Source organism: Rhodococcus sp. NPDC079359, from assembly GCF_040702585.1.
GTDB lineage: Bacteria > Actinomycetota > Actinomycetes > Mycobacteriales > Mycobacteriaceae > Rhodococcoides.
Window position 1 is genome coordinate 113191 of record NZ_JBFBLH010000011.1, and the last position, 52282, is coordinate 165472.

Below are 52282 nucleotides of genomic sequence, written 5' to 3' on the forward strand. Positions count from 1 at the left end.
GCCGGGTCGACGACGGTGTGGGCGGTCGGGGCTTTCTTACCCACCCGACCCGGGTCGACTCCGGCCTGAACAATCGTGTCCAGCAGATTGTTCACCACGTGATGCGACTGGCCCACCACCCCGACCTTCCAGTGATGGACATCGACCAACTCGGCGATGACCCGCGCAGCGGTGTACGTCTTCCCGGTCCCGGGTGGTCCCTGTACGGCAACGTACGACCGGTCCAGATCGAGCAGCGCCGCCGTGACGGCTGCCGCGTAGTCACCGGCGCGCACCTCGGGAAGGCCGGTGCCGGAACGGGTTCGGGGCGGTGAGAGCGTCAGCAGATCGGCGACGGCCGTGCGAGGAAGGTGCGGCAGTGCGGCGTGGACCTCGGCGGCGACGGCAACGATCGCCTGCTCCAGATACTTGGTGGCCGGGGGCGGCTCGGGTGCGGTGGCGACAGGGAAGTCGGAGTACTCGTCCACTCCCTTGCGCAGGTTCTCCTGCACCACCACCATGTCGAGGGTGCCCTCGTAGCCCGCTTCCACGATCTCGACCGTCGTGGTCGCGCGATGGGTCGGCTGCTGTTTCGGTAATCCCTCCGGGGCCGGGTTTTCGTAGAGCAGCTTGACCTTGGAGCTCGACAGGACTCCGCTGCTCAAGTGTCCCAACAGCTTGAGCTGTCGTCGCAGGACCCGTTGCTTCGGTGCAGTCTTCATCCAGTCGTGCACCAGCTCGGCGCGCTCGACCTTCAGCACGTCGGCCGCGTCTGCCCACTCGTCGAGCGGGTGGGTGAGGCGATCGAAGTGCGCCCACCAGAACGGCTTTCGCTCGCGTCGGTGGTAGCCGATGGAACCGGAGAACAATGCGACGGCCTGCTGCGTCGAGGTGCGCTCCCACGGCAGACCGGCGTAGTCGGCGAGTTCGAGCTCCAGCGGGCTCGCGGTGTCCGTCGCACCGTCTTCGAGTTCGAGATGCTGCCGAGCCCGCGGCTGCACACCGGCGCCCGACGCGCGCCTCAGTAACCAATCCCGCAGTCGCAGCGTCGATTCGCAGTCGGTGCGGTTGTACTCGGCGATATCGGCGAGGAGCGCAGCAGCCTCGGCGTCCTTGCCCTGGTCTCGTAGATCGCACCAGTTCGCGTATTCGACGATCGACGCGGCCGCATCGGTGACGTCCCCGTCGCGGGCCGCGGGCATGTACAGGGGTTCGAGCTTCTTGATGCTGTATGACCTGGCTCCGATGCGCACCGCAGATCGCACGATCGGGTAGAGGTCAACCAGAACGTCGTCCCGCAGTAGGTCGTCGACCGCGTCCTCACCCACTCCGTAGCGTCCGGCGAGGCGCAGTAGCGCGGTCTTCTCGTACGGCGCGTAGTGGTAGACGTGCATGTTCGGGTAGGCGGCGCGACGGGTGGTCACGTAGTCGAGGAAGTCGATCAGGGCGCGGCGTTCCTGCGCGCGATCGTGCGCCCAGAACGGGAGGAAATCGCCGTCGGCGGTGTAGACACCGAACAGGTACTCGAGTCCCCATTCGGCACTGCCGGCCTCGGCCCACAGTGGGTCGCCCTCGAAGTCGAAGAAGATGTCGCCCGGATCGGGCTCGGGGATCACACCGAGGGCGTCGGCGTCGAAGATCTCGAACTCGGCGTCGCCGCTGTGTTCCTGACGAACCTGCAGCGCGGCCTGAGCTCGCAGATTCGTGACCGTGCGAGACGACATGCCGTCCACGCTTCCGGTCGATGCAGCCAGTTCGTCGACCGTCGAGATGCCGGCGTCGAGCAGTCTGTCCCTGGTGCTCGCGCGCATGCCTGCGACGAGAACCAGGTCGCGGTGCTGTTCCACCTCGACCGTGCATGCCTCGCACTGCCCGCAGCCGGAATAGCGCGAGTCGAACCAGTCGACGACGGTCCCCTCGGCGTGGTGCTCGTCGAGGATGTGTTGCAGGTGTTCCCTGGACTGTCGGTAGACCGGCAGGATCTCGGCGAGCGAGTGCGCGGAGTCGCTGCCGTCGCCGAGCATCAGGTGCACCTCGTCGCTCGGGGTGATGCCGCCGGACCGCAGCGCGTCCGCGTAGGCCGCCAACTGCAGCAGTGCCGACACCTTCGCGTGCCGCGACAACTTGGTGTCGTACACGGCGTACCGATCGCCCTCGGCCACCAGGAAGTCGCAGAAACCGAGAAATCGGCCGTCGAAGAACGTGGCCTGATAGACCACGGGTGTGCGGGAGGTCAGGGCGGTGAACGTCGCCCAGGCCGCGTCGGCCATTTCCTGCGCTGTGCGTCCCGGTCGGTCCATCGTCAGGACGCCGCCGGGAAACCGCTGCTGGAATGTCTCGAGTTGACGGCGTTCGTGCTCGAATCCGAGTGCAGAGGTGCGGTCGAGCATCGGATCCGGCTCGGCGGTGGCCCGCGGGATCAGACCGGTGAGGCCGTCGAGTCGGCGCAGCAGTCCGAATTCGCACGACGCTGCCGCGGCGAGGTCGCTGGCGCTGTAGATGACGCGATCGCCGATGAGGAACACGCGCCCACCCTAGTCACCGCCGCGAGCGGTTCCGGTCACGTTGCGCGCGGATGCCGTCGCGAGGAGGCAAAATGATCGAATGCCTTTTTTCGACGGAGCCACCGGCGCGGTCCATTACCGAAACTGGACTGTCCCCGATGCTCGTTTCGGTCTCGTTTTTCTGCACGGTCTCGGCCAGAACAGCGGCCATTATCACCGTTTCGCTCGCGTCCTCAACGGACGCGGAGTCGATGTGTGGGCGGTCGATCACGTGGGCCACGGCCTCACCGAAGGTGAGTTGACGGACGCCGCTCAGATTCCCGCACTCGCGCAGAACGCGCTGCAGTTGCTCGAGATCGCAGAGGCCGAACACCAGGAGTTGTCGTTCGCACTGATGGGTCATTCGTTGGGCGCGGCGACGGCCATCGCAGCCCTCGGCGCGCATCCGGAGGCGGTGCAGTGCGCCGTACTGTGCGGAACACCCAAGTCGGTGACCGGCTCGGTCACCGATCTCGCCGACAACGTCATTCCGCTGCTGGCCGTGCACGGCGTGGACGATCGTCTGGCTCCGGTCGATGCGGTGCGCGAGTGGATCGGCGGTGTTCCCGACGCGTCCCTGCATGAATTCGAGGACGGTGGCCACGACCTGCTGCACGAGAAGATCCATCTGCAGGTTACGTCGGTGGTGGCGGAGTTCCTCGACGACCACATGTCCTGACAACGAAAAAGAACGGGCCCAACGCGAGGATAGCGCCGGGCCCGTTCTCGTTCGGTCGATCTACGAGTAGATGGCTTCGATGTCGCTGCCGCGCTCGGCATGAATGATGTTGCGCTTGAGCTTCATCGTCGGGGTGAGCTCACCGGTTTCGACGGTGAAGTCGTTCTCGAGGATCGTGTACTTCTTGATCTGCTCCGGGTTCGAGACCTTCTTGTTGGCCTCGGCGACGGCCTTGTCGATCTCGGCGACCATCTCGGGATTCTTGGACAATTCGGAGAACGGAATGTCCGCGGACAGGTTGTGCCGCTCGAGCCAGCCGGGCAGTGCTTCCGGGTCGAGGGTGATGAGCGCACCGATGAACGGCTTGGCGTCGCCCACGACGAGGCACTGGCTGATGATCGCGTTCGCGCGCAGGGCGTCCTCGAGCACTGCGGGGGCGACGTTCTTGCCACCCGCGGTCACGATGATCTCCTTCTTGCGGCCGGTGATCGAGACGTAGCCTTCCTGGTCGATGGCACCGAGGTCGCCGGTGTGGAACCAGCCGTCGACGATGGCCTCGGACGTGGCCTTCTCGTTGTGCCAGTAGCCGCTGAACACGACCGGTCCCTTGAGCAGCAGTTCGCCGTCCTCGGCGACCTTCACCGAGTGGCCGTCGATGGGCTTGCCGACGGTGCCGACGCGCTGTTCCTTGGTGGTGTTGACGGTGATGGCCGCGCTGGTCTCGGTCAGGCCGTAGCCCTCGTAGACCGGGACGCCCGCACCGCGGAAGAAGTGGCCGAGGCGGGCACCGAGAGGTCCACCACCGGACACCGCGCGGGTGCAGTTGCCGCCGAGTGCGGCGCGCAGCTTGGAGTACACGAGCTTGTCGAACACCGTGTGCTTGAGGTTCAGAACCAGCCCGGCTCCGCCCTTCTCCTGGGCCTCGCTCCACTCGATGGCCGTCGCGGCGGCCTTGTCGAAGATGGAACCCTTGCCGCCGTCGTGTGCCTTCTGCTTGGCGGAGTTGTAGACCTTCTCGAACACACGCGGCACCGACAGGATGAAGTCCGGCTTGAACACGGCGAACTGATCCACCAGCGTCGTCACGTCCGAGGTGTGTCCGACGGTGACCTTGGACTCGAACGAGCCGAACGAGACGGCGCGGGCGAACACGTGCGCCATCGGGAGGAACATCAGCGTGCGATTGCCCTCCTTCATCGAGTCGTGCAGCGCGATCTGGGTGGCCTGCACCTCGGCGTAGAAGTTGGCGTGCGTGAGCTGAACGCCCTTGGGCCGTCCGGTGGTGCCCGAGGTGTAGATCAGGGTCGCGGGCGATGCCGCGCTGACCTGATGGCGTCGTGCATGCAGTTCCTCGTCGCTGACCGAGGCTCCGCGGGTGGTCAGCTCGTCGATGGCTCCGGCGTCGATCTGCAGGACCTCACGCAGATCCTTGGCACCCTCGGTGACCTCTTTGAGGTTCGAGGCGTGCGCTGCGGTCTCGACGACGAGCAACTTGGTGGCGGAGTCCTCGAGAATCCACTGCGCCTGGTCGGCGGAGGAGGTCTCGTAGATCGCGACGGTGCAGCCACCTGCGGACCAGATGGCGTAATCGAGGACGACCCACTCGTAGCGCGTCGCGCTGAGGATCGCGACACGGTCGCCGAGTTCGATACCGGAGGCGATCAGTCCCTTGGCTGCTGCCGCGACCTCGGTCGCGAAGCGAGCTGCGGTGACATCGGTCCAGTTGCCGTTCACCAGACGTTGGAAGGGTACGAAGTTGGGCGATTCCTTCTCGTACCTGTAGACGGTGTCGGCCATGGATGCGTCGTCAGGAATGGTGAACGACGCCGGCACAGAATATTCGCGCACTGCTGGACCCCTTACGGAAAAATAGCGTGGTAGTTGTGCATTTCATCACATTCGAGGCCGTGGCGCACCATCCGGGGTGTCCGGTTTGTCGACTTTGCCGCGAGTCCGGGGTAGTTGAGTGTGACTCGGGGTACAACTTGACGGTCCGCAGTCGCGTTCGGGTGTCGGGTCGCCGGTGTGAGGCCGCTCGCACCGCAGGCCGTCGTGACCGTTTTCGTCACCTGATCAGCGTAGAAGGGTTCGCAGGGCCCGAGCAGGTACTAAACTCGTGCGACATATGAGCACTTCAGAAACTGAACAGGATGCCGCCGTGACGTCCGACGAGACGAATTCGCCCCCGCAGGAGTCCGCCGTTCCAGCGGGCGACGACATCACCTTCGCCGACCTCGGGATCGACGAGCGGGTCCTGAAGGCCCTCCGCGATGTCGGCTACGAGAGCCCGTCGCCCATTCAGGCGGCCACCATTCCGCCGCTGATGGCCGGCAACGACGTCGTCGGACTCGCGCAGACCGGAACCGGCAAGACCGCCGCGTTCGCGGTGCCGATCCTCTCGCGTCTCGACGTCTCGCGTCGGGTGCCGCAGGCCCTGGTACTGGCCCCGACCCGTGAGCTGGCGCTCCAGGTCGCCGAGGCGTTCGGCAAGTACGCCACCCACATTCCGGGTCTGCACATCCTGCCGATCTACGGCGGTCAGGCGTACGGCATCCAGCTGTCCGGTCTGCGCAAGGGCGCGCAGATCATCGTCGGTACTCCCGGCCGCGTCATCGACCATCTCGAGAAGGGCACCCTCGACCTGTCCGGGCTCGAGTATCTGGTGCTCGACGAGGCCGACGAGATGCTCAAGATGGGTTTCCAGGAGGACGTCGAGCGCATCCTCTCCGACACCCCGGAGTACAAGCAGGTCGCGTTGTTCTCGGCCACGATGCCGGCCGCGATTCGCAAGATCTCCAAGCAGTACCTGCACGATCCGGTGGAGATCACCGTCAAGACGAAGACGTCGACGGCACCGAACATCACCCAGCGCTACGTCCAGGTGGCACATCAGCGCAAGCTGGAGGCGCTCACTCGAATCTTCGAGGTCGAAGAGTTCGAGGCGATGATCATGTTCGTCCGTACCAAGCAGGCCACCGAGGAGCTCGCCGAGAAGCTGCGCGCACGGGGCTTCTCGGCCGCGGCGATCAACGGCGACATCGTGCAGGCCCAGCGTGAGCGCACCATCGGTCAGCTCAAGAACGGTCAGATCGACATCCTGGTGGCCACCGACGTCGCGGCCCGCGGTCTCGACGTCGACCGCATCTCGCACGTCATCAACTACGACATCCCGCACGACACCGAGTCCTACGTGCACCGCATCGGTCGTACCGGCCGAGCCGGCCGCGCCGGGCAGGCCCTGCTCTTCGTCGCGCCGCGCGAGCGGCACCTGCTCAAGGCCATCGAGCGTGCGACGCGTCAGCCGATCACCGAGATGCAGCTGCCGAGCGTCGACGACGTGAACGCGCAGCGCGTGACGAAGTTCAAGGACTCCATCACCGAGAGCCTGGGCAACGAGAATCTGGCGCTGTTCCGCCGGCTCATCGAGGATTACGAGCGCGAGCACGACGTGCCGTTGGTCGACATCGCGGCGGCGCTGGCCATTCAGTCCCGCGACGGCGAGGCGTTCCTGCTCAAGCCCGAGCCGCCTGCCCCGCCGCGGGCACCGCGCGAGCCGCGTGAACCCCGGCCCCCGCGCACGTTCGACGAGGATGCGGCCAGCTCGCATCATCGCAAGACCGGCCAGGAAATGGCGACGTATCGCATCAGCGTCGGCAAGCGGCATCACGTCGCCCCGGGAGCGATCGTCGGTGCCATCGCCAACGAGGGCGGTCTACGTCGAAGCGACTTCGGGCACATCAGCATTCGTCCCGACCACTCGCTGGTGGAACTGCCGGCCGACCTCGCCGACGAGACCGTCGAGGCGTTGCGCCGCACCCGCATCAGTGGCGTGCTGATCCAGCTGCAACCCGATTCAGGTCCTCCCGGACGCAGTGGCGGCGGGAAGTACAAGGGGCGGCGCTAGCGCACGTGCACGGCACTTCGTAGCCCACTACGAGTTTCCGTGCACGACCCAAGCGCGAGCGTTTGGTGGCCGAGGCCGCGGGTATCCGCCCGTGCATGACCAACGTCACTCTCCGTGTCAACGGGACCGACCGCGCTTTCGACTGCGATACCCGAACCACCCTGCTCGACGCTCTCCGCGAGAACCTGGACCTGATCGGTGCCAAGAAGGGGTGTGACCACGGGCAGTGCGGTGCCTGCACGGTGCTGGTGGACGGACGGCGGATCAACAGCTGCCTGACGTTCGCAGTGGCGCAGCAGGATCGTGAGATCACCACGGTCGAGGGGTTGGCCGACGGCGACACCCTGCACCCCGTGCAGCAGGCCTTCGTCGATCGCGACGCGTTCCAGTGCGGGTACTGCACATCCGGGCAGATCTGTTCGGCGGTCGCGGTGATCGAAGAGGCCAAGCAGGGATGGCCCAGCGCGGTCACCGAGGACATCGAGGGTGCCGACGTCGAACTCGATCCCGACGAAATACGAGAACGTATGAGCGGCAACCTCTGTCGTTGCGGTGCCTACTGCAATATCGTGTCGGCCGTACGGGACGCGTCGTGAAGACCTTCGAGTACGACGCAGCCACCGCAGTCGACGACGCCGTGGCCCGCCTCGCCGAGAACGAGAACGCGATGCTGCTCGGCGGGGGAACCAACCTCGTGGACCTGATGAAACTCGGAGTCGTGGGCCCGACGACGCTGATCGACGTGACGCGACTTCCGTTGCACGACATCGATGTATCCGACGACGGCTCGCTTCGTGTCGGTTCGGGCGTGAGCAACAGTGATCTCGCGGTGCACCCGGTGGTGCGTCAGCGTTATCCGGTGCTCTCGCGGGCGGTGCTGGCCGGTGCCTCGGGTCAGTTGCGCAACATGGCCACCACCGGCGGGAACCTGTTCCAGCGCACTCGGTGCGTGTACTTCATGGATGCATCGAAGCCGTGCAACAAGCGCGAACCCGGGTCGGGCTGCCCGGCCAGGACCGGTGAGCACCGCAACCTTGCCATCCTCGGGGCCTCGGAGGCCTGCGTGGCGACGCATCCCTCCGACATGGCGGTCGCGCTGTCCGCTCTCGACGCACGTGTGGTCGTGCGCGGAGTCGACGGAGAGCGCACCCTCGCGATCGATGACTTCTATCGGCTACCCGGCGACGCGCCCGAGCGCGACAACACGGTCGCGCGGGACGAACTCGTCACGGCCATCGAGATACCGGCACCGGCGGACGGCACCGTCTCCACCTACCGCAAGGTGCGAGACCGGCAGTCCTACGCCTTCGCGATCGCCTCGGTCGCCGCCACTCTCGATGTCGAGGACGGAATCGTGCGCGGGGTGTCGATCGCGCTGGGCGGTGTGGCGCACAAGCCGTGGCGGGCTCGCACGGCCGAGCACACGCTGCTCGGCGCGGCCGCCGAGGAGGCGTCGTTCCGGCGGGCCATCGCGTTGGAACTCGACGCGGCGGAACCGTTGCGCGACAACGCGTTCAAGATCCCACTGGTGACCAACCTCGTCACCCGCACCTTGGCGGAACTCACAGTGTCGGGAGACCGGTCATGACTGCATCGATCGGACAACCGATTCAGCGCACCGAGTCGATCGCGAAGGTCACCGGCCGGGCTCGGTACGCCGCCGAGCAACCGCCGGCCGTCGGGCAGCTGTACGCCTGGTACGTGCCCGCGACAGTTCCTGCGGGCACGGTCGAACGAGTCCAACTGGACGACGACCCCACCGTGCATGCGGTCGTCTGGCACGGCAACGCGGAGAAGCTGGGTGAGGTCGAGGACGCCGAACTGCATGTCCTGCAGTCGAACACCGTCGCGTACCGCGGTCAGATCGTGGCCGTCGTCGTGGCCGATACTCTTCAGGACGCCCGCGCCGCCGCAGCCCGAGTGCGGGTGCAGTACACCGATGTCCGCTCACCCGACAACACTTTGACGGCCGAGCACGGCTCGCTCTACGCACCCGAGTCCGTCAACGCCGGCTTTCCGACCGACGTGACGATCGGGGATCCCGATGCAGCGCTGAAGACTGCCGAGCATGTCGTCGACAACTGGTATTCCACCGCGCCGATGCACAACAGTCCGATGGAGCCGCATGCCACCACGGCGCAGTGGGCCGACGGCGTCCTGACGCTGTGGGACTCGACGCAGGCACCGTCGGGTGTGCAGGGCGATCTCGCCACGGCGTTCGACCTCGAGCCCGAGAACGTTCGCGTCGTCGCGGAGAACGTCGGCGGCGGATTCGGAGCCAAGGGAAGTACTCGGCCCAATGCGATCCTCGCTGCGATGGCCGCGCGAGCCACCGGCCGCACCGTGAAATTGGTGCTGCCGAGGCAGGCGTTGTTCGATGTCGTCGGGTACCGCACTCCGACGCTCAATCACGTTCGTCTGGGCGCTGATTCGACCGGTGCGCTGCAGGCGATCGCACACGATTCGTTCCAGCAGACCAGCACGATCTTCGAGTTCTGTGAGCAGACGTCGGAATCGACTCGGCACATCTATGCGGCCCCCAACCGTCGCACCACCCACCGTCTCGCGAAGCTGGACGTCGGAACGCCGCGGTGGATGCGGGCTCCCGGCGAGGCACCCGGCATGTTCGCCGTCGAGACGGCCATCGACGAATTGGCCGCGGCCACCGGCGTCGATCCGATCGAACTGCGCGTTCGCAACGAGCCGGACGTCGATCCCGCCAGTGGTAACCCGTTCAGCTCACGCAGTGTGGTGCAGTGCCTTCGCGAGGGTGCGGAGAAGTTCGGCTGGGACCGCCGCGATCCCGCGCCCGGACAGCGTAGAGAAGGCAACACCCTCGTCGGCATGGGAGTCGCGACGGCCAGCTACCCGGTGCTGATCTCACCGAGTACCGCTTCGGCGCGAGTGGAGTCGGACGGCACGATCACGGTGTCCGTCGCCGCGTCGGACATCGGTACCGGCGCGCGCACCGTGCTGCGACAGATTGCCGCAGACGCGCTCGAGGTCGATGCCGACAGCGTGACCGTCGAACTCGGCGACAGCGCTCTGCCGACCGCTCCGGGAGCCGGTGGGTCCTCGGGCACCTCGTCGTGGGGCTGGGCCGTCACCAAGGTCTGCCACTCGTTGAAGTCTCAGGGTTCGTACGAGCCGGGCAACTCCGCCGAGGCCGACACCACCGATGACGTCGAGGGGCAGAAGGAGCTGGCGCGCATGGCTTTCGGTGCCCAGTTCGCCGAGGTCGCGGTCGACATCGACACCGGTGAGGTGCGGGTCCGCAGGATGCTCGGAGTCTTCGGCATCGGCGCGGTGATGAATCCTCGGCTGGCGAGGTCTCAGCTCATCGGCGGCATGACGTTCGGGCTCGGCATGGCGCTGATGGAGAACGGCATCACCGATCACGAGTTCGGCGGGTTCGCCAATCACGATCTCGCCGAGTACCACATCCCGGCGTGTGCGGACGTCACCGATCTAGAGGCCGTGTGGGTCGAGGAGGTCGACACCGAACTCGCGCCGATGGGCGGCAAGGGAATCGGTGAGATCGGTGCGGTCGGATCCTCGGCGGCCATCGGCAATGCGGTCTACAACGCCACCGGCGTCCGAGTCCGCGACCTGCCGATCACCCTGGACAAGGTGCTGCCGCACCTCTAGAGCGGCTTCACCGCATGTGAGCGGCGGAGCCTGTGGTCGTTCCGCAGGCTCCACTCCGGACTCGTACCCCACTACGAGTTTCCACGCACATATCCCAACGGATTCGTTCCGCAGGCTCCACTCACTATCGGGCGCAGCCCCGCTACGCCAATATCCGCTGCAGGAACTGGCGGGTACGGGGCTCCGTCGGGTTCACCAGCACCTGTTCCGGTGTGCCGCGTTCGAGGACGACGCCGTTCTCGATGAACAGCACCTGATCGGCGACCTGTTGGGCGAAGCGGATTTCGTGGGTGACGATCACCATCGTCCAGCCCTGCGCGGCAAGACCTTTGATGACGCCGAGCACCTCGCCCACGAGTTCGGGATCGAGTGCCGAGGTGGGCTCGTCGAACAGCATCAGCTTGGGGCGCAGGGCCAGGGCTCGGGCGATTCCGACGCGTTGTTGCTGGCCTCCGGACAGTTGGAACGGGTACTGGTCGGACTTGGCGTCGAGACCGATCTGATCGAGGATCGCGTGCGCGTCACGGATGGCGTCGTCCTTGGCTCGCTTCTGCACGATCACCGGTCCCTCGATGATGTTCTGCAGCACCGTCTTGTGTGGAAACAGGTTGTGGCTCTGGAACACCATGCCGCTCTGAGCGCGGAAGTGTCGGAGCTGCGCCGCGTTGACGGATTCTGCGAAATCCACCGACACGTCCCCTATGCGGATGATGCCTGCGTCGGCCTGGTCGAGTGCGTTCAGTGTGCGCAGCACCGTGGTCTTGCCGGATCCGGACGGTCCGATGATGACGGTGACGGTGCCGGACGGCACGGTGAACGAGATGTCCTTCAACACCTCGAGTGGCCCGAACGATTTCTTCAGTGCGGATACTTCCAGCAGGTCTGTCATTTGGCCACGTACCTGTCGAGTCGGACTTCGAGTTTTCCTTGGAAGAACGAGAGAACGATGCAGATCACCCAGTAGTAGAGCGCCGCAACGGTATACAGGGTGAAGAAGTCGAAGGTCGGTGCCGCCGCGAGTTGTGCGACGCGCAGCAGCTCGGTGACCAGGATGGTCGATGCCAGCGAGGTGTCCTTGACCAGCGAGATCAGCGTGTTCGACAACGGTGGTACCGCGGTGCGCAGTGCCTGCGGAAGTACGATGCGCTGCAACGTGGTTCGGTAGCCCATCCCGATGGTCTGCGCGGCCTCCCACTGCCCCTTGGGCACGCTCAGTATCGCGGCCCGGATCACCTCGGCCGCGTAGCCACCGACATTGAGCGAGAACGCGACCACCGCGGCCGGGAACGGCGAGATCACGATGCCGAACTGCGGTAGCCCGTAGAAGATGATGAACAGCTGCAGCAGCAGGGGAGTGCCGCGGATGATCGAGACGTAGAACCGGGCGACCGCAGCGAGCGGTGCGATCGACGAGATCCGGGCCAGTGCCACCGCGAGGGCGATGACGAGTCCGACCACGAAGCTGATGGCGGTCAGCGGAATCGTCATTGTCACCGTGGCTTTGAGCATCGGCCACAGGTTGTCGAGAACGAGCTGCGTTTTGGACGGTGCCGTCGACGCTGCGTCGTCGCTCGTCGGAACCACGGTGTCGGCGGTCGGTGCGGCGACATCACTGCCGAAGTACTTGTTCGAGATCTCGGCGATGGTGCCGTTCTCGCGCAGCGTGTCGATGGCGGTGTCGACCTCGTCCATCAGCCCACTGTCCTTGCGGGCCACGAAGGATTGCAGCGTCGTGTCGCCGGTCTCGCCTGCGATCTTCACGCCGGTGTCGCCGGTCTGCTGCAGGTATTCGGCGATGGCGAGGGAGTCGTTGACGGTGGCGTCGACGCGGCCGTCCTTGACGAGAGTGACCGCCTGTACGAATCCCTCGACGGCTTCGACGTTCGCGCCTGCGTTCGCCGCGACCTCGGCCCAGTTGCTCGTCGAGGATTGCGCGGTGGTCTTGCCGGCCAGATCGGGGAGAGAGGTGATGGTGGAGTCGTCTGCGGCCGTGAGGATCTGGCCTTCCGACACCGTGTACGGCGTGGACAGGTCGTAGGCCGACTGGCGCGCAGGGGTGATCGAGACCTGGTTGGCGATCAGGTCGAAGCGTTGGGATTGCAGTCCGGCGAAGATCGAATCGAACGGGGTCTGCACGAAGTCGACGCGTACGCCCAACTCGGCTCCGACGGCGTTGATGACGTCGATGTCGTATCCGGTGAGTTGTCCGTCCGCGCCCTGATAGCTGAACGGGCTGTAGGTGCCCTCGGTGCCGACGACCAGTACGCCCTCGTCCTGCACCCGGTCCAGCAACGACTGGGAGGAAGAACTACAGCCGGACAATCCCAGGATGCCGATGAGAATCGCGACCAGAGCAAGAATCGATCTGCGCACCATCTGCGCCCGCTTTCGCCGTATGTACGAGTGGAGCAAAACCTACCCGTCGATCTCCAGTTCCGCTGACACCACGACGGTGTTGTTCATCGGCAATGCAGACACCCCGAGTGCGGTGCGGGCATGAGCACCGATCTCCGGACCGAAGATGGCGAGCACCAGATCCGAGAAGCCGTTGACGACCGTGGTGGTCTGAGTGAAGCCGTGGTCGGCATTGACCGACCCGGTCACGGTCAGCCACGCGCTGATTCGATCGAGGTCGCCGATGGCACGGGCGACGCTGCCGAGGAGCGCCAGCGCGGTGTCGCGTGCGGCATCGGTGGCCGAATCGAGATCGACCTGCGACGGCACTGCACCGAACGGGCCGGCCAGGGTGCCGTCCCGGTCCAAGGGGGAATGGCCGGAGGCGAAGACCCGGTTGCCGCGTACGCGCACCCATTCGAACGAGAACTCGAAACCGGGTGGGGCGGTCGGTTCGCCGGGCAACGTGAAGCCGAGTTCGGTGATGCGACGTTCGATCTCCATGAAAGAAAACTCTGTCAGACCGGGATGCCGTTGATGGTGCGAACGGTCCAGCGAGAACCGTCGTGTTCGAGGGTGGAGACGCCCGCGTTGAGGATGCGCGGGGAGTGGCGTCGCCGGATCGCGTCGAAGATCGCCCGGATGACGCCGCCGTGCGCCACGGCGATCACCGCCGAGTCCGGGTAACGCGACGCGATCTCGTCCACGCCGCGCACACCTCGCACGATCAGGTTCGAACGCGGCTCCAAGCCCGGGTACCGGCCGTCCGGCCAGTGCGAGTACGCGTCCCAGTCGGTGAAGCCCTCGGCGTCACCGAAGTGCCGCTCGGCCAGATCGGGGAACTCGGCGGTGCGGGTCAGACCCAGGTGCGCGCCGATGATGTCTGCGGTTTCCGCCGCTCTGATCAGCGGGGAGCTGACCAGGTGGTCCCATGTCCGGTACTCGAGCTCGTAGCCGGCCTCGCGGGCCTGAGCTCGCCCGGTGTCGTTGAGAGGAATGTCCGAAGAGCCCTGCAGGCGCCCGTGCAGATTCCAGTTCGTTTCACCGTGCCGAACCAGTGCCAGAAGAGTCATAGTGAGCGGAGAATATCCCAGAGTTACCAGGGAGTACGGTCGATACGAAGATACGCGAACGAGCTTGGAGGATTGTCGATGAATCTTGCCCTGACAGAAGAAGAGGCCGCGTTCCGTGACGAGATGCGGACGTTCTTCACCACGAAGGTCCCCGCCGAGATTCGCGAGAAGAGCGCGACGGGTCAGGAGTTGAGCAAGGACGAGGTGGTCACGACCATGCGAATCCTGAACGAGAACGGCCTGGCGGTGCCGCATTGGCCCGCCGAGTTCGGTGGCCGCGACTGGACCGCTGTACAGCGTCACATCTGGCTCGACGAAATGCAGTTGGCTTCGGTGCCCGAGCCGCTGGCGTTCAATGCCTCGATGGTCGGCCCGGTCATCGCGACGTTCGGCTCGCAGGAGCTCAAGGAGAAGTTCCTGCCCAAGACGGCGAACCTCGACATCTGGTGGTGCCAGGGCTTCTCCGAGCCCGAGGCCGGATCGGACCTGGCGTCGTTGCGCACCACCGCCATCCGCGACGGTGACGACTACATCGTCAACGGACAGAAGACATGGACCACGCTCGGCCAGTACGCCGACTGGATCTTCGCGCTCGTGCGCACCAACCCGGACGCGCCGAAGAAGCAGGCCGGAATCTCGTTCCTGCTGATCGATCTGAACACTCCCGGCATCGAGATGCGTCCCATCAAGCTGGTCGACGGCAGTGTCGAGGTCAACGAGGTCTTCTTCGACAACGTCCGCGTTCCAGCGGAGAACCTCGTCGGCGAGGAGAACCAGGGCTGGAGCTACGCCAAGTTCCTGCTCGGCAACGAGCGCACCGGCGTCGCCCGTGCCGGGCACACCAAAGTGCATCTGGGACAGGCGAAGAAGCACGCGGCGCAGACCAAGGTCGGCACCGGCACGCTGCTCGACGATCCACTGTTCGCGGCCAAGATGGCCGAGGTCGAGAACGAACTGCTCGCCCTCGAGCTGACTCAGCTGCGCATGGTGTCGAGCTCCGACGACGGCAAGCCGAATCCGGCGTCGTCCATTCTCAAGCTGCGGGGATCGGAACTGCAGCAGGCCACCACCGAATTGCTGATGGACGTCGCCGGGCCGGACTCACTGCCCTACGAGGCGGGCGAGGACATCGAGAGCGAGGGCTGGGCTCAGCGCTCGGTACCGGGGTATCTCAACTACCGCAAGGTGTCGATCTACGGCGGCTCGAACGAGGTTCAGCGCACCATCATCGCCTCTGCGATTCTCGGACTGTAAGGGAGCATCTGAAGACATGGATTTCGAACTCAACGAAGAGCAGAAGCTGCTGCGCGACACCACTCGTGAGGTTCTCTCGCGTGCCTACGACACCGAGAAGCGCAACAAGATCGTTGCCGGTGAGCTGGGCTGGAGCACCGACGTCTGGAAGCAGTTGGCGGAGGTCGGCCTGCTGGGTCTGACGTTCAGCGAGGAAGACGGCGGAATGGACGCCGGTCCGGTGGAGATCATGGCCGTGATGACCGAGGTCGGACGACGGCTCGCACCGGAGCCGATTCTCGACGCCGTCCTCGTCCCCGGCGGGTTGATCTCCGAGCTCGGCAGCGCCGATCAGCGCGCGCGGCTCCTGCCGCCTGTCGCCGAGGGATCGTCGATGTTGGCGTTCGCGCACAACGAATCCGGAAGCCGCTGGCCCAACGTCGAGGTCGCCACCACCGCCACCGAGGACGGTGGATCGTGGTCGATCAACGGCGTCAAGAATCCGGTTCCGCACGGTGGTAGCGCAGACGTGATCGTCGTCAGTGCGACGCTGCCCAGCGGTGGAACAGGACTGTTCGTCGTCGACGCCGACGCGACCGGTCTCACGCGCAAGTCCTACGCCACCCACGACGGTCAGCGCGCCGCGCAGATCGAATTCGTCGACGTCGCAGCCGAACCGCTGGGCACCGCCGAGAACGCGGCCGCAGCCATCACCGGTGCCGAGGTGCGAGCGCAGGCCGCGCTCTGCGCCGAGGCGATCGGTGCGATGGAAGAGGCGCTTCGGTTGACCACCGATTACCTCAAGCAGCGCAAGCAGTTCGGGGTTCCGCTGGCCAAGTTCCAGGCGCTCACCTTCCGTGCGGCGGACATGTACGTGCTGCTCGAACTCGCCCGCAGCATGAGCCTGTACGCCACGATGTCCTTGGCCGACGGCAACGTCGACCCGACCATCGCGTCGCGCGCGAAGCTGCAGATCTCGCGGTCCGGTCGCAAGATCGGCCAGGAGGCCATTCAGTTGCACGGCGGAATCGGCGTGACGGCCGAATATCCGGTGGGGCACTACACCAGTCGACTGGTGGCCATCGAGCACACGCTCGGTGGTGCCGACGAGCACCTACGCATCCTTGCCGCGAAGGTCGCCGATCACGATCTGATTGGGATCTGACGCTCGTCCTAACACTCCTCGGGCCCGGCCACCTTCGACAGGTGGCCGGGCCCGAGGTCGTTTCGTGAGGTGTCAGCTGCCCGCATCCGCCTCGGCGACGAGGTCGGCCACGGCTGCGGGGTTCGAGACCAGGATCGCGTGCGAACCCGGCACCTCGGTCACCCGAGCACCCGCCCGCTGCGCCATGAACCGCTCGGCCGAGGCCGGGATGATCTGATCCTGCTGGGGAATCAGCGCCCACGACGGTGTGTCCGCCCAGGACGGCGGACCGCTCGGCTCGAGCAGCGCACCGGCAGCGATCGTCTTCTGGTGAGCGACCATGCGCGCGGCCTGCTCCTCGGTGACATCAGGGGCGAAGAACGGCCGGAACAGGGCAGGCGTGATGTACGAGTCGACGTTCTTGCCGATCAGGTTGGAGGAGTCGTCGACGATCGACAGGCCGATCACCGGCGGCACCAGCGCGGTCACCGGGAATCGGATGGGGTCGAGTTCCAGGGCGACGGGTTCGCCCTCGACGGGCATGAACGCGGCGACGTAGACCAGCGCTTCCACGTTGTCGGCGTGCACGTTGCTGATCACCGTGCCGCCGTACGAATGGCCCACCAATACCACCGGCCCGTCGATGCTCTCGACGACATCGGTGACCGAGGCCGCGTCGAACGCCGGTCCGCGCAGCGAGTTGTCCGCCGTCACCACCGGGTAGCCGCGGCCGCGGAGGTTGTCGGCTACGCCGTCCCAGCTGGTGTTGTCCGCGAAGGCTCCGTGCACCAGCACCACGGTCGGCAGCTCCTGCGCGGCAGCGGGCGCGACGCCGATGCCGACCATCGACCCCACCGTCAGTCCTGCAGTTGCGAGAAGGGTGGTCAGCTTCGGTTTCGTCATGCTCTCAACCTGTCACACGCCGGATGTTGGTGCGGTGTTCACCGCGTAGATCCGACCAGCTTTTTCTCAGTGAACGCTCGTATGCTTGGGTTGCAACAGTGGCGTTCGCCCAGCCGGGTGAACGTGAAACGGTAGGTCCGATCGTGAGCGAGAGTTCGATGAAGTCTCGGATGGCCGAGTACCCACGTCCCCATCACTGCTTGCTGCATATCAGCGACACGCATCTCGTCGACGGCGGAGGTCGGTTGTACGGGGGCGTGGACAGTCATTTGCGGCTCGAGCAGGTGATGACCGACGTACGCAACTCCGGTGTGCGGCCCGACGCATTGGTGTTCACGGGGGATCTGACGGACAAGGGTGAGCCGGGCGCGTACGAGAAATTGCGCGCGTTGGTCGAGCCGGTGGCCGAGGAACTCGGTGCGCAGATCGTCTGGGCGATGGGCAATCACGACGACCGGGCGACGTTTCGTCAGAAGCTTCTCGACGCCGAACCCACCGGGCAGTCCATCGATCGTGTCCACGACGTCGACGGTCTTCGTGTGGTGACGCTCGACACGACGGTGCCGGGCAGGCATCACGGTGAGCTCGGCGACGAGCAATTGACCTGGCTGGCAGACACTCTCGCGACCCCCGCCGAGTTCGGCACCATTCTCGCGATGCATCATCCGCCGGTACCGACCGTGCTCGATCTCGCCGTGCTGGTCGAACTGATCGATCAGCCTCGGCTGGCCGACGTGCTACGCGGAACCGATGTGCGATCCATTCTTGCTGGGCACCTGCACTATTCGACGACCGCCACGTTCGCGGGTATCCCGGTCTCGGTGGCGTCGGCCACCTGCTACACCCAGGATCTGAACGTGCCCGCAGGCGGATTGCGCGGACGCGACGGTGCCCAGGGCTACAACCTGGTCCATGTCTACGAGGACACCGTCGTGCATTCGGTGGTGCCCACAGGGTCGTACGACACTGTGGGAGAGCCGGTCTCGGCTCAGGAGACCGCGCGCAGGCTGAATGCGGCGGGAGTGACCATCGCAGACAGCGCGCGGCGCAAGACGTTCAGCGACGCCTGAGCATCAGCGTTCGTCGGTCCTCGCGCGTTCCCAGGGCGCGACGATGGGGAAGTACTTGTCCAGGAACTGTGTCACCGTTCGGGTGCGCAGGTCCAGGTCGACCTCGGGGAAGCTGCCGTCGTTGAGGCAGAAGAAGTCCACCGATCGCTTGGGGAGCAGCTTCTCCATCAGGTCGAGACCAGCCACGGTGGTGGTGTCGATGTACCGGACCTTGGCGTCCTTCTGGACCACGGCGCGACCGCTCATCAGCGCGTAGTAGTGGTACAGCGAGTTGGTCACCGAGATGTTGGTACTCGCCCGGAACGCGCTCGCCGCGGTGGAGGCGAACTCGTCCGGGAATTCGTTCTCCATCTCCTGCATCACGCTGCGCCGCAGCGGTGTTGCCGCGTGTTCGAGATGCCGGGTTGTGGTCATTCCGAATCGGTTCTGCAGGATTCGACGGTTCACCCGCGCCGCGTTCTCGAAACCGCTGCGGTCGGCGTCGCTGTAGCCCAACCCGATTCGGGTCGTCGCTTCGATGAACATGCTGATTCCACCGGGGGAGAAGAACATCGACGGACTGACCGGTCGACCGAAGAACATGTCGTCGTTCGAATACAGGAAGTGCTCGGACAATCCGGGGATGTGATGCAGCTGGCTTTCGACGGCCTGCGAATTGTGGGTCGGCAGAACGGATGTGTCGACGAAGAAGGCCTCGCTCGGCACGAACGTCACCTTGGGGTGGTCGGCGAGCCATGCAGGCCTCGCCGAGTCGGTGGCCACGAAGATGCGCCTGATCCACGGTGCGTACATGTGAATCGACCGCAGCGCATACTTCAGTTCGTCGATCTGCCGGTAGCGGGCTGCTGAGTCGTCACCCTCACCGACGACGTAGTTCGCCATCCGCCGCGCGCGCTGGGCCTGGAATTCTGCCGAGGAGCCGTCGACCCAGGAGAACACGATGTCGATGTCGAAATTGATGTCCGACGCGTGGTCGGCGAACATGTTCTCGATGGTCGGCCACGTTCTGCCGAAGCGTTCGACCGTTCCGCGGACGGCCTCGTCGGGCCGAATGTTGCGACGCGTCAGCGAATTCTCGATCGGGAGCACGATCTCGGACGGCGAGAACGACCACAGTTCGATCTGCACTGCCGTCGATGCGCCGTAGTACAACCCGCTGAACGGTTCGACTCGCGGACGGTACAGCCGCACGATCCGGGCGTTCGCGGACGGCGAGAGTGTGCCGTCGGCAACCAGCACGGCTTTCCCGCGGGCGTCGACGGTCTTGGAGTAGAACGGCTCGGCGCGGCAGGCGTGTACCAATGCGGTGGTGAGCGCGTCCCGGGCAGCGAGTTCTATGGCGATGACCGGTCGTTCGTCGTTGCCGCGGACGAGAAGGTACTTGATGCGGGCGGCGTCGAGCACGGCGCGGACGAACAGCAGATCCTCGACCATCGCCTGGTGCGGGGTGGTGGCGGTGATCGTCAGTGCGTAGCGGCCGTCGTGGCTGACCACGTCGGATCGTTCGCTCAGGCGCGCTGCGGACGCTGCGGATTCTCGGGTGACGGCATCATTGGTCTCGTGCTCCGGTGGAACGAGGTAGATATCGTGCGGGGCAGAGGACGAGGTGATGGCGTTCCTTCCGGAGTGTGCGCGCAGGCCGGGGAAACCCGGTGCAGGCACAGTCTAGTGCAGGTCCGCGGCATTTCCGACGGGCCGCGGTAGTACCCGGCTCGCCGCGACCAGGCCCACAGCAACTCCGGCGGCGTCGGCGAGAGCGTCGGCGAGCGATCCGGAGCGTCCCAGAGGCAGGATCGCCTGCAGGACCTCCGAGATCGCCGCGAATGCCAGTACCCACAGTGCGGTTCGGATCCAGTCGATTCCGGCCAGACGGGAGGTGTACGCGAGGACCGCGAACAACAGGAAGTGAATGATCTTGTCGCTGTGCTGAAATCCCGACGGCACCCCGGACGCAGGGGTGAACAGCACGATCAGCGCTACCACGAACGTGACGGCCAGGGGAATTCGATACGTCGACTGCGAGAACACTGCCCGAGTTTACCGGCGCTGCAGTACCACCACCGTGTCGATGCGCTCGTCGCCGTCGGGCGTCGTACGGGTGCGGTGTTCGGCATGGATCTGCTCGAACCCGTCGCCCGCCGCGGTGACCACCGGTTCCGGAGCGAACAGCCGGTTCTTGGCCGGGTGCTGCGAGGCGTGGCTGTCGCTCGGACTGTGCCCGACGATCAGAAGACGTCCCTTCGGTGCGACAGCAGCCCCGAACCTGCGGGTGGTCAGTGCGAGCTCGTCCGGCGGCACCTGCAGGAAGTGCACCGAGACCAAATCGAACGCCGCGGCCGGGGGAGTCCACTCCAGAACGTCTTCCTGACGCCATTCCACCGCGAGTGTCTGCGGCTCCAGAGCCTGCTGCGCCGCGCGAGCCCGGCCGAGGGCGACATCGGAGATGTCGACGCCGGTCACGTTCCAGCCTTCACCGGCCAGCCACAGGGAGTCCGCACCTTCACCGCAGCCGATGTCCAGTGCGCGACCCGGAGTCAGCTCGGACGCTTCCTGTACCAACACGGCATTGGGATTGCCGCTCCAGATGGTGGTGCGCTGGTTGTAGAGGTCGTCCCAGAATGCCTCGTCGAAGGCACCGTTCTCGAAATCCGGTTCCACGTGGGCCCCGTCGGCGGCATGAGTGTGAGTATGTGTGTGGTCGGCCATGGATCGAGACTGCCCGCTTATGCCTCCGGGCGCAAACAAATTTGCTCGATTGGCAAAACTGTTCTGGGTAGAGTGATCCTCCATGACCGAACAGGAACGTGAAGTACTGACGTGGGCGACGTTCGGGGACGCCTCGCGTGAGCTGACCGAGAAGATCGTCGACGACGGGTTCGTCCCGGACATCGTCATCGCGATCGCCCGTGGCGGACTCATCCCCGCGGGTGCGATTTCCTACGCGATGGGCGTCAAGGCGGCGGGCACCCTCAATGTCGAGTTCTACTCCGACATCGAGGAGACCTTGCCCGATCCTGTTGTCCTCGAACCACTTCTGGACACCGACGCGATCGTCGGCAAGAAGTTGCTCGTCGTCGACGACGTCGCCGATTCCGGTCGCACACTGGCTCTGGTCATCGACCTACTGAAGGCGCATACCGCCGACGTGCGATCGGCCGTGATCTACACCAAGCCGAGAACCATTGTGCAGCCCGACTACTCGTGGCGAGAGACCGACAAGTGGATCAATTTTCCCTGGTCCACGTTGCCGGTCATCACCTGAGTTATTCGCTGGAGACGTCGATCAGCACCTTGCCGACGGTTCCGTTCTCGACGGCGTCGTGTGCCGCTGCGGTCTCGCTCAGCGAGAAGCGGTGCAGCGGTAAACCGGTGGCCTCGCCCACCTCCAGCACACCTGCGGCTGCCGCAGCGCTGACGTCCGCCTCGGCGTTGCGAAGAGCTTCGTCGCCCACGGTGTAGAGGAGGACGAACTGGTAGCGCGTGTTGAGGACCATGTTCGGCCGAACGTCGAGGGTCACGGTGTCGCCGCCATTGTTGGCGTACACCGCGATGGAGGCGCGGTTCGCGCCTACGGCAGCGTTGAGTGCGGCGTTCTGTGCGGGAGCCACCTCGACGATGAGATCGATTCCGGCAGGAACCAATTCATGAATTTCGGCGGCGGCGTCGCCGGTCTTGTAGTTCACCACGTGGTGCGCGCCCGCCGCGGTCGCCAGTGCGCCCTTCTCCGGTCCGCTGACCGTCGTCACCACGGTCGCGCCCGCCCAGCGAGCCAACTGGATCGCGGCATGGCCGACGGCACCGGCACCACCGGCGACCAGAACCGACTTGCCGTCCAGCGCACCCGGATGCAGCCGCGTAGGTCCGTCCTCGGAGACGGTCAGTGCGCGGTGCGCCGTCATCGCGGGCACTCCGAGGCTTGCGCCCACGTCGAATCCGACGCCATCGGGCAGCCGAACCACTCGGGAGGCAGGCAGGATCGAGAAAGACTGGGCGGTACCGGTCGGGCGCTGATGTTGGGCCAGGTAGACCCAGACGCGATCTCCGACGGCAAGCCCCTCGACATCGGGGCCGACAGCGTCGATCACTCCGGCACCGTCCTGGTTCGGTACCACCTCGTCGAATGCCAGCTTCTCACCCGGCCCCGAGCCGGTCCTGTTCTTCCAGTCCGTCGGATTGACGCCCGAGACCACGATGCGGACCCGAACTTCGCCTGCGGCGGGCTCGGTCACCTCGCGATCTTTCAGTTCGAGGACGGACGAATCGCCGGTGCGGGTGTACACAATCGCTGGAGCAGTCATATCCGGTCCAACGCGCTCGGACCGCCCCGATGTTCCCTGCGGCCCCATCGGGGGTATGCATGAGTGGTCATCAGTGCTGTCACAGGAGAAACGGATCGCATGAATCACAACGAACTGCTCACCGACGCGTTCGGCCGAATCAAGGAACTCGTCCACTCGGTACTGGACGACATCCCCGCCGCAGCGTTGACCTACCGGCCCGACTCCGAGGCCAACAGCATTGCGTGGCTGCTGTGGCACCTGACGCGGGTGCAGGACGACCACATCGCCGGAGTGGCAGGCAGCGAGCAGTTGTGGAACTCCGACTCGTGGTTCGAGCGCTTCGGTCTCCCGTTCGACCGGTCCGATATCGGGTACGGCCAGTCGTCAGAGGACGTCGCCGAGGTCACCTCCAGCGCCGAACTCCTGCGCGAGTACCACGATGCCGTGCACTCGAAAACGGTTGCGTACCTGAGCAGTATCTCGACGGACGATCTGGATCGAATCGTCGACGAGAACTGGGACCCGCCGGTCACGCTGGGTGCACGGCTGGTGTCGGTGGTGTCCGACGACCTTCAGCATGCCGGGCAGGCGTCGTACGTTTTAGGCCTGTACACCCGGCAGGCCTGAGAATCAGGCGTAAACCTTCTGCAGATTCTCCAGCGTCTTGCGAATGTTGCGACGCTGGAACTGCGGGAACGTCTTACCGCTGGTGACGATCTTGTCGAACACGAGAGCCAGCGCGTCGGGCCACTTCGTCCGGTCGTCGGTCCAGGTCTCGGTCACTTTCGTGCCACCTGCGACCGGCTCGAAGTCGTATCGCCAGGTTGCGTTCGCGCCCTTGATCTTCGGAGCGCTCTTGCCGATGGCATGGACGCGGAACTCGAAGGTCTTGCCAGGATCGGCCGCGGTGACGGTGCAGCGCGTGACCCACTTCGCCCGGCCGCGCTTGTTGGTTCCGTCGAACACCATTCCCACGTAGGCACTCTCGCGGGGTTCGTGGACGGTGGCACCTCTGTTCTCCGGGCTCCACTCACCCATGCGCGTGGGGTCGCTGATCGCGGCGTACAGCGTGTTCGGATCGGCAGCGACGACGATGCTGTCCGAGACGGTGAGTTCGCGACTCATGACGAGGCTCCCTTGCGGGCGTTCTTGCCCAGGCCGGGGTGAATGCGAGTGAGCATGGGCACCAACACCGTTCGCGGTGTGATCTGCGCGAAGATGGATCCGATGCGGTTTGCCGCTCCCGGAATCGACACCATGCGCCCCTTGGTCATGTCGTCGACGGCAGTCTTGGCGACTGTGTCCGCCTCGACCCACATGATGGGTGGAAGTGCCTTCTCTGCATCGTCTTTCGCGAACCCTGCGGCCTCGCCGAATCCTGTGTGTACGGGTCCGGGGCACAGTGCGGTGGCGGTGACGCCGGTTCCGCGCAGTTCACCGGTCAGCGACTGTGTGTAGGAGAGCACGAATGCCTTGCACGCGCCGTAGCCGGCCTGTCCGGGCAGAGGTTGGAACGCGGCAGTCGAGGCGACGTTGAGCAGTGCGCCGCGTCGGCGCTCGACCATGCCGGGGAGGAATCGGGTGCACAGGTCCGCAACGGCGACCACGTCGACCTCGATCATGTTCATTTCCGCCGCCGGGTCCGATTCTGCGACCGGTCCGAGGGTGGACAGTCCGGCGTTGTTGATCAGGATGTCCGGGATGAGGCCGAGTTCGGTGATGCGGCCGAGCAGTTCGGCGCGAGCGCTGCGGTCGGAGAGGTCTGCTGCGAGCACCTCGGCTCGGACTCCCCGTGCTCGGATCTCCTGTGCCAAGTCTTCGAGCTTGTCGGCTCGCCGAGCGACGAGGGTGACGCCGTAGCCCCGGGAGGCGAGTTCGCGGGCGATGGAGGCCCCGATGCCCGAGGATGCTCCGGTCACGACGGCGGTCCGGTCGGGTGCTGGACGAGGAAGGCTCATGCGACCCACCGTAGCGAATGGCCGCCGGGCAGCGCATTTGAATGGATCTTGTAGGTTAGCCTAGTCTTACTTTGATTCCCGCTGGTTCGTCGAGAGGTAACCATGTTCTCAGTGTCACCGGCCGGTCGACGCACTACCGGCCGTGCAACCCTGCTGTCCACGCTTGCCGTGGCGGCCCTGGTGGTGGGGGCGTGCTCCTCTGCCGATACTGCCGAGCCCGAACAGGACGGCGGCGGCGACTTTGCCGCTGTCACCATCGATTCGGCTCTGGGTCAGGCCGTCATCACCGAGAAGCCGGAGCGCATCGTGACTCTGGGGCAGGGCTCGGCCGAGACGGCGATCGCGCTGGGCACCGTGCCCGTCGGCGTCGAGGAGTACTCGTGGGGTGCCGACGACACCGGGTATCTGCCGTGGGTTCACGACGCGGTGACCGAGTTGGGTGCCGAACTTCCCCAACAGTTCACCGGTGGAACCGAATTGAACATCGAAGCCGTTGCTGCCCTCGAACCCGACTTGATTCTGGCCCCGTGGTCCGGCGTCACGCAGGATCAGTTCGACAAGCTGAGCGCATTCGCACCGGTGGTCGCGTACGAGGAGCAGCCGTGGACGATCACCTGGGAAGACCAGATCACCGTCATCGGCAAGGCCATGGGGGAGGAAGCGAAGGCGGCGGACGAGATCGAGAAGATCAAGGGCCGCTTCGCCGACGCCACCAGCGAGCACCCCGAATATGCCGGGGTGAGTTTCTCGTACATCTACAACACCGGGCCCGGGACGCTGGGAGTGTTTCTTGCCGACGAGCAACGCGTCGCGATGGTGCGAGCACTCGGGTTGCAGGTCGATCCGGTGGTGAACACGCTCGACGAGACCGAGGGCACCGACTCGGCGGTCATCGGGTTGGAGAACGCGAATCTGTTGAACGACTCGGACCTGATCTTCACCTTCTACTCGGATCCGCAGAACCGCACCGACACCGAGAATCAGCCTGCCTACAAGCAGATCCCGGCCGTGTCCCGCGGTTCGGTCGTGGCACCGACGGATCAGTCGTTCGTCACCGGATCGTCCATCATCAATCCGCTGACGGTGCCGTGGGCACTGGAGCGATATGTGCCGATGATCGACGAGGCTGTCGCGAAACTCGACGCCCGCACGTCATAGCGTGATCGAGCGGAGCGGACAAACCACGCGACTCGTGCACGCCACCGAAGTCCACGGTCGATCTGGCAGCCCGTGTTCGAGAGAGTGGCGGCCATAGTCGGAACATAGCGTCCGCTGGCCGCTCGCAATCGCTCTCCCTTCACTCTCGCCCTCGTTGGAGACTCGGGCCGTGCTCGAGATGGTGTCGCATCACTGCGGTGACCGATCCTTGCTTCACCCGATTGAGTCTGTCGAACAATCTCTTCCAGCCCCGCACCGTGTTCTCGGTGCGGGGCTGGAGTCTTTCCTGAGGCTCACGCGATGTGGGGGCCTGCTCGGGCGTGGGATGGCCTGGGTTGCCGGTAGGGGTCGACGGTTGCCGGTGGTACGAACCACGGGTGGTTGTCGGTGCCGATGAACACTTCCCAATCGGAGTGGTGCATGAGGCGGTGGTGGAATCCGCAGAGCAGAACCAGGTTGTTCATGTCGGTGGGTCCGCCGTCGCCCCAGTGCCAGATGTGGTGTCCTTCGGTCCAGGCGGCGGGTTTTCCGCAGCCGGGGAACGCGCACCCGTGATCGCGGGCGGTGAGGGCTCTGCGTTGTTTGGCGGTGACGGTACGGGCGGTGCGGGCGAGGTTGAGTGGGTTGCCGTTCTCGTCCATCACGATCGCGGTCAGGACACAATCACACGCCAACTGGCGGGAAGTGTTGCGGGAGAGTGGCCCCATCCACGGCAGCCACCCGACCGAAGTGCCGTCGCCGAACAAGTCGCGATACGCGCCGCGATCGGCGGCAGCTCCCGCAGCGCTGCCGGCCTCGGGTTCATCCGCCGCATGCGGTTCTGCGGTGTCGGGGTAAATCGGGCCACCGGTGTCGATGTCGACAGGATCGACCGTGTCGGTGTCGGATTCTGTTGCTGCGCGTGAGGTTTCGTCGTCGGTGATGTCGTCGGTGATGTCGTCTTCGCCTCCGCAGTTCTGGAGGTCGGTGAGGTCCTGCAACCGGATGTGCAGGTTCAGGTGGGGGCGCTCTCCGCCTTCGATGGGGCGGTCACTCGAGGCGAGGTACTGGTCGACGATGTGTCCGAAGGCGTCGGCTCTGCGCCGGGCGGGGCTGCGGTCGTCTGTGATTTTGAGTGTCCCGGTGCCGTCGGCGGCGGGGTGGGGTTCGGTCAGCGGGGAGAGTGCAGTGAGCAGTTTCTCTCCGGTGACAGCATCGAAGTCACCTTTCAACACCAGCCGACCGTTCAGGGTTGTGGAGGCGAAGAGTTCGTTGCGGTCGGTGTTCTCGGCGGGTGGTTTCTTGGTGCCGAAGCTGTCTTCGAGTCTGGTGATCGCTGCTCGGATCCGGCCGGTGCGCGCGTCGGGTCCTGTCGCAGATTTGATCAACGCGGCGCGGGCCATGTCGCGACCCTTTTCTGGCAGGTTTTCCGGTGGGGTTTCGGCGAAGGTGAGGATCAGGGCGGCGTGGTCGATGGTCATGACGCCGGTGTTCACGGCGTCGGCGATGTCGGGAAAGTTCTTCAGTCCGCGGGCGAGGGCGACGATCTTGGTGGCTTTGGACGGTGAGAGCAGGGTGGTGGAGGTCAGCCATCCGGCGGGTCCGGGGAAGCCGAGTTTCTCCCGGCTCACGCGGGTGTCGATCTCGGCGACGAGAGCGATCCGGCGAGCTTCGAGCAGTTGGATCTGATGGGAGACCGCGGCGGCGTCGGCGAGCAGTTCGCTCTCGCTCAGTTGCCAGATCTCCGTGGCCATGGAAGCAAGTGTATCGAACGCGCGTTCGACTGGCAACCATAGTGCAATCGAAAACTATTGCCCTGCATAAGGATTCGAGAACCCGAACCTGTCGGTGCGTCATGGTAGAGGACCCGCGGCACCCGAAGATCGCACGTCTCGGCCAATTTGCTGTGACAAATGCACCCGAACGTCGGTGCGTTTCCTGATGCGTCAGTACACCTCGCGTTGACGCTCCTGTTCCAGCACCTGCTCCAAGTCGCTCAATCGGTTCATCGACGACACCTGTCGCGCCGTGCGGTGATTGAGCGCCAACATCTCGCGGTGTCGGTGCACGAAGGCCCAGTAGCCGGCGGTGAAGGGGCAGGCGTCGTCGCCCAGTCGCTTTTTCGGGTTGAACTCGCACGGCTTGCAGTAGTCCGTCATGCGATTCAGGTACGCCCCACCCGAGGCGTAGGGCTTGGTGGCGATCACCCCGCCGTCCGCGTGTTGACTCATGCCGATGACGTTCACCGGCATCACCCAGGCGAACCCGTCGACGAAAGCCGTTGCGAACCAGTCGGTCAACGCTCGCGGGTCCCACGCATGTTGCAGCGCAAAGTTTCCCAGGATCATCAGTCGAGGAATGTGGTGCACCCACCCGCGATCACGCACGCCGTCGACGGTGCTGGACAGGCATTTCGCCACCACGGCATCTCCGTCCAACTCGGTCAGCCAACTCGGTAGTGGCTCATGTGCTTCGAACTTGTTGCGCTCGAGGTACTCGGGCCCCAGATGCCAGTACAGATGCCACACGTACTCGCGCCAGCCGAGGATCTGCCGCACGAACCCTTCGACGCTCGCCAAGGGGGTGCCGTCTCGGTGCGCGTCCTCGGCAGCGTGCGCCACGTCCAGCGGTTGCAGCAGGCCGAGGTTCAGTGGCACCGACAGCAGCGAGTGCGACATCGTCCAGTCGTCGGCCATCACGGCGTCCTCGTACTTACCGAAGTCGTCCAAGCGGTAGTTCACGAAGTGCTCCAACGCATCCGACGCCTCGGCAGCAGTCACCGCGAACACTCGTGGCCCGTTGACTCCGACCGTGTCGAGGTCCCAGTCGTCGAGGTCGGCGCGCACCTGCTCGTCGATCGCGTCCTCGGTCGGCCACCAGGGTTCCTCCACGCCCAGCGTCAGGCGTCCTTTCGGCGGCGGTGACTGATTCTCGGCGTCGAGGTTCCATTTTCCGGAGACCGGTTCGGAACCGTCCATCAGTACCCCGAACTTCTTGCGTTGCTCGCGGTAGAACGTCTCCATCCGAAAGGTGCCACGCTCGGCGGCCCAGTCGGCGAACTCGGCGCGGGGAAGCGCGAACATCGGCGTCGGCAGAATCTCCGAGACCAGCCCCTCCTCGTGCAAGGCGGCGACGAACTTCTCCGCCGCGTGCGAGGTGGGCTCGAACACCACCACGGGCTTGCCGTACTCGGCCAACCCTTCGCGATACGTCTCGGTCTGCAGGTAGGTGACGCGATCACCCAACTCGTCAGCGAGGTGCCGCATCCCCGACAACACGAGATGCAGCTTCTGTCGGTGGTATCTCCGACGCCGGAACACGCGCCTGGACTCGATCATCAGCACTTCTCGATCCGCATGCTCGTCCACGGAGTGAAAGTGCGGACCGAGCTGATCACCGAACAACCACAGAGCGTCCATTCTCGGAGTGTTCTCCCACAGCGACGAAGGCAAACCAGCGTCCGGCACATGGCCGGCCGGTGAACACTGTGGCCGACCCAGGCGCGCCTTACTTGACCGCCGACCATCCATCGCATGGACTGACCCGATGCACGCTGAGTCTGCGCTTTCCAGAAGGACGTTTCTTCGCTCGTCGTCGGTGGCCGTCGCGGTGGCCGGAGTAGCCACGACACTGCCCGCGACCGCCCACGCGCAGGGCAGCGACCTCGGCTTTCTGCACGGGGTGGCGTCGGGAGATCCCTTGCCCGACGCGATCATTCTGTGGACCCGCATCACCCCCACGCCCTACGCCACCCCGGGCTCTGGCGTCGGCCCGCAGGTATCGGTGACGTGGCGTGTTGCCCGCAGCGCGGACATGGGTGACATCGTCGCCTCCGGAACCGTCGAAACCGGCCCCGCCACCGACCACACCGTCAAGGTCGACGTCGACGGACTCAGCGCTGACACCACGTACTTCTACGACTTCCGGACGAGCGACGCGGCATCGGCCGTCGGGACGACGCACACCGCACCGGCCAACGACGCCGATATCGATGCGATGCGCTTCGGCGTCGTCTCGTGCTCCAACTGGGAGTCGGGCTACTTCGGCGCGTACCGGCACCTGGCCGCCCGAGGAGATCTCGACGCCATCGTCCATCTCGGGGACTACATCTACGAGTACGAGACCGGCGGATTTCCGGGCCGCGACGGGGTGATCCGGCAGCATTCGCCCACCCACGAGATCGTCACCCTTGCCGACTACCGTCAGCGGCACGGGCAGTACAAGTCCGATCCCGATCTGCAGGCCGCGCACGTCGGCGTGCCGTGGATCTGCACGTGGGACGACCACGAATCCGCCAACGATGCCTACGACACCGGCGCACAGAATCACACTCCGGGCACCGAGGGCGACTGGTCCACCCGCAAGGCCAATTCCGAGCAGGCGTACTACGAGTGGATGCCGGTGCGCGCTGCGGGCACCTCAACCAACCGTCACCTCTACCGTCGGCTGCGGTTCGGCAACCTGCTCGAATTGTCGATGCTGGACCTGCGCACCTACCGCTCGCAGCAGGTGTTGCCGTTCAACGGTCCCGAGGTCGATTCGCCCAACCGGACCATCACCGGCGCGGAGCAGATGCAGTGGCTCACCGACGGCATCGTCTCGTCGCCGACGCAGTGGAAGATCGTCGGGAATCCGGTGATGATCACGCCCACTCTCATCCCGCCGCTGGACCGGGACGCGGCCAGGGCGGTCACCTCGCTTCTCGGGATCCCGGAGGGCGGTCTGCCGTACAACGCCGATCCGTGGGACGGATACACCGCCGACCGCCGCAAGCTGCTCGGAGCCATCGTGGACGCGGGCGTCGACAACACCGTCTTCATTACCGGCGACATCCACTCGGCCTGGGCCTGCGAGGTACCCCTCGACGCGGCGCAGTACGCAACCACCGAGCCTGCTGCCACGGAGCTCGTCGTCACCTCGGTCAGCTCGGCCAACATCGACGACCTGACGCGTACTCCGCCCCACACGCTGGGCCGCGTCGCCGAGGAAGCATTCAAGGCACTCAACCAGCACGTGAAGTTCGTGGACCTGGACAGTCACGGGTTCGGCGTCTTCGAGGTCACCAGGACGGCGGCTCGGATGGACCACTGGTTCCTCACCGCCAAGGAGGATCCGCAGACCGGCGTCTACTGGGGAGCGGGCTTCACCGTCGACTCCGGCACCCAGCGAGTCCGGGCGGCGGCACCACCTGCCGGGTAACGCGCCATACTGGTCGGCGTGGCTGTACCGAAAATCGTCCTGTTCTACGTGTTCACTCCGCTGCCCGATCCCGAGGCGATCCGGTTGTGGCAGCAGACGCTGGCCGCGTCGAACAATCTGACCGGACGCATCCTGATCTCCGAGCACGGCATCAACGCGACGGTGGGCGGTGACGTCGACGACGTCAAACGGTACGTCCGCGGCACCCGCAGCTATCCGGCGTTCAAGGCGGCCGACGTCAAGTGGTCCGAGGGGCTCGGCAACGACTTCCCGCGCCTGAGTGTGCGGGTGCGCGACGAGATCGTCACCTTCGGTGCCCCCGGCGAGTTGAAGGTCGACGCCGACGGAGTGGTCGGCGGCGGTAAACACCTGAGTCCGCAGCAGGTGCACGAGCTCGTCGATTCCCGCGGCGACGACGTCGTCTTCTTCGACGGGCGCAACGCCTTCGAGGCGCAGATCGGCAAGTTCAAGAACGCGGTGGTGCCCGACGTCGAGACGACGAGGGATTTCGTCTCCCAACTCGACTCCGGTGCCTACGACCATCTGAAGCAGTCCCCGGTCGTCACCTACTGCACCGGGGGAGTGCGCTGTGAGGTGTTGTCTTCGCTGATGGTGGCCCGCGGGTTCGAAGAGGTGTATCAGCTCGACGGTGGAATCGTCCGGTACGCAGAGACTTTCGGCGACGACGCGCTCTGGGAGGGCTCGCTGTTCGTCTTCGACAAGCGGATGGCGCAGAACTTCTCCGACCACACCGCCGTCATCGGTCGCTGCAGTGCCTGCGGCAATCCGACGTCCCGATACCAGGACTTCGACGGCGACGCCGGCCGCGGTCTGCGGTTGATCTGCCTCGACTGCGCCTGACGATGCTGCCCTTCCGGGACGGTCTCGCTCCGCTCAGGCTGCTTCTGCCGCATGGTGATTCGGCCACCACCATCGTGGAGTATCTCGAACGTGAGCTGCCCGAGGACGACTGGCGGCGGGCCGTGCTCGACGCCGAAGTTGTCGACGAGAAGAGCAGGCCGATCTCCGTCGACACGCGGTATCGCGCCGGAAGTCAGGTGTACTTCTATCGCGTTCCAGCGCAGGAGGTTCCGGTTCCGTTCGAGATCGGCATCCTGCACGAGGACGACGACCTGCTGGTGGTCGACAAGCCGCACTTCCTCGCCACCATCCCGCGTGGTCGGCACGTCACCGAAACGGCGACCGTGCGACTACGCAGGCAGTTCGACTGCCCCGACCTGACGCCCGCACACCGACTCGATCGCGCCACCGCAGGGGTGCTGCTCTTCACCAAGACCAAACATGCCCGACGGCCGTATCAGGAACTCTTCTCCTCCCGTAACGTCACCAAGGAGTACGAGGCCGTTGCGGGATTCGATGCACTTGACTTTCCGCGCGTCGTGCGCAGCCGAATCCTCAAAGAGCACGGGGTGATGACGGCATACGAGGAGCCGGGGGAGCCGAACAGCGAGACCCTGATCGAACTGGTCGACACGTTGGGCACCGCCGCCCGATATCGACTCTTCCCCAGGACGGGCAAAACCCACCAACTGCGAATCCACCTGTCGTCGTTGGGGATTCCCATCGTGAACGACCCGTACTATCCGGTGTTCACCTCGGTTCCGGCCGATGACTTCACCCGGCCGCTGCAACTCCTCGCCCGAGCGCTGAATTTCACGGACCCGTTGACCGGTGAAGCGCGGCGTTTCGTCAGTGCCCGAACCCTCGAGCTCTGACGGCCGGCATCGTTCGTTCGTTCGGACGATTGTGACAATTGGGACGCGAGGTTAGCGTGTCGAGCGAACCATGTCCGATGGAAGAGAAGAGGAGAACAGCGTGAAGCGTCGTATTGCTGTTGTGTTGGGAGCCGCAGTCATCGCCATCGCGTCACCGGCAGTCGCGGTGGCCGATACCGGAAGCGCGAGCACCGGTAGCTCGAGCGGAGTGTCGAGCTTGTTCTCGGATCTGTCCCGGTTGTGGGAGGCCTGCTCGGTGACCATCTTCACCGGACAGTGCACCGGAATCGTCGCCACAGACGTGACCTACTGGTAAGGCGCGCCCTCAGCCAAACCCTCGAAACGACAAACGCGCGCGCATTCGCCAGACGCTTGCGGAACAGGTAACCATTCCGTGAGCACCCGGCAAACGCGCGCGCGTCTGCGTCGAGCACGAAGTCCTGAAGAACCAGAGTCCTACTTGGCCAGCGACCGCGCCATTCCGCGTTCGATGGCGGCGACAAGCTGCGGGCGCAGTTCGGCGGCGGGGACGATGTGGTGCACCGATCCGACGTTCTGTGCTCGCTGGATGTTGTGGATGGCCTCGAATTCGGCTGCCACTTCACCCAGTTTGGCGTTGCGTGCGTTCGCTCGCACGGTGGCCAGTTCGACGCGCAGGGCCGAGCGGGTTGCGTCGTCCGAGGCGTTGTTCAGTGCAGTCTCGAGTTCCTTGACGGTCGGATCCGCTGCGGTGCGGGCGTTGACGTCGCGGGTGAACACCACTGCTGCGGCCGGGGCACCGCCGAGCACGGAGGCGAAGGAGCCCTCCACTGCGAGGACCTCCATGTTGTCGTTGAGCGCTCCGGAGAACACCACGAAAGCGCCTCCGTGGTAACGCGATACCACGCAGAACACAACCGGTCCGTCGAAGTTGACGATGGCGCGGCCGATCTCGGCACCGTATTCGAGCTGGATGTTGCGCAGCGATTCCGGTGATCCGTCGAAGCCGGAGAGGTTGGCCAGCACCACGATCGGCCGGCTTCCGCTGGCGGCGTTGATGGCGCGTGCTGTCTTCTTCGACGAGTTCGGGAACAGGGTGCCCGAGGTCCACTGGTCGGGGCCGTCGGACGGGAACCAGCCCTTACGGGGGATGGCTCGCGATTCGATACCGATGACGGACACCGGGATTCCGGCGAGGTGGGCGTCGAACACCACGGAGGTATCGGCGTCGGCCATGTCGGCCCAACGCTCGAGTACTGAGTGATCCTGGTCCACCACGGCGCGCATGACGGTGCGAATGTCGAACGGCTTCTTGCGGTCCGGGTTGGTGACCGAGGAGAAGATGTCGCCGACGGTGGTGAAGTCGCTCGACGGGTGCACGTGCGGGTAGGTACGCACGTCGCGCTCGGTCGGGTCTGCGGTGGCTGCTCGACGCGGGAATCGTTCTCCCGGTGCGGCATACGCGTGGTCGTAGTGCGCGAACAGGATGTCGCACGCGGCCCGCAGGTTCGGTGCCCAGTACTGCGCCTGGCCGTTGGGGCCCATGACGCGGTCGTAGCCGCCGATGCCGAAGTTGTCCTCGGCCGAGACGCCGCCGGAGTAGTCCAGGGACTGCTTTCCGGTGAGCACCATCGCACTGTCGGGGGTCATCACCAGGATGCCCTTGGTGTGGGTGAGCATGGTGGCTTCGGCGTTCCAGTACGGCTGCGCGCCGACGTTGATGCCTGCGACGACGATGTTGATCTCACCGCCGGCCTGGGTGAAGGTGATGATGCGACGCAGGCCGCGTGAGACCCAGTCCATGTTCTCGGTGCCCGACTCCATGGAAATCGTTGCACCGGAGGACAATGCGAACCACTCGACGGGTGCGCCGAGTTGCTCGGCGAGGTCGATGGCCGCGACGATCCGCGAGCACTCGGCCTCGGCGACGGTGCCGAGTGCCTTGGTCGGGTCGCCGAACAGTGCGACGCGGGTGATGCCCTCGGGGTACTTGGCGGTCGGTGTGGTGGCCACACCGACGATGACGCCTGCGGTGTTGCGGCCGTAGGGACGATCGACCGGGGCGAGCACGCCGTCGGCGTCGAAGTCGTACTCGGTGAACGTGCCGCCGTTGCTGCTCAGCAACGGAATCAGCTCGTACGGGTACACGGTGCCGCGGGCCTGGGACCGCTGAACCTTCTGGGTGTACTCGTCGAGCGGACGCATCGGCTCGGTCGGCGGCGGGGTCACCTTGGCGACGATGCCTGCACCGGAACGGTACGACAGACGCAACGCGACCTCGCGTGGCGTCGCGCCCGGGGTCTCGGCCAGACGTGCGATGAGGGTGATCTCCTCGAGGCCCGCGCCGATCGTCAGCGGCGCGATGTGCCGTGCGATGGTGGCGATGCGGTCGGCGGGCACGTTCAGGACGGGCCAGACGTAGAGCACGACGCGGTTGGCGTCGAGACGCTTCTTGCCGCGTCCGGCCTGGGCGCGGCGGATGCCGTCGAGGCAGGCGGCGACGGTGCGTTCGATCTCCGGTACCGCGACGATGTTTCCGGCGTCGTCCAACTGTGTTGTGACGCCGCGGATCTCGGCGAGTGCGACGAGCCGCTCGTCGGAGGGGTTGGCCTTCGACGTCAGGTGGAACAGGTAGGTTCCGGCGCTGGCGGGCAACCGGACACCGTCGAAGTTCTTCAGCCGCCACAGGTCGAGTCGCTGACCGGTCAGCGGGTGCATGTCTCGAATGATCGTGTCCTCGGCGAGAGGCTCGGATCCTTCGGCCGTGGTGCGACGGTAGGTCATCTTGCGGGTGTCGGAACCGAAGGCGGTCACCGTCACGCGGCGCCAGTGGCCCGTGCCCGGGTGGGCAGCCAACACGGCTTGGAGCTGGGCCGAGAGTTCGTCGCCGTCGGTCGGAGCGTCCGGCCAGGACAGGTAGAGGTCCACCGCCAGGTTCTCCGGTGCCGGTCCGGCGATGTCGTCGACCGAATCCAGAGTTGCTGCGAGCGAGTCGAAATCGGTTGCGGTCGATACCAGGTGCAGCCGTTCGCCCGAGAGCTCGAAGTTGCCGGTGACGAAGTGCTTGCCGTCGCGGTCGAAGGCCTTGACGTCTTCGAGGGTGCGGATCTCGTAGTACTGACGGGTGATCACTTCGAGCAGGGCACCGGGATCGGTGATCCGTTGTGCCAGTAGCTCGATCAACGGCTCCGGGGTGGAGACCAGAGCTGCGATGCGGGCCGAGTAGTCGGCGGCGTCGGGGTTCTCGGCAAGGTACTGCAGGCTGCCACGGACGCCGTCGTAGATCTTCTCGCGTGCACTGCGGATCTGCGGCTCGTCGAACAGCCGGAAGCGCAGGTTGCGAGCGACGTCGCCGATGACCGGGTAGCGGGCCTGGGTGGCACCGATGAGGCGCTCGAGTACCTCGGCCATGGCCGGGGTGGCTTCGGGCTGCGCGGAGCAGTCGCTGAGCCAGTGGCCGAGCAGGGCCGCGATGACCGGAACCTGGTTCTCCATGCGCTGCAGAGCGAGGAAGACGCGGTAGACGGCCTCTTCGAGTTCGGGGGTACGGCCCTCGTCGATGGCGGCATCGTAATGCGCGAGTGCGCGAGTGAGCTTGGCGCGGAACGAATCCGGGAGACCCTGAACGTCTGCGTCGAGCGAGTGCAGGAACGAGTGGAAGTGCTCACGAGGGGAGTGGACGCGCTCGTCGTTACTTTCCTCGTCCATCGTCGGCCTGTTGCGAGAGAGCTCGCAGATATCGGCGAACGTGTTGAGCAGATCCAGCTCGGCCGAGACCAGACCCGAATCGTTGCGCGGCACGTCGGCACGCAGAGTCTCGTAGGTGGACAACAGGTTTCGGGCCCGGGCTCCGCTGACGTCGAAGCCGGTGATGAGTGCGGCGAGTTCGTCGAGTCGGTCCAGTGCCCGACGCTGCGGCGAACGCTGTGCGGCATCGTCCATACCGCGGAACTGCACGCGCGGTGCCTGCTCGGAGACCTTCTGCTCACCGGCCTGATCGACGCGCAGCAGTGCCGCTCCGGCGTCGACCTGTCCGTTGACCGAGGCCAGTACCTCACGCACGGTGCCTGCGTAGGGGGAGCGGACGGCGGTTTCCATCTTCATCGACTCGAGGACGACGAGAGTCTGTCCTGCTTCGACCTCGTCGCCGACGGCGACCGGGACGGCGACGACGACGGCGGGTGCCGGTGCGCGGACCAACCCGGCCTCGTCCTGCGAGATCTGGTGGCTGATGCCGTCGACCTCGACGAGGAAGTGCGCGGCTCCGGCGACGGTGACCACCTGGTAGCGACGGTCGCCGATGACGAGGCGGCTCTCGTAGGTGCCGAGGCGCTCGACGTCGACCTGCAGATCGCCGATGCCGTCACCGTCGATGCTGTAGCGGTGCGTGCCGGTCTGGCCGACCTCGAGCTTGTAGGCCTGGCCCTGGTAGTTCAGCTCGACCGTGCGGCCGATGGCATGGGTGGCGCGCGGCCGGCCGCCGCGTGCGGAGCTGAGGAACGCGGTGCGCTCGCGGCCTTCCTCGGCGTCGTAGGCGTCGATGGCCGCGGCGATGATGGCGATGTCGGCGACGGCCGTCGGGCCCACCTGGGAGCCGGCCTCGGTGCGGTCGAGCCAGCCGGTGTCGGCGGAGGCGGAGATGACTTCCTCGCGGTCGAGCAGGCTCAGCAGGAACGACTTGGTGGTGGTGCCGCCGTCGATGACGACGGTGGTCTCACGCAGCGCGTTGCGCAAACGAGCCAACGCTTCGCTGCGGTCGCGGCCCCAGGCGATGACCTTGGCGACCATCGAGTCGTAGTCGGGCGGGATGACGTCGCCCTGCGCGATACCGGTGTCGACGCGGATGCCGGTGCCGAGCGGGAACTTGAGCAGCTCGACGGTGCCGGGAGCCGGAGCGAAGCCGTTGTCGGCGTCCTCGGCGTTGAGGCGGGCCTCGACGGCATGGCCGAACTCGGTGGGGCATTCACCGGGCAGTGCCTGGCCGTCGGCGACGAGGATCTGCAGCTTCACCAGGTCGATGCCGGTGGTGTATTCGGTGATGGGGTGCTCGACCTGGAGGCGGGTGTTGACCTCGAGGAACGTGAAGATTTTCTGCTCGGGCTGGTACAGGTACTCGACGGTGCCTGCGCCCTGGTAGCCGGCGGCCTTGACGAGCTCGGCGGAGGCGGTGCGCAGTTCGTCGGCCTGCTCCTTGGTGAGCAGTGGGGAGCTGGACTCCTCGATGACCTTCTGGTTGCGGCGCTGGATGGAGCAGTCGCGCACGCCCGGGGCCCAGACGTTGCCGTGGCTGTCGGCGATCACCTGAACCTCGACGTGGCGGGCATCGGTGACGAGCCGTTCGAGGAAGACGACGGGGTCGCCGAACGAGCGCTCGGCCTCACCCTGGGTACGTTCGAGGGACAGTTCGAGTTCGTCCTCGTGGAAGACCTTGCGGATACCGCGGCCACCGCCGCCGGAGCGGGCCTTGATGATCAGCGGGTACCCGATCGCCGCTGCGTGACGCCTCGCGTCGGCGCGGGTCTCGACGGGGCCGCCGGACCACGGTGCGACGGGAACGCCGACCTTCTCGGCGAGGATCTTGGCCTCGACCTTGTCACCGAGCAGGCGCATCGCGTCGGCCGACGGGCCGATGAAGGTGATGTTCAGGCGCGCGACGAGGTCGGCGAACGTCGGGTCCTCGGCGACGAAGCCCCAGCCGACCCACACCGCGTCGGCACCGGACTCGACCAGCGCCGCCTCGAGGACGCCGTAGTCGAGGTAGGCCGAGCCGGTCGCAGGCTTGCGCAGCGTGACCGCTTCGTCGGCCTGGCGGACGAACATGGCCCGCTTCTCCGCTTCGGTGTGCAGCGCTACGGTGCGGATGCCGTAATCGTGTTCGGCGTTGAGCTCTCGGACGGCTCGGATCAGGCGTACTGCTGCCTCGCCTCGGTTGACTACTGCAATCCGCTTGAACAACGTATCTCTCTTCGCTCGGTGTGGGCGCACCGCGTCGGTGCACTCGATGGAACGTGGATTGGTGCCGGGCATGTCGATTTCTCGTCCACCGTGCGGCACTCCGATCGGCTCATTCTAACGGTAACGAGGCCCTGTGCATCGCCAACGGCGTTCGGCGTGAGTGTGATTGATCACCAACAAGTGAATCATATTCTGTGGCAAGCAATTTCGCTCCGAACCTGCTGTCGAGTTCTGTTCACCTCGCTAACGTACTCGCGAGTAGCGTTGGCGCGTGGCGTAATTCGAGATTCGACGACTTCTGTTGCTACCGGCGGGTACATTACCGACGGGTACAACTCGAGCCGATCGGCTCGAGTTGGTTCGCTCGTCGCCGAGTGCGGTCTCCCTCACCTGTCGCCCTCGCTCGCCCGTGGCAGTCGCAGCGCGTTGACCCACAGCCTCGTCGCCGTCGCGAGCAGATCCTCGGAGTCCGCGGGTGGGAGGCCGTCTGCGGCGTCGACGACGAAGTGATTGAACGCGAGCCGGCTGATCATCGACGACAGTGCGCGCGAGGCGAGCAGGGGATCGAGTTCCGCGTCGGCCAGACCGCGGCTCTGCAGGCTCTCGATGCTGCGGGCGTTGCGCCTGACGAAGGCATCGGCGCGTTCACGGCGGAGGCGTCGGAACTCGGGATCGATGTTCGAGACCTGCTCGAGCAGCGCCATCAGCTTCGCGTTGCGGCGGTATGCCTCGAAGTACGCACGGTTGCTCGCGGCTATCACGGCAACCGGATCGTCGTGCGGGTTCACTCGCTCGGTTCCGGGATGCAGCATGTCGTCCCTGGCCTGCTCGAGCACTGCGGCCAGGATCTCTTCCTTGCTGGTGAAATAGGTGTAGAAGGTGCCGGCGGAGCATCGAGCAGCGCGGGTGATGTCGATCAACCGGGAGTCGAGGTAACCGCTGTCCTCGAAGACCCGACGCGCGGCGGCCACGAGCGAGGTACGGGTTCGCAGCCCTCGCGGGGTGGTCGGCAGCTCCCGATTCGGCAGCTCACGGTCTGGCTCCGGCGCGGCAGGCATTCAGTCTTTATACGTCATCGTCAGCGCGCGTCCGGGCGGATGAACCGGGAGAATCTCACCCCGCTGTCGAACTGGCGTGATTCGAGGTGCTCGAACCGCTCCGCGGGGAACGGATCGGGTCCGATTCCGGACGAGAACAGGCCGATGCCCCTGCCGAGCACGACGGGATTGACCTTGAGGAACAGCTCGTCGATCTCGGGCAGCAGTTGACCCGCCAGGTTTCCACCTCCGCAGATCCAGACGTCGTACTCGGAATCCTCGGCCTTCAGGCTCCTGACCAGTCCGATCGGATCCTCGTTCACGACGGTGACGGTGGGGTCGTCCGACGGTGCGAGGGTGCGCGAGAAGACGTACTGGCGCAGGTGGGGATAGGGACTGGTGATACCGACGTCGAGCGCCGGCTGCAACGTCTCGCGGCCCATGAGGAGGGTGTCGAATCGAGCGGGTGGACCGTCGAGGCCGAACATGGCACGAACGTGGCCCGGCAACGTCTCGGGCAGCTCGGCCACGATGGCGTCGAGATGATCGCCGTCGGGCACGAAGCAGTCGAAGTTGCCATCGGGTGCAGCGATGAACCCGTCGAGGGTGACGGCGATGTAGTAGACCAGGTTGCGCATTCGGCTCCTGTCGTGTTCGACGGGTGAGAACCCGTGGGCCTGCGGGGTATGTCGCTGTGGCGGATCCAGTGACCGAAGTCGGTCTTTGTGAACCAGCACTAGAACGTATTTTGTGTGCTCAGGACGCAACGAACAACTGGTTTTCAGCGGCTAGTCTGGCCCGGGTGTGCAAACACCGTCCCTGAAACGGACGACCATTCGAGTATTTGTGGGGAAACTGTGACGGCTGCAGCGGCTACCGGTCGTGAACACGACGACGAGCTCAAGAGCAGGGTTCAACGCCTGCTGCGCTTTCTTCGCGAAATCGTCGAGGCGCGTTCGAACCCGGTGCTGCGCTTCGACGACCACGTGCAGGTCGAATGGATCCATGCCGGTGACGTTCCCATGCAGCTCGACCCACGCGCCAAGCAGGGTGGTGTGGTGCTCCGTGCACCGCGCATCGCGGTCGACGATCCGCCCGAGCCGCCGGCGCTGCTGTCGGGTTGGCTCGACCCGCAGGTCGTTGCAGACAGTCGCTATCGCGAACTCGAGCTGGCCGACGCATCCTCGGTGACGTCTCGTCGTCGAGCGGAGGCGCAGGAGTCCGATGCCGACTTCGACATCCGCAAGGCCTACGAGATCAAGCAGGCCTTCGAGGAGTACTCGCAGTCGTGGAAGGAATGGGCGCAGGAGGATCGGGATCGGCGTCCGCAGGCCGCTCTGTACCAGGCTCTGCAGCTGATGATGCAGGAGCTTGCATCGCGACCCGAGTCGATCGAACTCGTGGTGGCCTCGGGGTTGCTGACCTCGAGCAACACCGATCCGCAGCGCAGCGTGCGCACTCACCTCATCACTCAATCGGCCAGTATCGAACGGGACGTGCGTACCGGTGATCTGCTGGTTCGCCTCGCCGCGAGCACCACGGCGCGGCTCGAGGACGGCCAGCTGCTGACCGCCTCGGACGATTTCGACACCTCCGGCTCGGTCGCCTTGGCACAGGAACTGCACGACACCGTCACCTCACCCATCGGGGCAGGCGTCGAACAGTTCCTGAGGAACTGGGCGTCGCGGGTGCCGCGGCACGAGATCGAGGTGCTCGATCGTCTCGGGCCGCCCGGGGCACTCGCCTACATCGACGACGACCGCACGCTCACCGTCTCACCTGCCCTCGTTCTGCGCGTTCGGGACTCGTTCGCACTGGTCGAGTACTACGAGCAAATGATCGCCGACCTCGAGTTCGCCGACTCTCCGGTACCGCTCGGGCTCGCTCAACTGGTCGATGCCATCGAGCCGGCCGATCGGATCGCGTGGCTCGAACGCACGGGAGCAGGGGAGTCCGCGGCACTGGCGGAGGACCCGCTGTTTCCGCTGCCGGCCAACGCCGAGCAGTCGCAGATCATCGAACGGCTGGGGCGTGACAGCGGCGTCGTGGTCGAAGGGCCGCCCGGAACGGGCAAGACTCACACGATCGCCAACCTCATGTCCGGGCTGTTGGCGCGCGGTCAACGGGTTCTGGTCACTAGTGAAAAGTCACAAGCTTTGCGCGTGCTGCGGGACAAGCTCCCGCCGGAGCTGCAGGAGCTCTGCGTATCCATCACCGACCTCTCCCGCGGTGGTTCCGACGAGCTCAACCGCAGCGTCGCGAAGATCGCCGAGCGCAAGACCTCCTTCGACGAGGCCAGCGAGGTGCAGAAGATCGAGGCACTGACGACGCAGCGCGCAGCGGCTCTGGCCAGGCGGGCCGAGTTACTCGATCGTGTCAGCGCGCTCCGCGAGTCCGAAACTGTTGTGCACGAATACGTTTCCGACGGATACGACGGCACGGTGTCGTCCATCGTGCGCAAGGTCAAGGCCGCCGAAGGTGCCCACGAATGGCTGCCCGGCCCACTGCTCGCCGATCGACCACCTCTCGACGGTGCCCAGGTCGATCAGCTTCGTAAGCTCATCGCCGGCTCCGACGGGACTCGAGAGCTTCGCTCGCGTCAGGTGCTGCCGCGTCCCGAGACCATGCTGCCGAACTCGGCCGAACTGGCGTCGCTCTGCCAGCGCGCAGGTGCGCGCATCGACGCTTCCTCGCCCCAGGCCGCCGACCTCGTGTCGTTGCTCGACGGCGTGGAACCGGCCGTGGCCTCGGAGATCAGGCATTTGTGCGAGGAGCTCGCCGCTCGGGTGCGAGCGGTCGTCGCACTCGACGGCTCGTACCTGCGCCTGACCGATTCGGTGCTGTCCGGCGAGGCCGCCCACCTGTGGTCTCGGGTCAGCGGAATCGACGCGATGGTCGAGACGGCCGCTGCGTCCGATCGCTATGTCGGTGCGCACGATGTGCAGTGCTCGACGAGCTCACCGGCGGCACTCACGGCGATGGATGCGTTCGCCGGCGCGTTGGAGTCGGGTATCGAGTGGAAGCCCCGGTTCCGCCGCAGCGAGGAGCAGAAGGCCGTCGAGGCACTCGATATCGTCGCTACCGTCGACGGGCAACCTGCGACGACCGCGATGGCTGCGCGTCTGGTGGCCGAACATATTCGCGCGCTCGAGACCGTGCAGACCGCAGCGGTGCTGCTGGCCGACCTCGCGATCGTCGTTCCGCTCGACGGCACACGGTCGATTCGCGTCAACAACGTGGCGCGGATTGCCGACAGGCTGGGTCTGGTGTCTGCAGTCGTCGCTGCCCGCGACGCCCTGGTGCACCGGCTGTACACCATTTCGCCTGCGGCACCGTGGATTCGGAGCCTGGCCGACGCCCGGGAAGTCGCCGGGGCCGCCGACGCCATCGCCACGCGTATCGACATCGATGCCGCACGCGCCGAGCTCGACGCCCTGCAGTTCGCGGTAGCCACTCGCATCGACGCCGGGCCGTCGCCCGAGGGCTCGAATCTGGTGAGTGCGTTGAGCACCGCGGATCCGTTGGAACTGGCTGCCGCCGTTGCGGCGTATTCGCAAGCGTGTTCCGAGCAGGAGGATCAACTGCTGCTCGAATCGATGTCGGCGTCGCTGTCCGAGGTCGCACCCGCGCTGTTCGACTTGGTCAGGGACACCGCTGGCGACGTCGAATGGGACGAGCTGAGCTGGCAGATGTCCAAGGCCTGGGCGTGGCGTCGGGCACGCGAGTGGGTCGGCGAGCAGCACCACGGCGGTCTCGAGCAGCAACTCGAGGCGGAGTTGGCCGCTGCGGATACCGACATCGCCTACCTCACAACACGTCTCGCCGCCGCCAGTGCCTGGCGCAACAGTCTGGAGCGAATGACTGCAGTCGAGGTGCGGGCGCTGCAGACCTACCGCGAACACATCTCCAGCATCGGTTCGGGAGCCGGTAAGTACGCCGAAACCTACCGCAGTGCAGCACGATCGGCGATGCGTGAGGCGCAGAGTGCCGTGCCCGCCTGGGTCATGCCACTCTCGCAGGTGCTCGCGTCCATCCCGCCGGTGCCGGGCAGTTTCGACGTCGTCATCGTCGACGAGGCGAGCCAGGCCGACATCACCAGTCTTTTCCTGCTGTACCTCGCACCCCGGGTGATCGTGGTGGGCGACGACAGACAATGCGCGCCGGCCGATGTTCCGCAGACCGGCACACTCGAGGACGTGTTCGATCGGTTGGACGTCTACCTGCCCGATCTACCGGAACACGTGCGTGCGACGCTGACCCCGAGGTCGAGCCTGTTCTCCATGCTGCGCACCCGGTTCGGTCAGGTGGTGCGGCTGCGTGAACACTTCCGCTCGATGCCGGAGATCATCAACTGGTCGAGTCAGCAGTTCTACGGAGATTCCCCGCTCGTTCCCGTGCGGCAGTTCGGTGCGGATCGACTACCGCCGTTGCGGCACACGTACGTTCGCGGAGCGACGGTGACCGGAAAGAACGCCTCACTGGTCAACCGGACCGAGGCCATCGCGATCGCCGACCAGATCGCCGAGTGCCTCGAAGACTCCGCGTACGACAACCTGACCTTCGGAGTGGTTGTGCTGCAGGGCCAATCGCAGGTCGACGAAATTCGCAACGAGTTGATCAAGCGGATCGGTATCGAGCAGTGGGAGCAGCGTCGACTTCGCGTCGGTACGCCGCCGGACTTCCAGGGCGACGAACGAAACGTCGTGTTCCTGTCGATGGTGGTGGCACCCGATCAGAATTTCGCCACCCTCACCGCCAATCAGTACAAGCGGCGGTTCAACGTGGCAGCGTCGCGGGCACAGGATCAGCTGTGGCTCTTCCACTCGGTCACGGTCGATCGTCTCAAGCGAGCGGACCTGCGCAACTCGTTGCTGAGCTACGTCACCTCCGTCTCGCCCGCTCCGGCCGATCCCATGCCGGTCGATGTCTCGCGCGAGGTCCGCAAGGCCCCCTTCGAGACGTTGCTCGAGCAGCAGCTGTGGAACGACCTCGTCGAGAGAGGTTTTCACGTCAATCCCGGTGTCGAGGTGAACAACAGGCGTCTCGCCCTGGTCGTCACCGGCGACTCCTCGCGGCTCGCCGTCGAGTGCGACGGCGACACGTTCCTGTCCACCCCCGCTCAGCGGTTGGCGGATCTGCAGCGTGAGCAGGAGCTCAAGCGGTGCGGCTGGACGTTCTGGCGGGTGCGTGAATCCGAGTACTACCTGGACCGCGAGGCGGCGCTGGAAAGCCTCTGGGCCACGTTGGCCCATCTGGGAATCAAGCCCAACAGCGTTGTCGTGGAAGGTCTCGAGAGCTCGGACGAGTCCTGGACCCCGGTCCCACTCGAGTCCTCGCAGTTCGACGATTCCGGCGTCTTCGAGACGTCCACGCACGCAGACTCACCCGCGCGCCACGAGTCGGTGCTGTCTCTGTGGACCATGCCGCGCATCGACATTCCCCCCGAGGAGCCGTCCGCATCGCAAGCTCGCGGAGCCGACCGCGAAGGATCGGCACCGACGACAACCAACGGTTCCGGAACCACCGACCGAGCTGGAATCCAGAACGGTTCGCGACCGACCAACGGTTCGGGAATGACGAACGGTGTGTCTCCCACCAACGGTGCCGGTCGTGTCAACGGCTCCGGAGGTGCCAACGGTGCCGGGGCTACCCACGGATCCGGTACCGGGGAGTCCGACGGTTCCGATGGCACCGCTCGGCCGATCGAGTCCTCGGCACCGAGCCTCTCGACCACCGAGATCGGTGAAGCCACGAACAGCACGACATCGGCCACGGACCGGGTCGGGGACGCCGAAGAGCCGGTCGCACAGGAAGAGCCCGTCGCACAGGAAGAGCCGGCCGCTCAGGACGACGCCGCGGCAAACGTCGAGTCGGCCGAGCTCGATGGAGCCGATCCGGTCGAGACGCAGGGCAATTCGACGGAAGCAACGACCGATGACGCCGAGCCGAGCGGCCTCGAGGCACCCGAGGACGAGGACATCGCAGAACACGAATTGCCGCTCAACGGACTTCGCGGATACACAACCCGCCGTCGGCCGTAGCTCCCGGCGAGCAGGCTAAGTGCCCGCGCCGAACCATCCGAAGCCGACGTAGTCTTGGCCTCGGATTGCGCACGCACGAGTGAAGAGGGTTCGACGCCGATGACAGATCGACAGACGCAGCGCCCGGAACAGTCGGTCTCACCGGACGGTTCGACGCGACCGCGAGCTCGGCGGGTTGTCGTTCCGACCGTCGTTCTCGTGGTCTGCGCTGTGCTTGTCGGCCTGCCAGCCTGGACTGTCGTGTTCGCGGGCGCGCAGTGGCCTGCGGCTGCACAGTCGGTCGGCTCTGCGGTTGCGGTCGCGGCATTCGTGGCACTGCCTGCAGCGATGTATCTGGGTCACCGGCCGAGTGCAGAGGGGGTCTCCAAGGACGTGTGGGCGCGCATCGGAGATGTGCTGTTGGGCTTGGCTTGGATCGCGTTCGTGTGGTCGGCACTCTCGCTGCTGCTGCGGCTCGGTCTGTGGGTGGCCGGGATAGACGACCCTCTTCGGTCACGGATCGTCGCGGTGACGACGCTGATCGTCGTGGTCGTCCTCGCACTGTGGGGCCATTACGAGGCGATGAGAACGCCCCGAGTGCGACACACGACCGTCAGGATCGACCGGCTCGGAGCTCGATTCGACGGTCTACGAGTGGTTCTCGTGACCGACACGCATTTCGGCCCGCTCGATCGAACGACGTGGTCGCATCGTTTGACCGCCGCCGTCAATGCGCTCGAACCGGATGTGTTGGCCCACGTCGGAGATATCGCCGACGGCTCTGTCGATCGGCGTCGAGCGCAGGCTGCGCCGTTGGAGGCAATGCTCGCGAGCGCGGCCCGCGTGTACGTCACCGGCAACCACGAATACTTCGGCCACGCGCAGGAGTGGCTCGATCACATGGACGACCTCGGATGGAACTCCTTGCACAATCGCCACGTCGTGCTGCATCGCGGTGACGACGCATTGATCATCGCGGGCGTCGACGACGCCACCGCCGCTGGCTCGAGTGCACCCGGCCACGGAGCGGATCTTGTTCGCGCCCTTGCCGGAACCGATCCGTCGATGCCCGTGCTGTTGCTGGCGCATCAGCCGAAACAGATCGGCGACGCTGTCGACGCCGGCGTCGATCTGCAGGTCTCCGGGCATACGCACGGTGGTCAGATCTGGCCGTTCTCGGCGTTGGTTCGCCTCGACCAACCGGTGGTGCACGGTCTGAGCAGACACGGTGCGCGAACTCAGCTCTACACCAGCCGCGGATCGGGTTTCTGGGGCCCGCCTTTCCGGGTGTTCGCGCCCAGTGAGATTTCCGTTCTGACGTTGGTCGCCGGCTGAGCGCGCGATACCTGGCAGTATCGGTGGGGTGAAGAGAACCGAAGAGGTCGTCGTTGTCGCAACCGATCTCGACGGCACCCTGCTGCGTTCGGACCGAACTGTGTCGGCGCGAACAGCCGCCGCGATGGCTGCCGCCGACGCAGCCGGAATCAGGGTGGTGTGGGCCACCGCTCGCGCGCGCCACTCCATCGACGAACTCGCTGCGTCGTGCGGATTTCGCGGCACGGCGATCGGTGCCAACGGGGCTGTGGTCCTCGATCTGTCCGACGGCTCTCCGGCCATCGTCGGCACCAGGTCGGTACCGGCCGAGACGGTGGCGTCGGCCAAGTCGGTTGTGCGCTCACTCGTCCCCGGAGTTGCCTTCGCAACCGTGGGTGCCACGCGATTCGTGGCCGAGGCTCGGTACGCCGAGCTGTGCGTGTTCGCAGACCATCACCGGCAGCCGCACGAGATGGAGCTGTCGGAGCATGGCTTGTCGATCGACGTCGAGCCGACCGTCAAAATCGTTGCCCGGCACAGTGATACGACGAGTGAGGAATTGTACGAGATCGTTGCTGCGGCGGGGGTGGACGGAGTGGAGTTGACGCACTCCGGTGCCCCGTACATCGAGATGTCCGCGGCGGGAGTCTCGAAGGCCAGTGCGCTGCAAGAGTTGTGCGAGCAGTGGGGGATATCTGCCGGTTCGGTTGCGGCAGTGGGGGATGCGCGCAACGATCTGCCGATGCTCACCTGGGCGGGTACGGCGTTGTGTCCGTCGAATGCCGCGGAGCCCGTGCGATCCGTCGTCGATCGAGTCCTCGAATCCAACGACGACGACGCCGTTGCGCGCTATCTCGAGGAGCTCACCGCGCGCCCAACGAAACTGTAACGTCCGGTCTGCTCGTCGCGACGCTGTATGAGAGGCTGGCCCCATCATCGGCAGAAGGACACCAGTGAGCTATCCAGATTCGGGCGACCCCTCGCAGCGCGCGTACGGACAGTACGGCGCGCAGCCGAATCCATCCGATCGAGTCCTGCCACCGCCTTCGTCCGGTCCTGGTGCGCCGCATTCTCCGGCGACGGCGCAGCCGAGTGGGTACGGCGCGGTTCCCCGGCCGCCGGTGTTCGGCACCGGTGGCTTCCCTGGTTCGCCTCCACCTGGACCCCCGAGAAAAGGGAACGGTGGCATCTGGATCGTGGTGGCCGTTCTGACTGTGGTCGCAGTGATTCTCGGCGGCGTGTTCGGTTGGTTCATTCTGCGTGACGACGCAACTCCGGCGGTGGCGTCGGGTGCTGCACCATCCTCGGCAGTGTCCGACGGCGGTGTTCCAGGCGGTGAAACCGCACCGACTGCCGAGAACTCACCGCAGCCGGGCCCGGCCACTCTGCCTGCGGGCGCGCAGACCTGCCCGGCGACCGTGGCGTCGAGCAGCGGACTTCGAGGCTCGGCGGTGGGGTCGACGGTCACGTCGTGTCCGTTCGCAGAGGAAGTTCGGTTGGCCTACACCAGGGCCGGTTCGGATCGGAATTCGCGGACCGTGGTGGCCAGCAGTCCGGTCACCGGCAAGCGGTACGACATGAACTGCGTCTCGTCTGCGCAGTTGGTGACGTGTACCGGTGGCGAGAACGCCGTTGTCTACCTCTTCTAGTTCGGCGCGCCGCGTCGGACGAGTCGGAGCGGTGGCTCTCGCGCTCTGTGCTCTGGTGTCCGGCTGCACCATCGCCACCGACGACGGCCCCGCGTCCGAAGCGCCCCTCGTGTCCGAAACATCGGCTGCTCCTGTGCCACCGGTGTTTCCACCGACGTCCGATGCGGAAATATGGACCACTGCGCCTCCTGTCGAGCCGCTGCCGGCAGAGGATCTGGCCGCGGAGTTCGGCGCACTCGAGTCGACGGCGGGTGGGCCCATCGGCCTCGCTCTGGTTCCCGTCGGTGGTGGCCCGCCGACAGTGCTCGGCACCTGGACTTCCGGTGCGGGGTGGTCGACGGTCAAAGTGCCACTGGCCGTAGCCGCAATTCGTCGCGGCGGGGACACGGTGGTTGGCGACGCCACCGCCGCCATCGAAAGCTCCGACAACGCAGCTGCCGAGAATCTGTGGGGTTCGCTCGGAGATTCCGCTGCCGCAGGTGGCGCAGTCGAAGCGGTTCTGCGGCAGGGCGGTGACGCGGCCACTGCGGTGCAGAGGGAGCGGATCCGTCCTGAATTCAGCGCATTCGGACAGACCGAGTGGTCGACGCAGGATCAGGCAACGTTCGCGGCGGGCCTGTCGTGCATTCCGGACGCTGCACCGGTGGTCGAGATGATGAACAGTGTTGCGCCCGAGCAGCAGTGGGGCCTGGCGAAGATGTCCGATGCTGCCTTCAAAGGCGGCTGGGGGCCGAGCGTCCGAGGCGGTTACGACGTCCGGCAGGTCGGTATCGTCACCACTGTTGCCGGTCGAGTCGGTGTGGCGATTGCGGCGCAACCGAATTCGGGTTCGTTCACCGACGGAACAGCAATGCTCGACGCGGTCGGCAGCTGGTTGGAGTCGCACAGCAACCAGCTCCCTGCCGGTCACTGCCTCTAGGACCTGCTGACGAGCGGACCGGCGCGGGTAGCCTCTGGCGTGTCTGTGAATCGTGCACCACGAAAGGCATTGCTGTGAACGACGCCCTGTCGACGGAATCGTCCGAGCCCACCACGATCGCCGAGTACCTCGACGCACACTCGTTGCGCGTGTCGCCGCTCGACGGTGCCGCGGCGGCCGAGCTGGGCATCACCGTGCCGATTCCTGCGGGATGGCAGACGCTCGATCCCGCACAGTTCCCAGGGGCGACCCAGGTGATCGTGGAACCGAACCTCGTGGAGAACGGTTTCGCGCCCAACGCGGTGCTTCTGGTCGGTGCGTTGTCGCGCACGATCGACCCGGAAGCGTTGATGGCATTGGGTTTCGGCGACGGACGTGCGATGCCCGGATGGGTGGAGCGCGAGGCGAGTACAGCGTCGTGGCTCGGCTGGCCGTCGCGATTCATTCGGGGTACGTACGTCGCGCAGCAACTCGAAGCCGCGGTGACGACGCGGTATGTCGTGGTAGGCGTCGATACTCAGTACCTCGTGCAGTTGACGGTGACGACGTTGGCGTCGCAGCTCGATGCGTTGGCCTTCGACGTCGCCGCGATCAACGACGGTTTGACCACGAGTATGTAGAAGACCGCGAGCCCCTGTGTCCGACGCGCAGGTCCGACTAGGGTCCTTTCCATGTCGATGAGAACCGGTCGCGTCCGGCACCTGTCGGTGGTGCCGAATTTGTCCGACACCGACGAACCGGCCGACGACAGCGCGACGGAAGCCACTCGGCGACGCTTGGTGAACCTGGTGCTTCGGGTGACCGTGGATCACACTCGTCCACAGATTTGGCGTCGGGTGCGGGTGCGCTCGGATCTGCTGCTGTCCGAGCTGCACGCGGTTCTGCAGAGTGCTCTCGGTTGGGAGGACCGGCACCTGCATGCGTTCAGCGTCAGGACCGCCGGTGCCACGCGTCGATTCGAGATGGAGGAAACGCTCGACGACGAACCGGACGACGACGCGTCGAGCGAGGAGCGAGTGCGGGTCGACGACGTACTCACTGCACCGGGGTCCACGATGACGTACGAGTACGACTTCGGTGACGGATGGACACACACGATCCATCTGGAGCAGATCGATTCCGATATCGACGACCTCCGATCCGTCTGTCTCGACGGGGCGCGCGCCTGCCCACCCGAGGAGTCCGGCGGGCCTTCGCGGTACGCCCAGTCGCTCGAGATTGCCGCCGACACGTCCGATCCCGAGCACGCGGCGCTCATCGCACGATGGGGCGCGGGCTTCGACCCGGCTCGATTCGACGTCGATGCGGTCAACGCGGTGTTGCACTCGTTCGACGTAGGGCGTTCGGTGCTCGCCGAAGCGGTGGCCGCGGCCCCAGCCATCGGAAAGCTGTTCGACCGGGTTCGTCCTACGGAGGTGCCGTCACTGATGGCGTTGCTTCCGCGATGCGAGCTCACCATCGAGAGTTCGGTCGATCTGCCCGTCGCAGCTGTGGCGATGGCCAAGTTCACGTGGTTTCTGGACAGAATCGGTGATGACGGAGCAGAGCTGACCGGTGCCGGCTACCTCAAGCCCGCGTTCGTGGCGGCGATTCGTGAGGAACTGGACTGGGGGCTGGGGTGGGTAGGGCCGAGCAATCGCGAGATCGACCATCATCAGGTCAGCGATCTGCGCGACGCGGCGCGGCACCTCGGGTTGACCCGCACATCGAAGGGCAGGTTGCTGCGCACCAAGCTCGGAGCGGCGTTGGCCGAAGACCCGGTCGGCATGTGGCGGCATGCGGCGTCGCGACTTCCTCTGGGGAAGGAGTCGTACGAGACCGACGCAGCGACTCTGTTCCTGATCTCCCTCGCGGCATCGGCATCTGCGACGCATCGCAACGAGATGTTGATCGAGACTGTCGCCGAATTGGGTTGGGCCAGCGAAGATTCCGGTGTGTTCGACGCTCAGTTCGCGGCGCAGGCCACGGTGAGCTTCCTCGATCTCATCGGTGCCCACGGTCCGCGGTTCTATTTCCGTCAAGAGGTATCGGACTCGCCGAGCTGGTCTCGCAGGTTCGCGCGGGACGCATTGCTGAGCTGAGCCGCCGAGAAGCGGTCTCGAGGACTGCCGAAATGTGGCTCGGGCGACGGATGACCGTCGCTGAGCAGGCGATTTGCGTTGGTGTGGTTGGTGGCGTAACTTTTGTCGAGTCAGAGCGACGGACACCGACCCGGTCTTCACGGACTGGGTGAACGAGGTTGGACGTGTGGCTCGGCAGGTTTTATCCCCCAAGAGTCGGGCCTTGTGTCCGAGACCAAGCTGGGATAGGCTGGAACAGTTGCCCTTGAGGCCGACGGACTGTGTGTCTGTGGGTCGAGAGTGTGTGCGTGTTCTTTGAGAACTCAACAGTGTGTCGATGAATGTCAGTGCCGAAATATTTTGTTTTGGTGAAAGCATTCGATGTATCAATCATCCGCTTGTGGTGGTTGTTGTCGGGTGTTGTTTGAAATGCTAGTTGAGTTTTTCTGCTAGTGATTTGACTTGATGT

The 52282-nt window shown here is 65.5% G+C and carries 40 protein-coding genes (1 of these 40 cut by a window edge); 22 read left to right on the plus strand and 18 right to left on the minus strand.

Annotated features, from left to right (window positions below):
* Positions 1-2504, minus strand: the 5' portion of a protein-coding gene (locus AB0362_RS22250) for a TM0106 family RecB-like putative nuclease (protein WP_317810585.1). 946 nt of this gene lie to the left of the window's left edge; only the first 2504 of its 3450 coding nucleotides appear in the window; its start codon is at positions 2502-2504; the stop codon falls past the left edge of the window.
* 79 nt (positions 2505-2583) lie between these two features.
* Here AB0362_RS22250 and AB0362_RS22255 point away from each other — a divergent pair, with 79 nt between their 5' ends.
* Positions 2584-3201, plus strand: a complete 618-nt coding sequence (locus tag AB0362_RS22255; protein ID WP_317810584.1) for an alpha/beta fold hydrolase — start codon at positions 2584-2586, stop codon at positions 3199-3201.
* A 60-nt stretch (positions 3202-3261) separates the two neighbouring features.
* Here AB0362_RS22255 and AB0362_RS22260 read toward each other — a convergent pair whose 3' ends face one another.
* A complete protein-coding gene (locus AB0362_RS22260) occupies positions 3262-5049 on the minus strand; it encodes a long-chain fatty acid--CoA ligase (RefSeq protein ID WP_176460380.1) in 1788 nt (595 codons plus the stop codon).
* Between the two features lie 310 nt (positions 5050-5359).
* Here AB0362_RS22260 and AB0362_RS22265 point away from each other — a divergent pair, with 310 nt between their 5' ends.
* The 4 genes from AB0362_RS22265 to AB0362_RS22280 all read left to right on the plus strand — a co-directional run bounded on the left by AB0362_RS22265 (position 5360) and on the right by AB0362_RS22280 (position 10753).
* Positions 5360-7105, plus strand: coding sequence for a DEAD/DEAH box helicase (locus AB0362_RS22265; protein ID WP_231911489.1), 1746 nt, complete (start codon positions 5360-5362; stop codon positions 7103-7105).
* A gap of 95 nt (positions 7106-7200) precedes the next feature.
* Positions 7201-7701 carry a 2Fe-2S iron-sulfur cluster-binding protein gene (locus tag AB0362_RS22270; protein WP_068053261.1) on the plus strand — a complete coding sequence of 167 codons (501 nt, stop codon included), beginning with the start codon at positions 7201-7203 and terminating at the stop codon, positions 7699-7701.
* Complete coding sequence (locus tag AB0362_RS22275) at positions 7698-8693, plus strand: xanthine dehydrogenase family protein subunit M (protein ID WP_094688050.1); 996 nt, start codon at positions 7698-7700, stop codon at positions 8691-8693. The genes AB0362_RS22270 and AB0362_RS22275 overlap by 4 nt, the downstream gene beginning before the upstream one ends.
* Positions 8690-10753, plus strand: a complete 2064-nt coding sequence (locus AB0362_RS22280; protein WP_317810582.1) for a xanthine dehydrogenase family protein molybdopterin-binding subunit — start codon at positions 8690-8692, stop codon at positions 10751-10753. The genes AB0362_RS22275 and AB0362_RS22280 overlap by 4 nt, the downstream gene beginning before the upstream one ends.
* A gap of 142 nt (positions 10754-10895) precedes the next feature.
* On the opposite strand, the gene AB0362_RS22285 is transcribed toward AB0362_RS22280, so the two are convergent.
* The 4 genes from AB0362_RS22285 to AB0362_RS22300 are packed head-to-tail and all read right to left on the minus strand — an operon-like array spanning position 10896 to position 14220.
* Positions 10896-11642, minus strand: coding sequence for an amino acid ABC transporter ATP-binding protein (locus AB0362_RS22285; RefSeq protein ID WP_317534050.1), 747 nt, complete (start codon positions 11640-11642; stop codon positions 10896-10898).
* Positions 11639-13129 (minus strand): ABC transporter permease subunit, encoded by a 1491-nt coding sequence (locus tag AB0362_RS22290; protein ID WP_317810580.1) that lies wholly within the window; start codon positions 13127-13129, stop codon positions 11639-11641. Before AB0362_RS22290 ends, AB0362_RS22285 begins: the two co-directional genes overlap by 4 nt.
* Before the next feature lie 39 nt (positions 13130-13168).
* Positions 13169-13651, minus strand: a complete 483-nt coding sequence (locus tag AB0362_RS22295; RefSeq protein WP_283347811.1) for a RidA family protein — start codon at positions 13649-13651, stop codon at positions 13169-13171.
* A gap of 14 nt (positions 13652-13665) precedes the next feature.
* Positions 13666-14220 carry a histidine phosphatase family protein gene (locus tag AB0362_RS22300; RefSeq protein ID WP_283347812.1) on the minus strand — a complete coding sequence of 185 codons (555 nt, stop codon included), beginning with the start codon at positions 14218-14220 and terminating at the stop codon, positions 13666-13668.
* 78 nt (positions 14221-14298) lie between these two features.
* Between AB0362_RS22300 and AB0362_RS22305 the strand changes: the two genes are divergently transcribed.
* Both AB0362_RS22305 and AB0362_RS22310 read left to right on the plus strand, forming a co-directional pair.
* Positions 14299-15474 (plus strand): acyl-CoA dehydrogenase family protein, encoded by a 1176-nt coding sequence (locus AB0362_RS22305; RefSeq protein ID WP_283347813.1) that lies wholly within the window; start codon positions 14299-14301, stop codon positions 15472-15474.
* A 16-nt stretch (positions 15475-15490) separates the two neighbouring features.
* Positions 15491-16618: an acyl-CoA dehydrogenase family protein gene (locus tag AB0362_RS22310; protein ID WP_317810576.1), complete on the plus strand. Its 1128-nt coding sequence runs from the start codon at positions 15491-15493 to the stop codon at positions 16616-16618.
* A 72-nt stretch (positions 16619-16690) separates the two neighbouring features.
* Here the strand turns inward: AB0362_RS22310 and AB0362_RS22315 are convergent, their stop codons facing one another.
* Complete coding sequence (locus tag AB0362_RS22315; protein ID WP_094641337.1) at positions 16691-17500, minus strand: alpha/beta hydrolase; 810 nt, start codon at positions 17498-17500, stop codon at positions 16691-16693.
* A 158-nt stretch (positions 17501-17658) separates the two neighbouring features.
* Here AB0362_RS22315 and AB0362_RS22320 point away from each other — a divergent pair, with 158 nt between their 5' ends.
* Complete coding sequence (locus AB0362_RS22320; protein WP_094641556.1) at positions 17659-18570, plus strand: phosphodiesterase; 912 nt, start codon at positions 17659-17661, stop codon at positions 18568-18570.
* 3 nt (positions 18571-18573) lie between these two features.
* Here the strand turns inward: AB0362_RS22320 and AB0362_RS22325 are convergent, their stop codons facing one another.
* The 3 genes from AB0362_RS22325 to AB0362_RS22335 all read right to left on the minus strand — a co-directional run bounded on the left by AB0362_RS22325 (position 18574) and on the right by AB0362_RS22335 (position 21276).
* A complete protein-coding gene (locus AB0362_RS22325) occupies positions 18574-20082 on the minus strand; it encodes a stealth family protein (protein WP_317810607.1) in 1509 nt (502 codons plus the stop codon).
* 153 nt (positions 20083-20235) lie between these two features.
* On the minus strand, positions 20236-20598 hold the full coding sequence (locus AB0362_RS22330) for a VanZ family protein (RefSeq protein WP_317810574.1): 363 nt from the start codon (positions 20596-20598) through the stop codon (positions 20236-20238).
* A gap of 9 nt (positions 20599-20607) precedes the next feature.
* Positions 20608-21276 (minus strand): class I SAM-dependent methyltransferase, encoded by a 669-nt coding sequence (locus tag AB0362_RS22335; protein ID WP_317810572.1) that lies wholly within the window; start codon positions 21274-21276, stop codon positions 20608-20610.
* 82 nt (positions 21277-21358) lie between these two features.
* On the opposite strand from AB0362_RS22335, the gene AB0362_RS22340 reads away from it, so the two are divergent.
* The gene (locus tag AB0362_RS22340; RefSeq protein WP_317810571.1) at positions 21359-21832 is read left to right on the plus strand and encodes a phosphoribosyltransferase; all 474 of its coding nucleotides are present in this window, start codon (positions 21359-21361) and stop codon (positions 21830-21832) included.
* A 1-nt stretch (position 21833) separates the two neighbouring features.
* Here the strand turns inward: AB0362_RS22340 and AB0362_RS22345 are convergent, their stop codons facing one another.
* Positions 21834-22868: an NADPH:quinone reductase gene (locus AB0362_RS22345; protein ID WP_317810569.1), complete on the minus strand. Its 1035-nt coding sequence runs from the start codon at positions 22866-22868 to the stop codon at positions 21834-21836.
* Between the two features lie 99 nt (positions 22869-22967).
* On the opposite strand from AB0362_RS22345, the gene AB0362_RS22350 reads away from it, so the two are divergent.
* Positions 22968-23477: a DinB family protein gene (locus AB0362_RS22350; RefSeq protein ID WP_149407972.1), complete on the plus strand. Its 510-nt coding sequence runs from the start codon at positions 22968-22970 to the stop codon at positions 23475-23477.
* A gap of 3 nt (positions 23478-23480) precedes the next feature.
* Here AB0362_RS22350 and AB0362_RS22355 read toward each other — a convergent pair whose 3' ends face one another.
* Together AB0362_RS22355 and AB0362_RS22360 are read right to left on the minus strand one after the other, a co-directional pair.
* Entirely contained in the window at positions 23481-23975 is a 495-nt protein-coding gene (locus AB0362_RS22355) for an SRPBCC family protein (RefSeq protein ID WP_149407973.1), read from the minus strand.
* Positions 23972-24808, minus strand: a complete 837-nt coding sequence (locus AB0362_RS22360; protein WP_094669573.1) for an SDR family oxidoreductase — start codon at positions 24806-24808, stop codon at positions 23972-23974. Before AB0362_RS22360 ends, AB0362_RS22355 begins: the two co-directional genes overlap by 4 nt.
* Positions 24809-24910: 102 nt before the next feature.
* Here AB0362_RS22360 and AB0362_RS22365 point away from each other — a divergent pair, with 102 nt between their 5' ends.
* A complete protein-coding gene (locus AB0362_RS22365; protein ID WP_317810568.1) occupies positions 24911-25966 on the plus strand; it encodes an iron-siderophore ABC transporter substrate-binding protein in 1056 nt (351 codons plus the stop codon).
* Positions 25967-26259: 293 nt separating this feature from the next.
* On the opposite strand, the gene AB0362_RS22370 is transcribed toward AB0362_RS22365, so the two are convergent.
* Together AB0362_RS22370 and AB0362_RS22375 are read right to left on the minus strand one after the other, a co-directional pair.
* The gene (locus AB0362_RS22370) at positions 26260-27699 is read right to left on the minus strand and encodes a DUF222 domain-containing protein (RefSeq protein WP_317810567.1); all 1440 of its coding nucleotides are present in this window, start codon (positions 27697-27699) and stop codon (positions 26260-26262) included.
* 192 nt (positions 27700-27891) lie between these two features.
* Positions 27892-29364: a cryptochrome/photolyase family protein gene (locus tag AB0362_RS22375; RefSeq protein ID WP_317810566.1), complete on the minus strand. Its 1473-nt coding sequence runs from the start codon at positions 29362-29364 to the stop codon at positions 27892-27894.
* 127 nt (positions 29365-29491) lie between these two features.
* Between AB0362_RS22375 and AB0362_RS22380 the strand changes: the two genes are divergently transcribed.
* The 4 genes from AB0362_RS22380 (at position 29492) to AB0362_RS22395 (ending at position 33196) form a co-directional block, all read left to right on the plus strand.
* Positions 29492-31144 (plus strand): alkaline phosphatase D family protein, encoded by a 1653-nt coding sequence (locus AB0362_RS22380; protein WP_366236147.1) that lies wholly within the window; start codon positions 29492-29494, stop codon positions 31142-31144.
* An 18-nt stretch (positions 31145-31162) separates the two neighbouring features.
* Positions 31163-32005, plus strand: coding sequence for a rhodanese-related sulfurtransferase (locus AB0362_RS22385; RefSeq protein WP_300520889.1), 843 nt, complete (start codon positions 31163-31165; stop codon positions 32003-32005).
* 2 nt (positions 32006-32007) lie between these two features.
* Positions 32008-32880, plus strand: a complete 873-nt coding sequence (locus tag AB0362_RS22390) for a pseudouridine synthase (protein ID WP_317810565.1) — start codon at positions 32008-32010, stop codon at positions 32878-32880.
* Positions 32881-32980: 100 nt separating this feature from the next.
* Positions 32981-33196 (plus strand): hypothetical protein, encoded by a 216-nt coding sequence (locus tag AB0362_RS22395; RefSeq protein ID WP_149407980.1) that lies wholly within the window; start codon positions 32981-32983, stop codon positions 33194-33196.
* A 140-nt stretch (positions 33197-33336) separates the two neighbouring features.
* Here the strand turns inward: AB0362_RS22395 and AB0362_RS22400 are convergent, their stop codons facing one another.
* The 3 genes from AB0362_RS22400 to AB0362_RS22410 form a co-directional block, all read right to left on the minus strand.
* On the minus strand, positions 33337-38814 hold the full coding sequence (locus tag AB0362_RS22400) for a carboxyl transferase domain-containing protein (protein ID WP_317548548.1): 5478 nt from the start codon (positions 38812-38814) through the stop codon (positions 33337-33339).
* Positions 38815-39200: 386 nt separating this feature from the next.
* Positions 39201-39872 (minus strand): TetR/AcrR family transcriptional regulator, encoded by a 672-nt coding sequence (locus tag AB0362_RS22405; RefSeq protein WP_068053330.1) that lies wholly within the window; start codon positions 39870-39872, stop codon positions 39201-39203.
* 20 nt (positions 39873-39892) lie between these two features.
* Positions 39893-40489 carry a dihydrofolate reductase family protein gene (locus AB0362_RS22410; RefSeq protein ID WP_317810564.1) on the minus strand — a complete coding sequence of 199 codons (597 nt, stop codon included), beginning with the start codon at positions 40487-40489 and terminating at the stop codon, positions 39893-39895.
* Between the two features lie 219 nt (positions 40490-40708).
* Here AB0362_RS22410 and AB0362_RS22415 point away from each other — a divergent pair, with 219 nt between their 5' ends.
* The 7 genes from AB0362_RS22415 to AB0362_RS22445 all read left to right on the plus strand — a co-directional run bounded on the left by AB0362_RS22415 (position 40709) and on the right by AB0362_RS22445 (position 51834).
* A complete protein-coding gene (locus tag AB0362_RS22415; RefSeq protein ID WP_317810562.1) occupies positions 40709-45892 on the plus strand; it encodes an AAA domain-containing protein in 5184 nt (1727 codons plus the stop codon).
* A gap of 99 nt (positions 45893-45991) precedes the next feature.
* Positions 45992-47206 carry a metallophosphoesterase gene (locus AB0362_RS22420; protein ID WP_317534344.1) on the plus strand — a complete coding sequence of 405 codons (1215 nt, stop codon included), beginning with the start codon at positions 45992-45994 and terminating at the stop codon, positions 47204-47206.
* 28 nt (positions 47207-47234) lie between these two features.
* On the plus strand, positions 47235-48074 hold the full coding sequence (locus tag AB0362_RS22425) for a Cof-type HAD-IIB family hydrolase (protein WP_317534343.1): 840 nt from the start codon (positions 47235-47237) through the stop codon (positions 48072-48074).
* A gap of 64 nt (positions 48075-48138) precedes the next feature.
* Entirely contained in the window at positions 48139-48834 is a 696-nt protein-coding gene (locus tag AB0362_RS22430) for a hypothetical protein (protein ID WP_317534342.1), read from the plus strand.
* Positions 48818-49753: a hypothetical protein gene (locus AB0362_RS22435; protein ID WP_317534341.1), complete on the plus strand. Its 936-nt coding sequence runs from the start codon at positions 48818-48820 to the stop codon at positions 49751-49753. The genes AB0362_RS22430 and AB0362_RS22435 overlap by 17 nt, the downstream gene beginning before the upstream one ends.
* 74 nt (positions 49754-49827) lie before the next feature.
* The gene (locus AB0362_RS22440; RefSeq protein WP_317534340.1) at positions 49828-50373 is read left to right on the plus strand and encodes an LpqN/LpqT family lipoprotein; all 546 of its coding nucleotides are present in this window, start codon (positions 49828-49830) and stop codon (positions 50371-50373) included.
* A gap of 51 nt (positions 50374-50424) precedes the next feature.
* A complete protein-coding gene (locus AB0362_RS22445; RefSeq protein ID WP_317534339.1) occupies positions 50425-51834 on the plus strand; it encodes a plasmid pRiA4b ORF-3 family protein in 1410 nt (469 codons plus the stop codon).
* The last annotated feature ends 448 nt before the right edge of the window (positions 51835-52282 follow it).

Excerpts from the sequence above, each read along its gene's own strand:
- AB0362_RS22255 (WP_317810584.1), top strand. The coding sequence starts at position 2,584 with ATGCCTTTTTTCGACGGAGCCACCGGCGCGGTCCATTACCGAAACTGG.
- AB0362_RS22270 (WP_068053261.1), top strand. The coding sequence starts at position 7,201 with ATGACCAACGTCACTCTCCGTGTCAACGGGACCGACCGCGCTTTCGAC.
- AB0362_RS22280 (WP_317810582.1), top strand. The coding sequence starts at position 8,690 with ATGACTGCATCGATCGGACAACCGATTCAGCGCACCGAGTCGATCGCG.
- AB0362_RS22285 (WP_317534050.1), bottom strand. The coding sequence starts at position 11,642 with ATGACAGACCTGCTGGAAGTATCCGCACTGAAGAAATCGTTCGGGCCA.
- AB0362_RS22290 (WP_317810580.1), bottom strand. The coding sequence starts at position 13,129 with ATGGTGCGCAGATCGATTCTTGCTCTGGTCGCGATTCTCATCGGCATC.
- AB0362_RS22295 (WP_283347811.1), bottom strand. The coding sequence starts at position 13,651 with ATGGAGATCGAACGTCGCATCACCGAACTCGGCTTCACGTTGCCCGGC.
- AB0362_RS22300 (WP_283347812.1), bottom strand. The coding sequence starts at position 14,220 with ATGACTCTTCTGGCACTGGTTCGGCACGGTGAAACGAACTGGAATCTG.
- AB0362_RS22305 (WP_283347813.1), top strand. The coding sequence starts at position 14,299 with ATGAATCTTGCCCTGACAGAAGAAGAGGCCGCGTTCCGTGACGAGATG.
- AB0362_RS22310 (WP_317810576.1), top strand. The coding sequence starts at position 15,491 with ATGGATTTCGAACTCAACGAAGAGCAGAAGCTGCTGCGCGACACCACT.
- AB0362_RS22315 (WP_094641337.1), bottom strand. The coding sequence starts at position 17,500 with ATGACGAAACCGAAGCTGACCACCCTTCTCGCAACTGCAGGACTGACG.
- AB0362_RS22320 (WP_094641556.1), top strand. The coding sequence starts at position 17,659 with ATGAAGTCTCGGATGGCCGAGTACCCACGTCCCCATCACTGCTTGCTG.
- AB0362_RS22335 (WP_317810572.1), bottom strand. The coding sequence starts at position 21,276 with ATGGCCGACCACACACATACTCACACTCATGCCGCCGACGGGGCCCAC.
- AB0362_RS22340 (WP_317810571.1), top strand. The coding sequence starts at position 21,359 with ATGACCGAACAGGAACGTGAAGTACTGACGTGGGCGACGTTCGGGGAC.
- AB0362_RS22345 (WP_317810569.1), bottom strand. The coding sequence starts at position 22,868 with ATGACTGCTCCAGCGATTGTGTACACCCGCACCGGCGATTCGTCCGTC.
- AB0362_RS22350 (WP_149407972.1), top strand. The coding sequence starts at position 22,968 with ATGAATCACAACGAACTGCTCACCGACGCGTTCGGCCGAATCAAGGAA.
- AB0362_RS22355 (WP_149407973.1), bottom strand. The coding sequence starts at position 23,975 with ATGAGTCGCGAACTCACCGTCTCGGACAGCATCGTCGTCGCTGCCGAT.
- AB0362_RS22360 (WP_094669573.1), bottom strand. The coding sequence starts at position 24,808 with ATGAGCCTTCCTCGTCCAGCACCCGACCGGACCGCCGTCGTGACCGGA.
- AB0362_RS22365 (WP_317810568.1), top strand. The coding sequence starts at position 24,911 with ATGTTCTCAGTGTCACCGGCCGGTCGACGCACTACCGGCCGTGCAACC.
- AB0362_RS22370 (WP_317810567.1), bottom strand. The coding sequence starts at position 27,699 with ATGGCCACGGAGATCTGGCAACTGAGCGAGAGCGAACTGCTCGCCGAC.
- AB0362_RS22375 (WP_317810566.1), bottom strand. The coding sequence starts at position 29,364 with ATGGACGCTCTGTGGTTGTTCGGTGATCAGCTCGGTCCGCACTTTCAC.
- AB0362_RS22380 (WP_366236147.1), top strand. The coding sequence starts at position 29,492 with ATGCACGCTGAGTCTGCGCTTTCCAGAAGGACGTTTCTTCGCTCGTCG.
- AB0362_RS22390 (WP_317810565.1), top strand. The coding sequence starts at position 32,008 with ATGCTGCCCTTCCGGGACGGTCTCGCTCCGCTCAGGCTGCTTCTGCCG.
- AB0362_RS22405 (WP_068053330.1), bottom strand. The coding sequence starts at position 39,872 with ATGCCTGCCGCGCCGGAGCCAGACCGTGAGCTGCCGAATCGGGAGCTG.
- AB0362_RS22410 (WP_317810564.1), bottom strand. The coding sequence starts at position 40,489 with ATGCGCAACCTGGTCTACTACATCGCCGTCACCCTCGACGGGTTCATC.
- AB0362_RS22420 (WP_317534344.1), top strand. The coding sequence starts at position 45,992 with ATGACAGATCGACAGACGCAGCGCCCGGAACAGTCGGTCTCACCGGAC.
- AB0362_RS22445 (WP_317534339.1), top strand. The coding sequence starts at position 50,425 with ATGTCGATGAGAACCGGTCGCGTCCGGCACCTGTCGGTGGTGCCGAAT.